Source organism: Ciceribacter sp. T2.26MG-112.2 (assembly GCF_900492205.1).
Classification (GTDB): Bacteria; Pseudomonadota; Alphaproteobacteria; order Rhizobiales; family Rhizobiaceae; genus Allorhizobium; species Allorhizobium naphthalenivorans_A.
In genome coordinates, this window is sequence record NZ_UEYQ01000024.1 from 1 (window position 1) to 53780 (window position 53780).

Annotated in this window: 54 protein-coding genes; 37 read left to right on the forward strand and 17 right to left on the reverse strand. The window is 63.2% G+C overall.

The window, feature by feature from the left end; translation table 11 throughout:
* The coding region (gene dnaG, locus DYZ14_RS20420; protein ID WP_154722402.1) for a DNA primase at window positions 1-1349 on the reverse strand (1349 nt) is incomplete at its 3' end.
* A gap of 218 nt (window positions 1350-1567) precedes the next feature.
* Here dnaG and DYZ14_RS20425 point away from each other — a divergent pair.
* Entirely contained in the window at window positions 1568-2149 is a 582-nt protein-coding gene (locus DYZ14_RS20425; protein WP_154722403.1) for a peptidase inhibitor family I36 protein, read from the forward strand.
* 146 nt (window positions 2150-2295) lie between these two features.
* On the opposite strand, the gene DYZ14_RS20430 is transcribed toward DYZ14_RS20425, so the two are convergent.
* Window positions 2296-2748: a GatB/YqeY domain-containing protein gene (locus DYZ14_RS20430; RefSeq protein ID WP_115671719.1), complete on the reverse strand. Its 453-nt coding sequence runs from the start codon at window positions 2746-2748 to the stop codon at window positions 2296-2298.
* 326 nt (window positions 2749-3074) lie between these two features.
* On the opposite strand from DYZ14_RS20430, the gene carA reads away from it, so the two are divergent.
* A complete protein-coding gene (gene carA, locus DYZ14_RS20435) occupies window positions 3075-4280 on the forward strand; it encodes a glutamine-hydrolyzing carbamoyl-phosphate synthase small subunit (protein ID WP_154722404.1) in 1206 nt (401 codons plus the stop codon).
* 37 nt (window positions 4281-4317) lie between these two features.
* Here carA and DYZ14_RS20440 read toward each other — a convergent pair whose 3' ends face one another.
* From DYZ14_RS20440 to DYZ14_RS20455, 4 genes are all read right to left on the reverse strand, one after another.
* Window positions 4318-5718 (reverse strand): MATE family efflux transporter, encoded by a 1401-nt coding sequence (locus DYZ14_RS20440; RefSeq protein ID WP_154722405.1) that lies wholly within the window; start codon window positions 5716-5718, stop codon window positions 4318-4320.
* Window positions 5719-5877: 159 nt separating this feature from the next.
* The gene (gene ypfJ, locus DYZ14_RS20445) at window positions 5878-6804 is read right to left on the reverse strand and encodes a KPN_02809 family neutral zinc metallopeptidase (protein ID WP_154722406.1); all 927 of its coding nucleotides are present in this window, start codon (window positions 6802-6804) and stop codon (window positions 5878-5880) included.
* A gap of 113 nt (window positions 6805-6917) precedes the next feature.
* Window positions 6918-7592 carry a glutathione S-transferase family protein gene (locus tag DYZ14_RS20450; protein WP_154722407.1) on the reverse strand — a complete coding sequence of 225 codons (675 nt, stop codon included), beginning with the start codon at window positions 7590-7592 and terminating at the stop codon, window positions 6918-6920.
* Window positions 7593-7702: 110 nt separating this feature from the next.
* Entirely contained in the window at window positions 7703-9271 is a 1569-nt protein-coding gene (locus DYZ14_RS20455) for an amidase (protein ID WP_232365621.1), read from the reverse strand.
* A 183-nt stretch (window positions 9272-9454) separates the two neighbouring features.
* On the opposite strand from DYZ14_RS20455, the gene carB reads away from it, so the two are divergent.
* From carB to DYZ14_RS20490, 7 genes are all read left to right on the forward strand, one after another.
* Window positions 9455-12937: a carbamoyl-phosphate synthase large subunit gene (gene carB / locus DYZ14_RS20460; protein ID WP_154722408.1), complete on the forward strand. Its 3483-nt coding sequence runs from the start codon at window positions 9455-9457 to the stop codon at window positions 12935-12937.
* 8 nt (window positions 12938-12945) lie between these two features.
* Window positions 12946-13200: a DUF4258 domain-containing protein gene (locus DYZ14_RS20465; protein ID WP_154722409.1), complete on the forward strand. Its 255-nt coding sequence runs from the start codon at window positions 12946-12948 to the stop codon at window positions 13198-13200.
* Window positions 13193-13642 carry an SRPBCC domain-containing protein gene (locus tag DYZ14_RS20470; protein ID WP_154722410.1) on the forward strand — a complete coding sequence of 150 codons (450 nt, stop codon included), beginning with the start codon at window positions 13193-13195 and terminating at the stop codon, window positions 13640-13642. Before DYZ14_RS20465 ends, DYZ14_RS20470 begins: the two co-directional genes overlap by 8 nt.
* A gap of 164 nt (window positions 13643-13806) precedes the next feature.
* The gene (locus DYZ14_RS20475; protein ID WP_154722411.1) at window positions 13807-15096 is read left to right on the forward strand and encodes a T6SS phospholipase effector Tle1-like catalytic domain-containing protein; all 1290 of its coding nucleotides are present in this window, start codon (window positions 13807-13809) and stop codon (window positions 15094-15096) included.
* A 135-nt stretch (window positions 15097-15231) separates the two neighbouring features.
* A complete protein-coding gene (gene greA, locus DYZ14_RS20480) occupies window positions 15232-15708 on the forward strand; it encodes a transcription elongation factor GreA (RefSeq protein ID WP_154722412.1) in 477 nt (158 codons plus the stop codon).
* Between the two features lie 23 nt (window positions 15709-15731).
* Window positions 15732-16784 carry a glycosyltransferase family 4 protein gene (locus DYZ14_RS20485; RefSeq protein ID WP_154722413.1) on the forward strand — a complete coding sequence of 351 codons (1053 nt, stop codon included), beginning with the start codon at window positions 15732-15734 and terminating at the stop codon, window positions 16782-16784.
* Between the two features lie 11 nt (window positions 16785-16795).
* Window positions 16796-17989 (forward strand): capsular polysaccharide export protein, LipB/KpsS family, encoded by a 1194-nt coding sequence (locus tag DYZ14_RS20490; protein WP_195950055.1) that lies wholly within the window; start codon window positions 16796-16798, stop codon window positions 17987-17989.
* On the opposite strand, the gene DYZ14_RS20495 is transcribed toward DYZ14_RS20490, so the two are convergent.
* Complete coding sequence (locus DYZ14_RS20495) at window positions 17947-18870, reverse strand: glycosyl transferase (protein WP_154722445.1); 924 nt, start codon at window positions 18868-18870, stop codon at window positions 17947-17949. The two genes, DYZ14_RS20490 and DYZ14_RS20495, sit on opposite strands and share 43 nt — an antisense overlap.
* A gap of 158 nt (window positions 18871-19028) precedes the next feature.
* On the opposite strand from DYZ14_RS20495, the gene DYZ14_RS20500 reads away from it, so the two are divergent.
* Together DYZ14_RS20500 and DYZ14_RS20505 are read left to right on the forward strand one after the other, a co-directional pair.
* On the forward strand, window positions 19029-20072 hold the full coding sequence (locus tag DYZ14_RS20500; protein ID WP_195950057.1) for a polysaccharide pyruvyl transferase family protein: 1044 nt from the start codon (window positions 19029-19031) through the stop codon (window positions 20070-20072).
* Window positions 20069-21154 carry a glycosyltransferase family 29 protein gene (locus DYZ14_RS20505; RefSeq protein WP_154722416.1) on the forward strand — a complete coding sequence of 362 codons (1086 nt, stop codon included), beginning with the start codon at window positions 20069-20071 and terminating at the stop codon, window positions 21152-21154. The genes DYZ14_RS20500 and DYZ14_RS20505 overlap by 4 nt, the downstream gene beginning before the upstream one ends.
* A gap of 25 nt (window positions 21155-21179) precedes the next feature.
* Here the strand turns inward: DYZ14_RS20505 and DYZ14_RS20510 are convergent, their stop codons facing one another.
* On the reverse strand, window positions 21180-21647 hold the full coding sequence (locus tag DYZ14_RS20510; protein ID WP_154722417.1) for an Lrp/AsnC family transcriptional regulator: 468 nt from the start codon (window positions 21645-21647) through the stop codon (window positions 21180-21182).
* A 223-nt stretch (window positions 21648-21870) separates the two neighbouring features.
* Here DYZ14_RS20510 and trxB point away from each other — a divergent pair, with 223 nt between their 5' ends.
* From trxB to DYZ14_RS20530, 4 genes are all read left to right on the forward strand, one after another.
* On the forward strand, window positions 21871-22845 hold the full coding sequence (gene trxB / locus DYZ14_RS20515) for a thioredoxin-disulfide reductase (RefSeq protein WP_154722418.1): 975 nt from the start codon (window positions 21871-21873) through the stop codon (window positions 22843-22845).
* A 20-nt stretch (window positions 22846-22865) separates the two neighbouring features.
* Complete coding sequence (locus DYZ14_RS20520) at window positions 22866-23762, forward strand: LysR family transcriptional regulator VtlR (protein ID WP_115671670.1); 897 nt, start codon at window positions 22866-22868, stop codon at window positions 23760-23762.
* Window positions 23763-24148: 386 nt separating this feature from the next.
* Window positions 24149-24442, forward strand: a complete 294-nt coding sequence (locus DYZ14_RS20525; RefSeq protein ID WP_154722419.1) for an ArsR/SmtB family transcription factor — start codon at window positions 24149-24151, stop codon at window positions 24440-24442.
* Between the two features lie 61 nt (window positions 24443-24503).
* Window positions 24504-25604: an alkene reductase gene (locus DYZ14_RS20530; RefSeq protein WP_154722420.1), complete on the forward strand. Its 1101-nt coding sequence runs from the start codon at window positions 24504-24506 to the stop codon at window positions 25602-25604.
* Window positions 25605-25751: 147 nt separating this feature from the next.
* On the opposite strand, the gene DYZ14_RS20535 is transcribed toward DYZ14_RS20530, so the two are convergent.
* Window positions 25752-26789, reverse strand: coding sequence for an NAD-dependent epimerase/dehydratase family protein (locus DYZ14_RS20535; RefSeq protein ID WP_210209311.1), 1038 nt, complete (start codon window positions 26787-26789; stop codon window positions 25752-25754).
* Between the two features lie 94 nt (window positions 26790-26883).
* On the opposite strand from DYZ14_RS20535, the gene DYZ14_RS20540 reads away from it, so the two are divergent.
* Together DYZ14_RS20540 and DYZ14_RS20545 are read left to right on the forward strand one after the other, a co-directional pair.
* Window positions 26884-27774, forward strand: a complete 891-nt coding sequence (locus tag DYZ14_RS20540) for a LysR family transcriptional regulator (protein ID WP_154722447.1) — start codon at window positions 26884-26886, stop codon at window positions 27772-27774.
* Between the two features lie 10 nt (window positions 27775-27784).
* A complete protein-coding gene (locus DYZ14_RS20545; protein WP_154722421.1) occupies window positions 27785-28261 on the forward strand; it encodes a bleomycin resistance protein in 477 nt (158 codons plus the stop codon).
* Here DYZ14_RS20545 and DYZ14_RS20550 read toward each other — a convergent pair.
* A complete protein-coding gene (locus DYZ14_RS20550) occupies window positions 28258-28524 on the reverse strand; it encodes a DUF2188 domain-containing protein (protein ID WP_115671666.1) in 267 nt (88 codons plus the stop codon). The two genes, DYZ14_RS20545 and DYZ14_RS20550, sit on opposite strands and share 4 nt — an antisense overlap.
* Before the next feature lie 143 nt (window positions 28525-28667).
* Between DYZ14_RS20550 and DYZ14_RS20555 the strand changes: the two genes are divergently transcribed.
* Window positions 28668-29753, forward strand: a complete 1086-nt coding sequence (locus DYZ14_RS20555) for a calcium:proton antiporter (protein ID WP_154722422.1) — start codon at window positions 28668-28670, stop codon at window positions 29751-29753.
* Between the two features lie 156 nt (window positions 29754-29909).
* Complete coding sequence (locus DYZ14_RS20560) at window positions 29910-31133, forward strand: OpgC family protein (protein ID WP_154722423.1); 1224 nt, start codon at window positions 29910-29912, stop codon at window positions 31131-31133.
* 79 nt (window positions 31134-31212) lie between these two features.
* Here the strand turns inward: DYZ14_RS20560 and DYZ14_RS20565 are convergent, their stop codons facing one another.
* Entirely contained in the window at window positions 31213-32415 is a 1203-nt protein-coding gene (locus DYZ14_RS20565; protein WP_115671663.1) for a pyridoxal phosphate-dependent aminotransferase, read from the reverse strand.
* 217 nt (window positions 32416-32632) lie between these two features.
* Between DYZ14_RS20565 and DYZ14_RS20570 the strand changes: the two genes are divergently transcribed.
* From DYZ14_RS20570 to DYZ14_RS20600, 7 genes are all read left to right on the forward strand, one after another.
* Window positions 32633-33559: an EAL domain-containing protein gene (locus DYZ14_RS20570; RefSeq protein ID WP_154722424.1), complete on the forward strand. Its 927-nt coding sequence runs from the start codon at window positions 32633-32635 to the stop codon at window positions 33557-33559.
* 163 nt (window positions 33560-33722) lie between these two features.
* The gene (locus tag DYZ14_RS20575) at window positions 33723-34115 is read left to right on the forward strand and encodes a hypothetical protein (RefSeq protein WP_154722425.1); all 393 of its coding nucleotides are present in this window, start codon (window positions 33723-33725) and stop codon (window positions 34113-34115) included.
* On the forward strand, window positions 34105-34305 hold the full coding sequence (locus tag DYZ14_RS20580) for a hypothetical protein (protein ID WP_154722426.1): 201 nt from the start codon (window positions 34105-34107) through the stop codon (window positions 34303-34305). Before DYZ14_RS20575 ends, DYZ14_RS20580 begins: the two co-directional genes overlap by 11 nt.
* 94 nt (window positions 34306-34399) lie before the next feature.
* The gene (locus DYZ14_RS20585) at window positions 34400-35566 is read left to right on the forward strand and encodes a PQQ-dependent sugar dehydrogenase (protein ID WP_154722427.1); all 1167 of its coding nucleotides are present in this window, start codon (window positions 34400-34402) and stop codon (window positions 35564-35566) included.
* A 185-nt stretch (window positions 35567-35751) separates the two neighbouring features.
* Window positions 35752-36645: a DMT family transporter gene (locus DYZ14_RS20590; RefSeq protein WP_154722428.1), complete on the forward strand. Its 894-nt coding sequence runs from the start codon at window positions 35752-35754 to the stop codon at window positions 36643-36645.
* Between the two features lie 456 nt (window positions 36646-37101).
* On the forward strand, window positions 37102-37317 hold the full coding sequence (locus DYZ14_RS20595; protein ID WP_154722429.1) for a cold-shock protein: 216 nt from the start codon (window positions 37102-37104) through the stop codon (window positions 37315-37317).
* Between the two features lie 152 nt (window positions 37318-37469).
* Window positions 37470-37898 (forward strand): BA14K family protein, encoded by a 429-nt coding sequence (locus DYZ14_RS20600; protein ID WP_154722430.1) that lies wholly within the window; start codon window positions 37470-37472, stop codon window positions 37896-37898.
* A 76-nt stretch (window positions 37899-37974) separates the two neighbouring features.
* On the opposite strand, the gene DYZ14_RS20605 is transcribed toward DYZ14_RS20600, so the two are convergent.
* Window positions 37975-38622: an MBL fold metallo-hydrolase gene (locus tag DYZ14_RS20605; protein ID WP_154722431.1), complete on the reverse strand. Its 648-nt coding sequence runs from the start codon at window positions 38620-38622 to the stop codon at window positions 37975-37977.
* Window positions 38623-38871: 249 nt separating this feature from the next.
* Here DYZ14_RS20605 and DYZ14_RS20610 point away from each other — a divergent pair, with 249 nt between their 5' ends.
* From DYZ14_RS20610 to DYZ14_RS20625, 4 genes are read left to right on the forward strand one after another with little or no spacing between them, the layout of a single operon-like run.
* A complete protein-coding gene (locus DYZ14_RS20610) occupies window positions 38872-39387 on the forward strand; it encodes a MarR family winged helix-turn-helix transcriptional regulator (protein ID WP_419178308.1) in 516 nt (171 codons plus the stop codon).
* Between the two features lies 1 nt (window position 39388).
* Window positions 39389-40090, forward strand: a complete 702-nt coding sequence (locus DYZ14_RS20615; protein ID WP_115671653.1) for a response regulator — start codon at window positions 39389-39391, stop codon at window positions 40088-40090.
* Between the two features lie 33 nt (window positions 40091-40123).
* A complete protein-coding gene (locus DYZ14_RS20620) occupies window positions 40124-41503 on the forward strand; it encodes an ATP-binding protein (RefSeq protein WP_154722432.1) in 1380 nt (459 codons plus the stop codon).
* A gap of 23 nt (window positions 41504-41526) precedes the next feature.
* Window positions 41527-42114: a DUF1349 domain-containing protein gene (locus DYZ14_RS20625; RefSeq protein ID WP_154722433.1), complete on the forward strand. Its 588-nt coding sequence runs from the start codon at window positions 41527-41529 to the stop codon at window positions 42112-42114.
* Between the two features lie 13 nt (window positions 42115-42127).
* Here DYZ14_RS20625 and DYZ14_RS20630 read toward each other — a convergent pair whose 3' ends face one another.
* The 4 genes from DYZ14_RS20630 to DYZ14_RS20645 form a co-directional block, all read right to left on the reverse strand.
* A complete protein-coding gene (locus tag DYZ14_RS20630) occupies window positions 42128-42487 on the reverse strand; it encodes a tRNA-binding protein (protein ID WP_154722434.1) in 360 nt (119 codons plus the stop codon).
* Window positions 42484-43302, reverse strand: a complete 819-nt coding sequence (gene proC / locus DYZ14_RS20635; protein ID WP_154722435.1) for a pyrroline-5-carboxylate reductase — start codon at window positions 43300-43302, stop codon at window positions 42484-42486. The genes DYZ14_RS20630 and proC overlap by 4 nt, the downstream gene beginning before the upstream one ends.
* A gap of 2 nt (window positions 43303-43304) precedes the next feature.
* The gene (locus tag DYZ14_RS20640) at window positions 43305-43805 is read right to left on the reverse strand and encodes a type III secretion system chaperone family protein (protein ID WP_115671649.1); all 501 of its coding nucleotides are present in this window, start codon (window positions 43803-43805) and stop codon (window positions 43305-43307) included.
* Between the two features lie 464 nt (window positions 43806-44269).
* Window positions 44270-44530 carry an accessory factor UbiK family protein gene (locus DYZ14_RS20645; RefSeq protein ID WP_154722436.1) on the reverse strand — a complete coding sequence of 87 codons (261 nt, stop codon included), beginning with the start codon at window positions 44528-44530 and terminating at the stop codon, window positions 44270-44272.
* A gap of 190 nt (window positions 44531-44720) precedes the next feature.
* On the opposite strand from DYZ14_RS20645, the gene lgt reads away from it, so the two are divergent.
* The 7 genes from lgt to DYZ14_RS20680 all read left to right on the forward strand — a co-directional run bounded on the left by lgt (window position 44721) and on the right by DYZ14_RS20680 (window position 53192).
* The gene (lgt, locus tag DYZ14_RS20650) at window positions 44721-45566 is read left to right on the forward strand and encodes a prolipoprotein diacylglyceryl transferase (RefSeq protein ID WP_154722437.1); all 846 of its coding nucleotides are present in this window, start codon (window positions 44721-44723) and stop codon (window positions 45564-45566) included.
* A gap of 21 nt (window positions 45567-45587) precedes the next feature.
* Window positions 45588-46688 (forward strand): class I SAM-dependent methyltransferase, encoded by a 1101-nt coding sequence (locus DYZ14_RS20655; RefSeq protein ID WP_154722438.1) that lies wholly within the window; start codon window positions 45588-45590, stop codon window positions 46686-46688.
* 124 nt (window positions 46689-46812) lie between these two features.
* Window positions 46813-47607 (forward strand): peptidoglycan editing factor PgeF, encoded by a 795-nt coding sequence (gene pgeF / locus DYZ14_RS20660; RefSeq protein WP_154722439.1) that lies wholly within the window; start codon window positions 46813-46815, stop codon window positions 47605-47607.
* 1 nt (window position 47608) lies between these two features.
* Window positions 47609-48760: a M24 family metallopeptidase gene (locus DYZ14_RS20665; RefSeq protein WP_154722440.1), complete on the forward strand. Its 1152-nt coding sequence runs from the start codon at window positions 47609-47611 to the stop codon at window positions 48758-48760.
* A gap of 133 nt (window positions 48761-48893) precedes the next feature.
* Window positions 48894-49748: a hypothetical protein gene (locus DYZ14_RS20670; protein ID WP_154722441.1), complete on the forward strand. Its 855-nt coding sequence runs from the start codon at window positions 48894-48896 to the stop codon at window positions 49746-49748.
* Between the two features lie 116 nt (window positions 49749-49864).
* Window positions 49865-50797 carry a ribose-phosphate pyrophosphokinase gene (locus tag DYZ14_RS20675; protein WP_115671642.1) on the forward strand — a complete coding sequence of 311 codons (933 nt, stop codon included), beginning with the start codon at window positions 49865-49867 and terminating at the stop codon, window positions 50795-50797.
* 115 nt (window positions 50798-50912) lie between these two features.
* Window positions 50913-53192 carry a methyl-accepting chemotaxis protein gene (locus DYZ14_RS20680; RefSeq protein WP_154722442.1) on the forward strand — a complete coding sequence of 760 codons (2280 nt, stop codon included), beginning with the start codon at window positions 50913-50915 and terminating at the stop codon, window positions 53190-53192.
* 64 nt (window positions 53193-53256) lie between these two features.
* On the opposite strand, the gene DYZ14_RS20685 is transcribed toward DYZ14_RS20680, so the two are convergent.
* Window positions 53257-53652: a DUF779 domain-containing protein gene (locus DYZ14_RS20685; protein WP_154722443.1), complete on the reverse strand. Its 396-nt coding sequence runs from the start codon at window positions 53650-53652 to the stop codon at window positions 53257-53259.
* Window positions 53653-53780: the final 128 nt, after the last annotated feature.

Below are 53780 nucleotides of genomic sequence, written 5' to 3' on the forward strand. Positions count from 1 at the left end.
CCACCGCGATTGCCCGGCTCGAAACCGCCGCGACGCTCGTTGCGCGCCGCCTGGTTCGGCTGGAAGAAGGCATTCAGCCGGTCGCGGACATCCTGCTGGTAGTGCCGGCGGACGTTTTCGTCGGCGATCACGGCAACCACCTGCTTCATCCGCGCCTCAAGCTCGGCGCGCTTTTCCGGCGTGTCGAACTGCCCGCCGCCGGCCTCGCGCACCCACAGCATCTCCGCGAGCGGCCTGGCCTCGGACAGCACCTTGTCGAACGGCGCGCGTCCATCCTGCTTGACGAGATCATCCGGATCCTTGCCGTCCGGCAGCATGGCGAAGCGGACCGACCGGCCCGGCTTCAGATGCGGCAACGCCAGGTCGACGGCACGGAACGCCGCCCGCTGACCGGCACCGTCGCCGTCAAAGCAAAGCACCGGCACCGGCGTCATCTTCCACATCAGGTCGAGCTGGTTTTCGGTGAGCGCCGTGCCGAGCGGCGCAACGGCGTTCTCGATGCCGGCCTGGTGGAGCGCGATGACATCCATGTAGCCTTCGACCGCGATGATCGTATCGGCGCCGGCGGCGCCCTGGAGCGCGCGACGGGCGCGGGAGAAATTGAAGAGCACATTGCCCTTGTGAAAGAGCTCGGTCTCCGGCGAGTTCATGTATTTGGCCATGGCATCGGGCGCCATCGCCCGGCCGCCAAACGCGATCACCTTGTCGCGCGAGGACAGGATCGGGAACATGATACGGTCGCGGAAATAATCGTAGGAGACGGGAATGTCCGGCCCGTGCCGCACCAGGCCGCAGGCCTCGATCTGCTCCTTCGGCACACCCTTGCCGGCCAGATATTCCTTAAGCGCGTTGCGGCTCTCCGGCGCATAGCCGAGGCGGAAGGTTTCGATCGTCCGCCCCGAAAGCCCGCGTTCGCGCAGATAGGCCCGCGCCCTGGCGCCGCTCGCCGTCTGCAACTGATCCTGGAAGAACTGCGTCGCCATTTCCATGACGTCCTGCAGCGTGGTGCGTTCCTTCTCGCGCCGCTCGGCTTGCGGATCGGCCTTCGGCATGGCGATACCGGCCATGTCGGCGATCTGCTGCACCGCTTCGGGAAAGCTCAGCCCCTCGAGATCGGTGAGAAAGCGGAAATGGTCGCCGGAAACGCCGCAACCGAAACAGTGGTAGCGTCCCTTGCGGTCCTCGCAGTGAAAGCTCGGGCTTTTTTCGCCGTGGAACGGGCAGCAGGCCCAATAGTCCCCGCGCGACACATTGGTCTTCTTGCGATCCCAAGTCACACGTCGACCGACCACCGCGGAAATCGGCACGCGGTCGCGTATCTCGTCGAGAAAGTCGTTGGAAAAACGCATCATGTCCCTTGTGATTGATGGTCCGCTATAGGCCGCCTCCGAGGCAAAAGCCATCGCTCCAATCAACAGTGCCCAATATTCACAGCCGAACCGGTTCACGGCAAACAGAATGCCCCGGCTCGATACGCCGCCCGACCGAACGAATTGACAAAGATCAATGCGCCGTCGTCGTTGAAGATGCAGATTACTTTTGCGCGCGGATCAATGGTTGGTAAGCGATGCACATCAGCAAAAATATCGGAGGATCACCCATGAACAGATTCTGTCTTTTGTCCAGCGCGGCAATCGCACTGGTTGCCCAGCCCCTGGTGGCCGCTCCGCTGACGGATTCGGAACAGAATTCCCGCGCAGCATCCGCTTTTGTGCAGATCGCAAAGAACCAGAACCAGAACCAGAACAACAATCAAAGCGGCAACCAGAACAACAACCAGAATACCAATCAGAACACCAACCAGAACACCAACCAGAACCAGAACCAGAATTCCGATGACGGCACCGGGCCGGATACCGTCGTAACGGCAGCCACTTCGGCCGCAGCAGAAACGGCTGCCGCCCACGCCTGTTTCTATGAAGATGCGGGCTACAAGGGCGAAAAGTTCTGCACGACGGGCGGAACGCATGCAAAGACCATCGGCCAAGGCTGGGACAACCGGATCTCCTCGATCAAGATTGCAGGCGGTGTGACGGTAAAGATCTGCACGGATGGCAACTATGGCGGCTCGTGCATGGAGACAGCCGCAAGCATCGAGAAACTGGCCGGCGACTACGATGATGCCGTCTCTTCCTGGCAGGTAAAGTAAGCGGCACCGCCAATATGTTGGCCCAGCCGATCGGCAAGGACTAGCACTCCGATATCTAGGCCGCGACTCTTTTCGAAGGTCTGAAATACAGAAGGCAGCACGCGGGTGCTGCCTTTTGCTGTAATGCAGACCAATGCGGGGCCAGCCTACTTCAACAGATCCTTAACAACGCCAGAGGCCTTGGCGAAATCGATCTGACCGGGATAGCGCTCCTTCAGCGTGTTCATGCACTTGCCCATGTCGCGCAGCCCTTGCGCCCCGGTTTCGGTGATCACCGAAGCGCAAAGCTCGCGCACCTTCTCCTCCGGCAGTTGCTCCGGCATGAAGCTCTTGATGATGCAGATTTCCTGGCGCTCCTGCTCGGCAAGCTCGGGCCTGCCGTTATCGGCATAGATTTGCGCCGATTCGTCGCGCTGCTTGATCATCTTCATCAGGATCTGCATGATCTCGTCGTCGGTCACCGGATCCTTGCCGACACCGCGATTGGCGATGTCGCGATCCTTGATCGCGGTCTGGATCAGCCGCACGGTCGAGGTGCGGCGTACGTCCTTCGCCTTCAGCGATTCCTTCATAACGTCGGTAAGTCTGTCGCGCATCATCTCTTCAATCTCCATGGAACAGCCGGCCTGCGGGCTTCGCCAATTGTGGCTTTTCCTTGTCATTTCGGCCGGACTCATACCCAGCCCTGCCGCACTGCGCAAATCAATTAGACAACCCATTGAAATACATGGGGCTAAATTCCACGCTTTCCACAGCAACGAATTGACCTTGCGGATCGATCCGTCTATTTTCCGGCACCTGCACGAAAATTGAAATCAGGGGAAAAGCGCGCGCTTTGCTGCGCGACCTTGATCTGCGATCATAAATGGCGCGTGACCTCCGGTTCTTCAAGGGATCGGCGGCCTCGGCCGGACAAGGAACGAACATGACCTCGACAGCCCCCTGGACCACCCGCAAGCCGACCGCGCTTCTCGTTCTCGCCGACGGCACCGTCATTGAAGGCCACGGGATCGGCGCCACCGGCAAGGTCCAGGCCGAAGTCTGCTTCAACACGGCGCTGACCGGTTACGAGGAAATCCTGACCGACCCCTCCTATCTCGGCCAGATCGTAACCTTCACCTTCCCGCATATCGGCAATGTCGGCACCAATGACGAAGACATCGAGGACCTGACGCCGGCGGCACGCCACGGCGCGGTCGGCGTGATCTTCAAGGCCGACATCACCGACCCGTCGAACTACCGCGCGGTCAAGCATCTCGACGCCTGGCTGAAGGCCCGCGGCATCATCGGCCTTTGCGGCGTCGATACCCGGGCGCTCACCGCCTGGATCCGCGAGCACGGCGCGCCGAATGCGGTGATCGCCCATGACCCGAACGGCGTCTTCGACATCGACGCACTGAAGGCGGACGCCAAGGCGTGGAGCGGCCTCGTCGGCCTCGACCTCGCCAAGGTCGCCACATCCGGTCAGTCATCCACCTGGAACGAGAAGCCGTGGGTCTGGAACGAAGGCTTTTCGACGCTCGGACCGGCGGATGCCAAGTACCACATCGTTTGCGTCGATTTTGGCGTGAAGCGCAACATCCTGCGCCTGTTTGCCGGCCTCGACTGCAAGGTAACCGTCGTCCCGGCATCAACCAGCGCCGAAGACATCCTCGCCCTCAATCCGGACGGCATCTTCCTGTCGAACGGCCCGGGCGATCCGGCGGCAACCGGCGAATATGCCGTTCCGGTCATCCAGAACCTCATCAAGGCTGACAAGCCGCTGTTCGGCATCTGCCTCGGCCACCAGATGCTGGGCCTGGCGCTCGGCGGCAAGACCGAAAAGATGCACCAGGGCCACCACGGCGCCAATCATCCGGTGAAGGACTTCACCACCGGCAAGGTCGAGATCGTCTCGATGAACCACGGCTTCGCGGTGGATTCGAAGTCGCTGCCAGAAGGCGTTGAAGAGACTCACGTTTCGCTGTTCGACGGCTCCAACTGCGGCCTGCGGCTCGCCGGCAAGCCGGTCTTTTCGGTGCAGCACCATCCGGAGGCTTCGCCCGGTCCGCAGGACAGCCACTATCTCTTCCGCCGCTTCATCAACATGGTGCGCGAGACGAAGGGTGAGCCGGCACTCGCAGAGCGCTGATCCGACTCTCACATTAGAAATCGAAGATGCGGCCCGGTCAGACCCGGGCCGTTTTCATTTCAAAGCGCACCTTGTGGAAGAAGCGCAGGCAGAGCAGCAGCGCCGCACTCATCAGGCCGATCAGGAAGCCGAGCCAGATGCCGATGCCGCCGAGCCCGAGCGGAAAGGCCATGACCCAGGCGAGGAAGAAGCCGATCGGCCAATAGGAGACCAGCGCCATCACCATCGGGATGCGGGCATCCTTCAACCCGCGCAAGAGGCCGCTGGCAATTGCCTGCAATCCATCCACCAGCTGGAAAATGCCGGCGATCACGACGAGCGGCACGGCAAAGTCGAGCACGGCCGCGGCCTCCGGCGTGGTCGCGTTGATGAAGGCGCTGCTGAGCGTCCGCGGCATCAGGTAGAACAGCAGTCCGCCGGCAATGGCGATCGCGCTGGCGATCACCAACACGGCATAAGCGGCCCGCATCAGGTCCGGATAATCTCCCCGTCCATGAGCCACGCCGATCCTGACCGTTGCCGCCTGCGACAAGCCGAGCGGGATCATGAAGGCGATCGAGGCGAGCTGAAGCGCGATGCCGTGGGCTGCAAGCTCGATCGTACCGATCTTGCCCATCATCAGCGAGGCGGCGGTAAACAGGCTGACCTCCGCCAGAACCGTGATACTGATCGGCAGGCCGAGATGCACCACTTCCCACAGGGCATGCCAGTCCGGCCGCCAGAAACGGACAAACAGCTCGTAGCGGCGCGTCTGCTCGCGCGTCTCGATATAGGCGACCATGAACAGGAAACTCGCCCACTGCACGATCACCGCGACGATCGCGGCACCGATCATCCCGAGCCGAGGCAGGCCGAAATGGCCGAGCACCAGCGCATAGGCCAGCACCGCATTCATCAGAAGCACGGCCAGCGTGACGTAGAGGATGATCCCGGCCCGGCCGATCGCGCTGACCAGGGCCCGAAGCACGGCGAAGAGCAGGGCCGGCAAGAGGCCGAACTGCACGATCATCACATAGTCGGCAGCAAGCGCCGCGACTTCGGGTTTCTGTCCGAGCATCAGGAGGATCGGCTCGGCATTGAAGAACAGCGGCGCGGTCAAGAGGGTGTAGCCGATCGAAACCCACATACCCATGCGGATCGCCCGCCGGACGGAAACGACGTCGCCTCGGCCAAAGGCCTGCGCCACCATCGGCACCACGGCAATGGAGAAACCCGACCCGAAGATGAAGATCGTAAAGAAGAACTGGCCCGACAGGACCATGGCCGCCAGCGACTGCGCGCCGAGCTGTCCGACGATCACCACGTCCGTGGTGTGGATGCCGAGCTGTGCGAGCTGCGCGCCGATCAACGGGATGCCGAGCGCAAGCGTCGCGCGAATGTGCGAGGCCCAGCTTTTGGCCTGACTGCCTGGTCCAACGGGTGCAAAATGGCGAGACATGATACGATCCAAGACGAAAAAAGCCGCTTCCAGAGATTGCTGGCGAGCGGCGTGTAGACCCTGGATAGAAGAAAGCCGCCGCGGGAGCAAGCCGCAGCGGCTTAGTGCAGAAAATATCGTCGATCGATCACAAAGCCTTATGGAAGCTGAAAAGACGCCTCAGATCGAGCCGGAAAACGTGTCGCAGGACGAGACTTCGCCACTTTCAAAGCCGCGCTTGAACCATTTCGCCCGCTGCGCCGAGGTACCATGGTTGAAGCTGTCGGGCACGACATAGCCCTGGCTGCGCTTCTGCAGCGTGTCGTCGCCGATCTGGTGGGCGGCATTGAGCGCCTCTTCGAGGTCACCGGCCTCGAGCAGGCCCTTCTGTTCGGTATAGCTCGCCCAGATCCCGGCATAGCAATCGGCCTGCAATTCGACGCGCACCGACATCTGGTTTGCTTCGACTTCGCTCATCTGCTTGCGCAGCTGGTTGAACTTCGGAAGCACGCCCGTCAGGTTCTGCACGTGATGGCCGATCTCATGGGCAATGACATAGGCTTCGGCAAAGTCGCCTGACGCGCCGAACTGCTGCTGCAACTGCGTGAAGAATTCGGTGTCCAGGTAAACCTTGCGGTCGCCCGGGCAATAGAACGGCCCGGTCGCCGACGATGCAAAGCCGCAAGCGGAGCTGACCTGGCCGGAGAACAGCACGAGCGTCGGCTCGGCATAGGTCTGGCCTTCCGACTGGAAGATGCCGTTCCAGGTGTCCTCGGTCTCGGCAAGCACGGTGCGGACGAAGGCCGTCATCTCGTCGGCTGCGGGTGTGGTCGGGCGCTCGCCCGTCGACTGCTCATAACCGGACGGCGGCGCCGTGCCCTCGCCCAGCATCTGCAGCATGTCGATGCCCATCATCTTGAGCACGAAGTAGATGACCACCAGAAAAATGATCGTGCCAATGCTCAAACCGCCGCCTCGACGGCCGCTGCCCATCGGGATCTGGATGCCGGAGCGGCCGAACGGATTGCGACCCATTCCGCCGCGGCCGACGGACGTGCCGCGCCGATCCTCGATATTGTCCGACTGACGCCGACCCTTCCATTCCATGATGCGGTTCCTCTCCGTCACATATGCCTGCGGCTTGAAACACTTCATAAAGCAAAGCGTTCCGACCGGCCATGGAAATTAGAGGCGGCCTGACCGACCGACCCGCCCAGAGCTCAGGTCGCGGCGTAGTCATAGGCCCCGCCGCGTTCCAGCGCGCGCCGGTATGCCGGCCGGGCGCGGATCGCCGCGAGATAGCGGCGGATCGCCGGCGCAGTCTGCTCTTTCGCCCCATCGATGCGCGACATGGCGGCCTCGATCGGAAAGCTCATGGCGATGTCGGCCGCGGAAAAGGCAGCACCAGCGAAGTATCCGTCCCGGCCAAGTTCGCTTTCCCAGAAGGCAACGTGATCCTGGAGTTGAGGATCGAGGAACTTGGCGCCCACGCCCTTGGCGATCAGCGAAGCGATCGGTCGCAACAACAACGGCACCTGGCTCGGCAGCTTCGAGAAAATCAGCTTCATGACCAGCAGCGGCATGGCCGATCCCTCGGCATAGTGCAGGAAATAGCTGTAACGCAGCCGCTCGTCGGTTCCCGCTGGCGGGCGCAGCGCATCCCCGCCATAGGTTTCGATCAGGTATTCGATGATCGCGCCGCTTTCCGCGATCACCCTGCCGTCATCTTCGATCACCGGCGACTTGCCGAGCGGATGGACAGCCTTGAGGCTTTCCGGCGCCCGCATGTCGCCTCCACGTCGATAAACATTGATGTCGTAAGGAACGCCGAGTTCTTCGAGCAGCCAAAGGATGCGATGGGCGCGGGAATTTTCGAGATAGTGAACAATGATCATCGGCGGCTCCATGGGAAAGCCCGGCAATCACGCCGGGCGTAGTGCAACCACTACGCTTTCACCGTCCCGGTGGTTTCACGACCCGGGCGTTTCCCAAAGATCCACCGGCCTTATACCGGCGGGCGTCGATCCTTCCAGGGCCGCGCCCGCTCCAATTCGCCGGCGAGGTTGAACAGGGTCTCCTCGTCGGCAAAGCGTCCGACGAAGTGCATGCCGATCGGCAGCCCCTTGGGCGACCAGTTGAGCGGTACCGACATGGCCGGTTGGCCGGTGACGTTGAACACCGGGGTCCAGGGGATGAATTCGAAGGTCTGCGCGGCGAGCTGGTCGGCAATGCCGAGCTTCTTCAGCAGCGACCCGCCATGGATATGCCCCATGAAGCGGATCAGCTTCTTTTCGAACGGTTTCGGCTGGAGCGCGCCGATCTTGACCGGCAGGCTGGAGAGAACCGGCGTCATCAGCACGTCGTGGGTCTCGAAGAAGCCGAGCACCGATCGTGCCGAAAGCTTCAGGTAGCGCAGCGCCGCGGCCAGTTCTGCGGCGGAGAAAGCCTGGCCGAGCAGACCGAGGCCGAAGGACGACGCATCGAAATCCTGAGGCCGCACCCGGACACCGCTCAACTCGGCGATAAACTCGATGTCGGCCCGCAGTTCGGCGGCCAGAACCGTCAGGAAAGCGAGCGAGAACCGCTCGCGCTCGACCGGGGGTGCCGCCTCCACCACCTCGTGCCCCAGTTCTTCAAGCAGGCGGACCGTCTCGGCGAAGGCCGCGCGAACCTCCGGGGCGACCGCCTTGCCGAGCATCGGTTCGCAGGACACCGCGATCCGCAGCCGCTTCGGCGCGCGTCCAACTGCCTCGAGCCACGATCCGCGAAACTCCGGCAGCGGATGCGGATTGCCGATGTCGGACCCATGGGTGGCGTCGAGCATGGCGGCGGAATCGCGCACCGACCGGGTCAGCACATGCTCGCCGGCAAAGCCGGACCAGGCCTCGCCGATAAAGGGGCCGACAGGGGTTCTTCCGCGTGTCGGCTTCATCCCGAACAGGCCGCAAGCCGAGGCCGGGATGCGGATCGAGCCGCCGCCGTCGCCGCCGGAGGCGAGCGGCACCATGCCCGAAGCAACCGCCGCCGCCGAACCGCCGGACGAACCGCCCGGCGTTCGCGTCAGGTCCCAGGGATTGCGGGTCGGGCCAAAAGTCTCCGGCTCGGTATAGGGCGTCAGCCCGAATTCCGGCGTATTGGTCTTGCCGAGAATGATCAGGCCGGCCCGCTTCCAGCGCGTCACCAATTCGTTGTCGCCGGAGGCCGGGATCTTGGCCCAGAGCCGGTTGCCTTGCGAGGTCGGAATGCCGGCGACCTGCGACAGCAGGTCCTTCAGCAGGAAGGGCACGCCGGCAAACGGTCCGTCGCCGATAGGCCCCGCAGCAGCGCGCCGCGCCTCGTCGAACATCGGCCGGATCACGGCATTGAGCGTTGGGTTCAGCCTTTCAATCGCAGCGATTGCGGTTTCGACAAGCTCGGGCGCACTCACCTCGCCGCGCCGCACGAGTCCGGCCAGAGCAAGGCCGTCAAATTCCCTGTAGTCTTCGAGCACGTCTTCCCCTTCCCTCGGCATCCCCCGAGCGACAGTAGCATGGCGCCACCCCATGGCAATGCGGCCGTCCGCAACAACGCTCACACCTGAGATCCGGCTTTGCCGCGCCCCGGAAGATTCCTGTCGGAATCGTCAATTTCGGGGTTCCGCTTCGATCAACATTTCCCTATAAGCCGCTTCTAGCCTTCAAAGACCCTGTTTGCGCCCGGCCGGTGAAATCATCACCCTGGCCGGCTTTTCGCGCAGCCTGAAAAGCGGAATGTGACCATGCCCAAGCGCCAAGATATCAAGTCCATCCTCATCATCGGCGCGGGGCCGATCGTCATCGGCCAGGCTTGCGAATTCGACTATTCGGGCACGCAAGCCGTCAAGGCGTTGAAGGAGGAAGGCTACCGGGTCATCCTGGTCAATTCCAACCCCGCGACCATCATGACCGATCCGGGCCTGGCCGACGCAACTTACGTCGAACCGATCACTCCCGAAGTCGTCGCCAAGATCATCGCCAAGGAGCGTCCGGACGCGCTGCTGCCGACCATGGGCGGCCAGACGGCGCTCAACACCGCACTCTCCCTGAAACGCATGGGGGTGCTTGACCGCTACAATGTCGAGATGATCGGCGCCAAGCCGGCGGCCATCGACAAGGCCGAGGACCGCGCGCTGTTCCGCGAGGCCATGGCCAAGATCGGCCTCGAAACCCCGAAGTCGATGCTGGCCAATGCCACCGACATCAAGGACGCCGACCGCAAGACCCACGAGGCAGCCCGCAACGATCTCAAGGCCCGCCTGTCCGGCGCAGAACTCGACAAGGCGCTTGACGAGCTGGAAAACCAGTGGAACCTTGGAGAGAGCGACCGCAAGCAGCGCTACATGAGCCATGCCATGGCAATCGCCGCCCAGGCGCTCGACGTCGTCGGCCTTCCGGCGATCATCCGTCCGTCCTTCACCATGGGCGGCACCGGCGGCGGCATTGCATACAACCGCTCGGAATTCTTCGAGATCATCGGCTCGGGCCTCGACGCCTCGCCGACCACCGAGGTGCTGATCGAGGAATCGGTGCTCGGCTGGAAGGAATATGAAATGGAAGTCGTCCGCGACAAGGCGGACAACTGCATCATCATCTGCTCGATCGAGAACATCGATCCCATGGGCGTGCACACGGGCGACTCGATCACGGTTGCGCCGGCACTGACCTTGACCGACAAGGAATACCAGATGATGCGGAACGCCTCGATCGCGGTTCTGCGCGAGATCGGGGTGGAGACCGGCGGCTCGAACGTCCAGTTCGCCGTCAACCCGAAGGACGGCCGCCTCGTCGTCATCGAGATGAACCCGCGCGTGTCGCGCTCGTCGGCACTCGCATCGAAGGCCACCGGCTTCCCGATCGCCCGGGTCGCCGCCAAGCTTGCCGTCGGCTACACGCTGGACGAACTGGAAAACGACATCACCGGCGGCGCCACCCCGGCCTCGTTCGAGCCGTCGATCGATTATGTCGTCACCAAGATCCCGCGTTTCGCCTTTGAAAAGTTCCCCGGCGCCGAGCCGACGCTGACGACCGCGATGAAGTCGGTCGGCGAGGTCATGGCCATCGGCCGCACCTTCGCCGAGAGCCTGCAAAAGGCGCTGCGCGGCCTCGAAACCGGCCTGACCGGCCTCGACGAAATCGAGATCCCCGGCCTTGGGGAGAGCGACGACAAGAACGCCATCCGCGCCGCGATCGGCACGCCGACGCCCGATCGCCTGCGCATGGTCGCCCAGGCGCTGCGCCTCGGCATGTCGCCGGAAGAAGTGCACGAGGGCTGCAAGATCGACCCGTGGTTCATCGCCCAGCTGAAGGCGATCACCGACATGGAAGCGCGCATCCGCGAGCACGGCCTGCCGGAAGACGCCGAGAACCTGCGCATGCTGAAAGCCATGGGCTTCTCCGACGCCCGGCTTGCCAGCCTCACCGGCAAGCGCCCGAAGGAAGTGGCCGAAATCCGCAACGCGCTAAACGTGCGCCCGGTGTTCAAGCGCATCGATACCTGCGCCGCCGAATTCGCCTCGCCGACCGCCTACATGTATTCGACTTATGAAACGCCCTTCGTCGGCGAGCTTCGCTCGGAGGCTCAAGTCTCCGACCGGAAGAAAGTCGTGATCCTCGGCGGCGGTCCGAACCGTATCGGCCAGGGCATCGAGTTCGACTATTGCTGCTGCCATGCCGCCTTCGCACTGAAGGATGCCGGCTTTGAAGCGATCATGGTCAATTGCAACCCGGAAACCGTCTCGACCGACTACGATACCTCGGATCGCCTCTATTTCGAGCCTCTGACGGCGGAAGACGTAATCGAGATCATGCGTGCCGAGCAGGAAAAGGGCGAACTGGTCGGTGTCATCGTCCAGTTCGGCGGCCAGACCCCGCTGAAGCTCGCCGAGGCGCTGGAAAAGAACGGCATCCCGATCCTCGGCACGGCGCCCGACATGATCGATCTTGCCGAAGATCGCGACCGCTTCCAGAAGCTTCTGATGAAGCTCGACCTCAACCAGCCGAACAACGGCATCGCCTATTCGGTCGAGCAGGCCCGACTGGTCGCCTCCGAGATCGGCTTCCCGCTGGTCGTGCGCCCGTCCTACGTGCTCGGCGGCCGCGCCATGCAGATCATTCACGATGAGAGCATGCTGCAGAGCTACCTGCTCGACACAGTTCCCGGCCTTGTGCCGGAAGACATCAAGCAGCGCTATCCGAACGACAAGACCGGCCAGATCAATACCCTGCTCGGCAAGAACCCGCTGCTGTTCGACAGCTACCTGACCAACGCCATTGAAGTCGACGTCGATGCGCTGTGCGACGGCACCGACGTCTTCGTCTCCGGCATCATGGAGCATATCGAGGAAGCCGGCATCCATTCGGGCGACTCGGCCTGCTCGCTGCCGTCCCGCTCGCTGTCCAAGGAGACCCTCGACGAACTCGAGCGCCAGACCAAGGCCATGGCCAAGGCGCTCAACGTCGGCGGCCTGATGAACGTGCAGTATGCCATCAAGGACGGCACGATCTACGTTCTCGAAGTCAACCCACGCGCCTCGCGCACCGTGCCCTTCGTCGCCAAGACCATCGGCGCGCCGATCGCCAAGATCGCCGCCCGCATCATGACCGGCGAAAAGCTCGATGCGGCGATTGCCGCCTATGGCGCCAAGCCCGACCCGCGCAACCTCAAGCACATCGCCGTCAAGGAAGCCGTCTTCCCGTTTGCCCGCTTCCCCGGCGTCGACACGCTGCTCGGCCCGGAAATGCGCTCGACCGGCGAAGTCATCGGTCTCGACACTGATTTCGCGCTGGCCTTTGCCAAGAGCCAGCTCGGCGCCGGCGTCGAACTGCCGCGTGACGGAACGGTCTTCGTCTCGGTCCGCGACGAGGACAAGGTCCGCGTCCTGCCCGCCATCAAGCTCCTGACCGAAATCGGCTTCAAGGTAATGGCGACCGGCGGCACCCAGCGCTTCCTCGCCGAACAGGGCATCGAGGCGATCAAGATCAACAAGGTTCTGGAAGGCCGCCCGCATATCGAGGACGCCATCCGCAACCGGCAGGTCCAGCTGGTCATCAACACGACCGACTCGAACAAGGCGATCTCGGATTCCAAGTCGCTGCGCCGCGCCGCCCTGATGCAGAAGGTGCCCTACTACACCACCATGGCCGGCGCACTCGCCGCGGCGGAAGCCATCCAGGCCTTGAAGAAGGGCCAGCTCGAAGTTCGCCCGCTGCAGAGCTATTTCTGAGGGGAACGATGAACAAGCCGCTCCGTTTCACCGCCCATTCGCAGATGGTGATAGTGGAGCGGCAGCTCGATACGGCTTGGATCGAGCGGACCTTGCGTGATCCGGACTGGCGGGAAGCAGGCCCTTCCGGACCACCAACGGAAAGACGCTACCAGCGCATCCCGGAATGCGCCGGTCGGTTTTGCGGGCAATCGGCTAGAAAGACGAAGAAGAAGTCCGTATCATCACGGCGTTCCTCGATCGAAAAGCACCAAAATGATTGAGAAGACAGAAATCCTCAACGACCGCCTCTTCGGCGTTGACCCGGCAACCCTGTTCGACGCCTTTGCCGATCCGGCCAAGCTCACCGCTTGGTGGGGTCCGGACGGCTTCACCAACGAGATCCATGAGTTCGACCTCAAGCCCGGCGGCCGCTGGGTGATCCTGATGAGAACCGAGGAAGGGGCGGAATTCCTCAACCATTCCACCTTCCAGGAGGTCGTAGCGCCCGAGCGCATCGTCTTCCTGCACCACGACCCGATCCATGTCTTCACGCTGGAAATGGATTTCCAGCCGGAGAATGGCGGCACCCGGCTGTCCTGGCGCATGCTGATGGAGCCGAACGAGGAGAATATCCAGTTCAAGCAGTTCATCGCCTACGCCAACGAGCAGAACTTCGACAGGCTGGAGAGGGTCCTGGGGCTGTCCACGGCTTCAAGCGGCTGATCGTCTCCGCCGCCCTGCATGTGACGTCGCCGGCGATCATCGCGACCGGCCGTACATGTGCCGAAGCGTTCCGGCGTTCACGTCAACGACCGCAAGCTCGACCTAAAATTGCAGAGACGGCATGCCTGTGATAGCCTTCGTCGGTCACGATGACGGGGCAGACCATGGGCAAGAACATCGTTCTTCTGTTCGACGGAACCTCGAACGAGATCGCCGCCGACCGCACCAATATCCTGCGCCTATTCGGCACGCTCAGGCGCACCGACGAACAGATCGTCTACTATGATCCCGGCGTCGGTACCTTCGGCGCGGACAACGCCTGGTCGCACGGTTGGCGCAAGACGGTCGAGATCTGGGGCCTGGCCACCGGCTGGGGCATCGACGCCAACGTCAAGCAGGCCTATCGCTTCATCGTCGAGAACTACCAGGCCGCGCCGCGGGACAAGAAAGGCAAGAGGATCGGCGAGGACGACCGCCTCTATCTCTTCGGCTTCAGCCGGGGCGCCTACACGGCGCGGGTTCTCGCCGGATTCATTCACAGCCTCGGCCTGATCCGTCCGGAGCAACTCAACCTGATCGACTATGCCTACCGGACCTACAAGGGCATTTCCGACCACAAGGCGCCGCCCGTCGACAGTTCCGGAAGCGGCGATGACGAAGGACGATCAGCCTTTGCCGACATGCGCATCTACGAGCGCACGTTGAAAGGCCATCGTCCAGCGATCGAACTGCTCGGCCTGTTCGACACCGTCGCCTCGGTCATCGAATCCGGCAAGATCGGCCTGACGCTGAAGACCCATCCCTTCACCCACCGCAATCCAAGCGTCCGGGCCGTCCGTCATGCCGTGGCAATCGACGAGCGGCGCACCATGTTCCGGCCGGAGCCCTGGACGCCGGACCAGCCGTTCTGGGGCAGCCCTTTCCCGCCGAAGGACCGGCCGGCGGTGCCGCAGGACATAAAGGAAGTCTGGTTCACCGGCGTGCACGGTGATGTCGGCGGTGGGTCGCCGGAACAGGAAAGCGCCCTGATCAAGGTGCCGCTGGCCTGGATGATCGAGGAGACAAAGCCCATGGGGCTCGACTATTCGACCCGCACCGTCAACGAGATCGTTCTCGGCAAGAATGACAAGAAGACCTACGTCAAACCGGATGCGATGGCGCAGCCGCAGGATTCGATGAACCTCGCCTGGCGCGCAGTCGAAATGCTGCCGCGCCGTGTTCCCTCCTCCTCGTGGCGTCGCGGCGGCAAGGGCGGCGGAATCTATCTGCCGCTGTCCGATCCGCGATTCATCCCGCAGGATGCCCTCATCCACCAGTCGGTGGTCGACCGACTGAACGGAGCGCCCGCCGGCGGCCCCTATCGCCCCGTAAATCTTCCCAGCCGGTACAGGGTCGAAGCCTGGGGAGCAATTTTCAACGTGGCGCCGGAACCCTCGGCCGGGGGGCAGAATTAAATCTCTGGAAATTGCGACAACCAATCTGCTATAGTTTGCAGATCGTTGATTTGAACTGGTTCCGGGGCTTCGCTTCGGGACCTGTTTTCTTTTATGTCCAGCGCCATGCGGGCATGAAATGCGAAGGAAGATGACATGGTTGAAAAGGTACCGATGACTCAGAGCGGCTTTGTCAAGCTGAACGAGGAACTGCGTTGGCGCCAGCAGGAAGAACGGCCCCGCATCATCGAGGCGATCGCCGAAGCGCGCGCCCATGGCGACCTTTCCGAAAACGCCGAGTATCACGCCGCCAAGGAAGCCCAGAGCCATAACGAAGGCCGGATCGGCGAACTGGAGGACCTGATCGCCCGCGCCGAGGTCATCGACCTTTCGAAGATGTCCGGCTCCACGATCAAGTTCGGCGCGACCGTCAAGCTGGTCGACGAGGACACGGAAGAGGAAAAGACCTACCAGATCGTCGGCGACCAGGAAGCCGACGTCAAGCAGGGTCGCATCTCCATCTCCTCGCCCATCGCCCGCGCCCTCATCGGCAAGGAAGTCGGCGACAATATCGAGGTCGTCGCCCCCGGCGGCTCCAAGGCCTACGAAATCCTCGCGGTCAACTGGGGCTGATCTGGCCCGGAAGGCTCTGGCCCTTGCCTCCCCTTGACGACATCACGGTGATCGCGCCGCATTTCAAGCGGCGCCTTTCCGGCGTGACCTCGACCGTCGTTCAGCTCATTCCCGAGCAACGACGGCTCGGGCGCGGCATCGTCACGCTCGGCCCCGGCCTGCCGGCCGATTTGCCGAAAATGGCCTGGGCGCAATTGCCGGCGCTTTGGCGGCGACCGAAATCCGCGAAATACCGCGTCTGGCACGCCCGCCGCAACAACGAGATGCTGTTCGGCTGGCTGTTGCGCGACGCATTACGCATGCCGCTGAAGCTGCTGTTTACCTCGGCGGCGCAGCGGCATCATACCGGCTACACCCGCTGGCTGATTTCGAGGATGGATGCGGTGGTCGCCACCAGCGCCCGCTCCGGCTCCTTCCTCAAGGTGGCGCATAGCGTGATCCGTCACGGCATCGACATCGACCGTTTTCATCCGGGAGAAAGCGCCGATGACACCATCGCCGCGACCGGTCTGCCGGGCAGGTATCTGGTCGGCTGCTTCGGCCGCGTCCGCCACCAGAAGGGCACGGACCTCTTCGTCCGCGCCATGATCGAACTTCTGCCCCGCTATCCCGACTGGACCGCGGTGATCAGCGGCCGGATCACGGCCGAGAACCAGGGTTTCGCCGACCAGCTCAAGGCCGACATCGCCAAGGCCGAATTGTCGTCGCGCATCGTCTTTCTCGGCGAGGTGGACGATATCAGGCCTTGGTATCGCCGGCTGACCCTCTATGTCGCGCCGTCGCGCAATGAAGGCTTCGGCCTCACCCCGCTGGAAGCCATGGCGTCGGCCACGGCTTCCGTCGCCAGCGATGCCGGCGCGTATGCGGAGTTGATCGTCGAGGATATCACCGGCAAGGTCGTTCCAGCCGGCGACTATGCGCGCCTGCGCGATGCGATCGCGGGCTATCTCGCCAATGCGGCCGAGGCAATCGAAGCAGGAAGGCGCGGGCGCACCCATGTGGTGGAGAATTTTGCCTTGGTGCGGGAGGCGTCGGCTCTCGAGACGGTCTATAACCGGCTTCTCGACGACAAATGACGGACAGGGCCATGGGCGACAGGGATTTCATCGTTTGCCGCACCAGCCACATGCGCGGCTTCGTGTCGAGCTTTCAAGGCCGCGTCGCCGCCCTGCCGTCCGACCTGAGGAGCGCGGCGAAGGCGGTCCTGCGTCGGGATGGCGTTGCGGGTCTGCTGCGAACCGTTTCCGGCGACGGCGACCCGGTGATAGCCGAGCTGGCCGAGCGCAACCTCAAACGCCGGCAGATCCGCTTTCGCGCCGTCTTCTCCAACCCGCTGGTCGTCTTCTTCTATCGCCGGGCAACCCGCATCCAGTGCCGACTGATCGCCGCGGCCTTCGCAGGCTGGCTCGATGAGAACCCGAAGGCAATAATCGTCGTATTCAACGGTTATCTGATGCCGGATTCGATCCTCGCCGCCGTGGCGACACGGCGGAAACGCCAGATGGTATTCCTCGAGAAGGGCTTCTTTCCCGCCACGCTGCAATGCGATCCGCACGGCATCAACCATCAGAGCACCCTGCCGCGCGATGCCGACTACTATCGTGCCTTCGACCCCACCGAACTGGGCGAAAAGCCCGCCGCATTGGTCAAACGCCAGTCGAAATTGAAGGACGACGGCCCGGCCACCCTGCCCGACCGCTATGTCTTCGTTCCCTTTCAGGTGCCGAGCGACATGCAGATCCTGGCACTCTCGCCCTGGATCCGCGACATGCGCCACCTCTATGACGAGATTTTCCGGCTCGCCGAGGCCGAGGGACAGAGCCATTTCGTCATCAAGGAGCATCCGAGCTTCCCGCTGTCGATCCGCGCCGAAGTGAAGACCCATCCGCGCATCCATTTCGCCAACCACCATGATACCCAGGCGCTGATCGAAGGCGCCGATGCGGTGATCACGGTCAATTCCACGGTCGGCCTTGAATCGGTGCTGCTGGAGAAGAAGGTCATCACCCTCGGGCTTGCCCCCTATGACATCGAGGGATTGGTGCTGGAGGCCGGCAATGCCGCTGAACTCTCGGCAGCTTTTCGCGCGCTCGACACCTGGTCGCCGGACGCGGCGCTGCGCGAACGGGTCATCCGCTACATCCAGAACGTCTTCCTGCTACAGGGCGAACTGAAGAATCCCGATCCCCGCCTGCCGGACATGATCGCCGCCCGCCTTGCCGGCACCGATCGGCACGGTCAGGCCGTCGCGGCCTTTGCCGAGGCGAAGCGCGGATCGTAAGGAAAGCCCGCGCCGATCAGCGCGGAGACCGGCGAGAAATTCAGGAGCTCGATATTGTCCTCGGCGCAAACACGACGTGCGAGCGCGAAATGGGCAACGATGCGCCCCGCCGCCCCGGCGATCCCCGACCCTGCTGTATTGCCGGCGGTCTCGTAAAAGCGCGGCTCGCCGGCATTGGTGATGTCGATGCCGAACAGGCCGATGATCCTTGGCCGGCAATAGGCGGCGAACTGAACGGCCGAAACGGCAACCGAGCCGCCCTGGAAGACGCCCCGCGACGGATCGCGCGAGAAACCGGCACCCCGACCATCGACCACGGCAAATTCGAGTGCCCCGAGCTCCGCGTCCGAACGCCGCCGCAGCCGGTAGGGCTTGCGCAGATCGTCGATCAGCACCACGCGCTTGTCGGCGAGCCAGGTCCGGTCGTTCTCGCAAATCGCTCGAACCACGCCGACCGAGAAAAGGCAAAGGGTCCCGGCAGCGATCCTGTCCCGCATCAATGGAAAATGGCGCCAGACGAAGCGCTCGTCCTCGACGGCGATCGCCAGTGGCGCGGCGATCGCTTCGCCCATCAGGCTGATGGCGCCGTTGAGCAGGATGGCCTCCCCTGGTCCAACCTTTGAAAAGTCGACGCCGGAGATCGAGGGGCCCGAGCCGACGATATGGACGACCTCATGGGCGGCCGCGCGCAGCACCTCGACGTGAGAGAGACCGCCAACCGGCTGCCCCTTGTAGATAATGCGCCCCGTGTCCTGCGGACTCTGCGGCTGGTGCAAGACGAGACCCGGCAGCCAGTTCTGCGCATGCGCAAAGCCCTTGCCGAGGAAGATCGTCGCCGCGAGCTTGACGATGGATCGCTTGAGCGGGCGCTCCGATTTCAGTTTCAACACTATTCTCCCGCATCCCGCCCGACCGGAATGTCCCGGCCTTCGCGCCGCCATGGCGCTTGATTGTCCCTCGGCTCTCGGCCTAAATGCCTCACAATTCAAGCATGGCCCGGCAAAACCGGCCGTTTCGGCATACGCGAAAGATCGATCCCTTGCCACTCAAAGCCGTCATATTGAACGATACCCGTGGCGACAATCACTTCGGCTGCATGCGCGTCATGCGCGTCATTGAAGAAAGCCTCAGGTCAAGGGGCATCGATATTGCCGCCACCAGCCTGGTGCGGAACGACTGGACGCGGGACGCCGCCTTTCTTGAGGCGATGAGCCGGGCCGATCTCATTGTCATCAATGGCGAAGGCACGCTTCACCATGGCAGCAGGCAGGGATCGAAACTGCTCGATGTGGCTGACCATCCGGCGCGCGGCAAGACCCCGGTGGCGCTGATCAATGCCGTCTACCAGGACAATCCGTCCACATGGAACGCGCGCCTGTCCCGGATCGACCTGATCTCGACACGCGATTCGTGGAGCGCCGCCGAAGTCGAGAAGGCGATCAGCCGCAAGGCCTGCTTCGTGCCGGACCTGTCACTGGCCGAAGGAGCGGTAACGATGCATTCCACCCGCCCGCGCGACCGCCTGCTGATCGGCGATTCGGTAAATCGCGATATCGGCCGGCAATTGCTGGCCTTTGCCGACCGGCGCAGCGACGCGCGCTATCTGCCGATCCTGACCTCGATCAAGCCACCCAAGCCGCACTATCCGGCACCTTTGCGCGCGCTCCGTCAGGCCTATATCGATCTTCACGCTCGGGCCTTCGGCCTGCGGCATCGTCATGCCGAATTCAATCGTTCGGAAGCAGGATTTCTCGCAAGCCTCGAGACCGGCTATCTGCACCTGACCGGGCGTTTCCACGCTGTGTGTCTTTGCCTGGCAACCGGAACGCCCTTTCTTGCGCTGGAATCGAACTCCTGGAAAATCGCCGCCCTGCTCAACGATTTCGGTCTCGGCAGCGAGCGTATCGTCACCCTCGACGAGGCGAGACGGCGCATCGAGGCGCAGCAGCGCTTCGACTTCACGACGCAGGAACGCGAAATCATCGCGGCCGGCCTCATCGCCGCCCGAGAGGGCGCCCATGACCTCTTCGACCGTCTGCTGGCACTGGCACGGTCCCATCAGGCCGGAGCCGGAACGCGATGAACAATGCCTATGCCCGGATCATCGACATCCTCGCCCGAGCGCTCGGAGCATCCAGCCTGTCGCTTCACGGCGAGGGAATTGCGGCCCGGCAAATCGCCGACCTGCCGATCGCCTCCGCCCCGCCTGTGGCAGCACCGGGGGAGCCCCCCCTTCTCATATCCTTCAACGAACTGGAGAAGACCGACCCGGCCGCTCTCGACGTCCTGATCGCGAGCCGCAAGGCCGGCGCGACGCACCATATCTTCGTCGTCTCGACCATATTCTCGCTGTCGCTCGATGACGCCGGCGTCAACGTCAATCGCACGATTGAACGCCCGGAATGGTGGCGCAATCAGTTGGCCCGGCATTTCCCCGCGGTCACGCAACTGCCGGAAGTCGAGCCGCACGAGGTTATGTTTTTGAGTTGGACACCGGAACCGGCGGTCAGCCGACGGCTGGACAAGGCGTTGAAGCGGATGAAGCTAGCAAGCCGAATCCGCGCCCTGCCCGGCCGGTTGCTGCAGCCATTGAAGGTCAGGCGTGCCCGCTTCATGTCCGAGCGCCTGCTGACGCATCTGCTCGATGGCAAGTCGGTCGCGCTGGTCGGAAACGCGGTCAGCCTGCGCGACAAGGATCATGGTGCCGCAATCGACGCCAATGACATCGTCATCCGCTGCAATCGCGCGCCGATCATCACCACCCGCTCGCATGGAACGCGCACCGACTGGATCGCCACCAGCATCGACATTCCACAAGAGGTCGCACACATTCGCCAGGCCTCGGTCATCCTGTGGATGTCGCCGAAACTGAAGCGCCTGCCATCCTGGCTGTTTCGCTGGCCGCAGGTCTTCATGAACCCGAAGGAGGCCAACCAGCAGCTGGCCGGCCGGCTCGGCAGCCGTCCCTCGACCGGTGCCATGGTGATCGATCTTCTGGCGCGGTCCAACTGCCGCAGCGTCGAGCTCTACGGCTTCGACTTCTTCAACGGACTATCGCTTTCGGGCGTCCATACCCGCGAGACGACCCCGCACGACTTCGGCTCGGAAGAAGTCTGGGTCCGGCAACTGCTCGAAATGGACAGCCGTTTTTCGTTGCGGCTTTGACGATACGCCGAACCGCCGGCACGCGTCAGATCTCCACCAGCCCGGCCTTCTTCACCTGGCGGATCGTCAGCATGGTGCGCACGGTATGCACATGTTCATTCGCCGTCAGCACCTCGATGACGAAATCCTGGAACTTTGTCAGGTTTTCCGCCACGCAATGCAGCAGGAAATCGCTGTCGCCCGAGACCATCCACGCCTGGCGCACCATTGGCCAGCTGTCGGTGGCGGCGGCAAAGGCTTTCAGATTGCTCTCCGACTGGTGCTTGAGACCGATCATGCAGAAGGCGACCAGGTCGTATCCGAGCTTCGGCGCGTTGAGCATGGCGTGATAACCCTCGATGATGCCCGCCTCTTCGAGCTTGCGCACCCTTCTCAGGCACGGCGGCGCGGAAATGCCGACGCGCTCGGACAGTTCGACATTGGTCATGCGACCGTCGCTCTGCAATTCACGCAGGATTTTCAGATCAATAGCGTCCAGCTCGGCTCTCAACACGGATCGACCTTTCGTGGAATGGAGATCGATATCTAGCTGAATCGCGCCAATAGGCAAGAATCTGTCCGAGCCGAGCACAAAAATTGCCGCGCCCTCCAATGCCTTGTTGGTATTGCAAAGCTGACCTTGAATAAATGCATAGACCGATCATAAATGAACCTTCAAGGAAGCGGCACGCGAGCTTATATCGCCTTTCCCCTCGCCCGCTTTGAAAGGACTTGCCATGACTGCCCGCCACACCAAGGTGCTGATCATCGGTTCCGGCCCGGCCGGATACACCGCCGCGATCTATGCCGCTCGCGCCATGCTGAAACCGGTTCTGATCGCCGGGATGGAACAGGGTGGCCAGCTGATGATCACCACCGATGTCGAGAATTATCCAGGCTTCGCCGACCCGATCCAGGGCCCCTGGCTGATGGAGCAGATGCTCAACCAGGCGACCCATGTCGGGGCCGAAATCGTCAACGACCTGGTGACGGAAGTCGACCTGTCGCGCCGGCCCTTCACCGCCCGCACCGATTCGGGCACGGTATGGACCGCCGACACGCTGATCATTGCCACCGGCGCCAAGGCCAAGTGGCTCGGCATCGAGAGCGAACAGCATTTCCAGGGCTTCGGCGTCTCGGCTTGCGCCACCTGCGACGGCTTCTTCTATCGCAACAAGGACGTCATCGTCGTCGGCGGCGGCAATTCGGCGGTGGAGGAAGCACTTTACCTGTCGCATATCTGCAAATCGGTCACGGTCGTGCATCGCCGCGACTCGTTCCGTTCGGAGAAGATCCTGCAGGAGCGCCTGTTCGCCAAGGACAATATCCGCGTGATGTGGAACACCGAGGTCGCCGAAATCACCGGTACGCCGGCCAAGCCGCCCATGCCGCCATCGGTCTCGGGCGTCAGGCTGCGCGACACCCAGAACGGCGCGATCACCGACATGCCGATCGACGGTGTGTTCGTCGCCATCGGCCATGCACCGGCGGTAGAACTGTTCAAGGGCAAGCTCAAGCTGAAAGCCAACGGCTATCTGTGGACCGCGCCCGATTCGACCGCGACGGATGTCGAGGGCGTCTTTGCGGCCGGCGACGTGACCGACGACATCTATCGCCAGGCAATCACCGCCGCCGGCATGGGCTGCATGGCGGCGCTCGAGGCCGAACGCTTCCTGTCTGCCGCACCGGTCCGCGCCGAAGCCGCGGAATAAGCATCATGAGAGGGGGCGGCATGCCGTTGGATTGGGACAAGCTGCGTATTTTCCACGCAGCAGCGGAAGCGGGGTCGTTCACCCACGCAGCCGACAAACTGCATTTGTCCCAGTCGGCGATCAGCCGCCAGGTCAGCGCGCTCGAGCAGGACATCGGCGTCAAGCTGTTTCACCGGCATGCGCGCGGCCTGATCCTCACCGAACAGGGCGAACTGCTCTATCGCACCGCCCATGACGTGCTGCTGAAGCTCGAAACGGTCAAGATGCAACTGACCGAGACGACGGAAAAGCCGAGCGGCAAACTCCGCGTGACGACGACCGTCGGCCTTGGCCAGGGATGGCTCACCGACAAGATCCAGGAGTTTCTCCAGCTCTATCCGGAAATGTCGATCCAGTTGATCCTCGACAACGAGGAACTGGACGTCAACATGCGCCATGCCGACTGCGCCATCCGCCTTCGCCAGCCGCAGCAGTCCGACCTCATCCAGCGCAAGCTGTTCACCGTGCACATGCACGTCTATGCGGCCCCCTCCTATATCAACCGCTACGGCGAACCCCAATCGATCGAGGATCTCGACAACCACCGGATCATCACCTTCGGGGAGCCCGCGCCGGGCTATCTGCTCGACGTCAACTGGCTGGAAGTGGCCGGCCGCACCTCGGACAATCCCCGCCAGCCGCATCTGCAGATCAACAGCCTGACCTCGATCAAGCGCGCCGCGCTGCTGGGGATCGGCATCGCCATGCTCCCCGACTACATCGTCGGTCGCGACCCCGGTCTGCTGCAGTTGGTCACCAGCGCGGATGTGCCGTCGTTCGACACCTATTTCTGCTATCCCGACGAGATGAAGAACGCCGCCAAGCTCAAGGCCTTCCGCGATTTCATCGTGGCCAAGGCCCGCAACTGGAACTTCTGAACGCGCTCGGCAGACCAAAAGGTTAAGGCCTGCGGCAAATGCATGCCTGACATGCATAAAAAAGCATTGTTCACTGCACAAAAAACCACCATATCGCACTCAGCTGATGCACATGGTGGCTTTTTCCTCCCAGTTCCACCGCAGCAGCTGTTCCCCTCTGGAGGTTTTTGACCTTCACACTTCAAAGGGCCCTGGAGCGATCCGGTGGCCCTCTTTTTTTGTCATGAAACGAAGTGCCTGCCGCCGCTTCTGTGGCCGGGCGAAATTTCACGGGAAAACTTGTACCAATATTGGACACTTTTTCATGATCTTTCGCTCACGCGTCCGTTGACGCATCGATTTCCTACCATATGTGCAATGGCATACGCGCACACGGATCACTGCTGATGAACTTGGACGAAACACTCAAAGCGCTTGCACACCCTGCAAGAATTGAAATGCTGAAGTGGCTTAAGGAGCCTGAACGCCATTTTGCCGCCCAGCCCCAGCCTCTGACACTCGGCGTCAGCGCCGGCCAGTTCGAGCGCTGCGGCTTGTCGCAGTCGACTGTCTCGGCACATCTCGCCACGCTGCAGCGGGCCGGCCTGATCTCATCCACCCGGGTCGGCCAGTGGGTTCTTTACCGCCGTAACGAAGATGTCATCGGCGCGTTCTTCGATGCCTTGAATGAGGCTCTGTAACGCCCCAGATGCTTAAGGCCGGCGATCTCCTCCCAATCCGCCGGCCAATCTGGAGATATTCATGACCAGTCTTTTTGATCCGATTAAAATCGGACACCTCACCCTTGCCAACCGCATTGCCATGGCGCCATTGACGCGCAACCGTTCGCCAGGCGCCGTTCCCAACGATCTCAACGTCACCTATTACGAACAGCGCGCCTCGGCCGGCCTGTTGATTTCCGAAGGCACGCCGATCAGCCATCAGGGCCAGGGCTATGCCCAGGTGCCCGGCCTCTATCTTCCGGAATCGATCGATGGCTGGAAGCGCGTCACCTCCGCGGTTCACGCCGCCGGCGGCCATATCGCAGCCCAGCTCTGGCATGTCGGCCGGGTATCGCACACCTCGTTGCAGCCCGAGGGCGGCCAGCCGGTCGCCCCCTCCGCCATCCGCGCGAAGTCCAAGACCTACATCATCAACGAGGACGGCACCGGCGGCTTCGCCGACACCTCCGAGCCCCGGGCCCTCGGCCTCGACGAGATCCCCGGCATCCTTGACGATTACCGCCGCGCAGCCCGCGCCGCGATCGATGCCGGTTTCGACGCCGTCGAGATCCACGCCGCCAACGGCTACCTGATCGACCAGTTCCTGCGCTCGAGTTCCAACGCCCGGACCGACGCCTATGGCGGATCGATCGAGAACCGCGCCCGCTTCGCGATCGAGGTGGTAGAGACCATCGCCAACGAAATCGGCGCCGAGCGCACCGGCATCCGTATCTCCCCGGTCACGCCGGCCAACGACGTGTCCGATCCGGATCCTCAGTCCCTCTTCAACCATCTCGTCGAAAGGCTTGCGGCCTTCGATCTTGCCTTCATCCACGTGATCGAGGGCGCGACAGGCGGCGCGCGCGACAATCTGCCCCTCGATTGGGCGGGCCTGAAGGCCGCCTATCATGCCAAGGGCGGCAAGGCTGCCTGGATGGTCAACAACAGCTATACGCGGGACATGGCGATCGAGGCGGTGGCTTCCGGCCGCGCAGACATGGTGTCCTTCGGCAGGCCGTTCATCGCCAATCCCGACCTGGTGGAGCGGTTCCGACAGAATGCACCCCTGAACGAGCCGGATCGCGCCACCTTCTACGGCGGCGGCGCCGAGGGCTACACGAACTATCCCAAGCTGGCCTGACATCACCGCCCGCACATATTGAGACATGCGGGAGCCCTGCTGACGACGTCAGCAGGGCTCCCGCCTTTGGCGGCCGCAATCCCGACGGGCCCGAAGCGGATTGACGGAGCGCGTACGGCCGCGTGCCGGAGCATTGACGCAGAGCCTTTAGGCCCGCGGTGCAGACAGAAGCACAAGGTGCTTGCGATCCTGCCGCTCACCGCACGGCGTCTCGAGGCATCCCAGCCCATCGAGCGTGAGGCGAACGGCCTCGTCGATCGGGGTGTGCGGTTCGGCGCCGAGGAAGGACACCAGTCGGGCATTGCTCATCCTCAGCGGCTCGCGCCACAGATAGCGCATCTCCCACAGCTCGCGGAACAGCGGCACGAAGGGCGAAGCGAGACGCGCCAACCGCCACGGAAACGCCTTGAGCTTCAGGTTTGGCTCGCCGACCGCCCGCCGGATCGCCTCCGCCATCTGCCGGCCATCCTGGTCATAGAACCCATCCATATGGAAGCGGGCGAAAGGCGGCAGGCGGTCCGACTGTTCGATCAGTTGCACCATGGTCTCGGCTACATCCGGCAGATAGGCCCATTGGTGCCCCACGCCGCTTGCTCCTGGATTGACGATGGCGCCGACTGGCCTGCCGGGCTTGACCAGTCCTTGCGCGAACCAGTTATTGCCGGCACCCGGACCGAAGAAATCTCCCGCCCTGACGATCAGCACAGGAACGCCGTCTGAGGCGGCGGCTTCCAGGCGCCGCTCCAGCTCGACGCGGATCTTGCCTTTCGGCGTCACAGGGTTCTGCGCGCTGTCCTCGACCAGCACCGGGAAGGCATCCGGGCCAAAATTATACAGAGTGCCCGGCATGACGATCCTGGCACCCGACGCCTTGGCCGCGGCGATGGTGTTGTCGATCATCGGCAGGACCAGTTCGCCCCAGTTGCGATAGCCGGGCGGGTTGACCCCGTGGACGATCAGCTGGACGCCCTGCGCCGCCGTGATCACGTCGGAACGGTTCATGGCATCGCCCTGCGCCCAGCTGTATTGCGGCACCTTGGCCTGCATCTCGTCCGCGCGTCGATGCAATGCGCGCACCTCATATCCGCGCTGGTTCAGCTTGGCCGCCATCGCGCCACCGATTCCGCCACTGGCGCCGAGAACCAGTGCGATGGGCCGCATCGCCGTGTCGTCCTTGCGTATCATGAAAATGTCTCCTTGGTTTTCGATGTGGAGATCATCGTCCAGTCGTGAGATATACGAAATTGCCGAATTTTCTTTTCCTGCTATACATATTTCTATGAATACCGAGCCGAACTGGGACTACTACCGCACATTTCTCGCCGTCCTTCGCGAGGGTTCGCTCTCGGCTGCGGCCCGCAGTCTCGGCCTCACGCAACCGACCGTCGGCCGGCATGTCGATGCGCTGGAGCAGGCGAGCGGCGAGCCGCTCTTCCTGCGCACGCCCAAGGGCCTCCTGCCGACGGAGATCGCCCTGCAGATGCGGCCACATGCCGAGGTGATGGCGGCCACCGCCGCCGCCCTCGATCGCGCCGCCTCAGTCAGTGCCAACGGCGTCTCCGGCACGGTGCGCATCAGCGCCAGTGAAGTGATCGGCATCGAGGTCTTGCCGCCCATTCTGGCAAAGCTGCAGGAGGCGCATCCCGGGCTGACGATCGAGCTCTCTCTGTCCGATGTGGTGGAGGACTTGCTGAACCAGGCGGCTGATATTGCCATCCGCATGATCGAGCCGGCGCAGGATGCGTTGATCTCGCAGCGCATTGGCCGCATCCCGCTCGGCTTCTACGCCCACCGCAACTATCTCGAAAGGCATGGGATTCCCAAGACCCTCGGGGATCTCGCCAACCATCGCCTAGTCGGCTTCGATCGCCAACTCGCCTATGTGCGCGCGATTCTAGAAACCAGGCCCGATCTCGCGGATGTCCGTTTTGCCTTCCGCAGTGACAACAACCTTGCCCAGTTCGCCGCCATACGTGCCGGCGGCGGCATTGGCATCTGCCAGGACGGACTGGCCAGACGCCATCCGGACCTCGTCGCGGTTCTGCCCGGAGCGCTGGCCCTTTTCCTCGATACCTATGTCGTGATGCACGAAAACATGAAAACCGCGCCGCGCTGCCGCGTCGCCTTCGATGCACTGGTGGCCGGACTTCGCGACTACATATCGCGATGAGGAGCAATTGATGACCGAACTCACACGCGCGGAGCGCGACGCCTCTCAAGGAACCGGCAGCGGCCCGACCGGCGGCTTTGCGCCGCTGGTACCGGAACTCGACGTCACCAGCATCAAGGCGAGCCTCGCCTTCTGGTGCGGCGGCCTCGGCTTTCGCGTTGCCTACGAGCGGCGGCAGGCGAAATTCGCCTATCTCGAACGCCAGGGTGCGCAGGTCATGCTGTGTGAAATCAACGGTAACTGGCAGACTGCACCGCTTGAACGCCCGTTCGGGCGCGGCATCAACTTGCAGATCGCGACCGACGATCTTGAATCAATACTTGAAGCTCTTCGCAAACTGGATTGGCCGCTCTTCGAGGGGCCGAGCGAAAGCTGGTATCGCATTGGCGAGACCGAGGAGGCCGGATCGCGGGAATTCCTCGTTCAGGACCCTGACGGCTATCTGGTCCGCTTCGCCCAGTCGATCGGTACCCGAAGCGTCCGCTAGGCCGGACGCTCGCCGGACTGGTAGCGGTCGACGATCTCGACCTCCGGCCGGTCGCCTCCATCGCTATACTCGTAGTGCCACTTGCCCTTCTCGTCCTGATAGCTGATCTTGACGGGCTCGTCGCCGACCTGCTGCTCCTGCATGACGATACGTGCTGCCTCCAGGGCCTCGTCATGGCTGGCAAAGCTTTCGGAGAAAACATCGCCGAGCTTGTAGGCCCATCCCCCGTCATGGGGAACGATCTCGTAGGCAACCTTGGTCATTATGTCCTCCTTTCTTGTTCTTTGAACCAGTATCGCATCAAGCGCACCAATCCGCAAACCCGAAGCGGGGCGGAACAGTTCCAACCACTCGCACGTTCCGGGATTTCTTTCGGGCGAAATCATCAGGGGGCTCCGGGCGGACCATGCTCAGACAGGAAAAAATCCTTCTCTTTCCAATCCTTATGGCCGTTATCGGATTCAGTTTGGAGCACGAGATCCTTGCCATGGGCACGGCCGTCTCACTCGCCGCCGCCGCTGTCCTGATTGCCGCCATCGTCGCGGCATCGTTGCGCGTCGCCCATCATGCGGAGGTGCTCGCGGTCAAGGTGGGCGATCCTTACGGCACCATGATCCTGACGCTGTCGGCGGTGGCGGTCGAAGTGCTGATCCTCGCCATCATGATGAACAACGAGGGTTCGCCGACGCTGGTGCGCGATACGATCTATTCGGCCGTGATGCTCGACATCAACGGCATCCTCGGCCTCGCCGCCCTGATCGGCGGCCTGAAGCACGGCGAGCAGCCCTACAACGACGACAGCGGCAAGACCTATGGCGTGATGATCCTGACCGCCATGGGCATCTCGATGATCGTCCCGGAATTCGTGCCGCGCGACAAATGGCAGTTCTATTCGTTCTTCACCATCTTCGCCATGGTGGCGCTTTATGGCCTGTTCCTGCGCATGCAGGTCGGCACGCACAGCTACTTCTTCAGCTACAGCTATCCGCGCGGCAAGAACCGCGACGCGGAAGAACATGATCCGGCCGACGCTGACGAACCGACCGCCCGTTCGATCGCCATCATCCTGTTCGGCGTCGTTTTGATCGGCGTGCTCGCTGAACTGATGTCGGCCTTCATGAATACCGGCCTTAAGGAAATCGGCGCGCCGATCGCGCTGACCGCCATCCTCGTCGCCGGCATTTCCGCCGGACCGGAAATCCTGACGGCCCTCAGGGCAGCGCTCGCCGACCGCATGCAGGCAACCGTCAACATCGCCATGGGCGCCTCGCTATCGACCGTCATTCTGACCGTGCCGGTGATGGAGGCGATGGCGCTTTATACCGGCCAGCCGTTCATCATGGCGATGACGCCGGTCCAGACGGTGATGGTTGCCATCACGCTGATCGCCGCGGCGATCAACCTCAACGACGGCGAGACCAATGCGATCGAGGGCATGACCCATTTCATCCTCTTCGCCACCTTCATCATGCTGTCCTTCCTCGGCCTCTGACGACTTCGCCTGTCTCGCAAGGGCGGAACTTTTCCAGCCCTTGCCCCTTTTCCCGGACATGGTCCCCGGCGTGATGAAGGGCTCGCCCCATTGTCACCAAGATGGCGGACCAGAAACTTCCCGCGGGTCGCGGGGGGCAAACTCGGGAGCCGAACCTTGAAGAGACTCGACGTTATCGACGGCATGCGCGGCTATTTTCTGGTCTTCATGCTGATCAACCACCTGGTCTTCACGGGCGGCCTCTGGCTCGTCCAGATCAACCACCGCAACCTCGCCTTCGTCGAGGACGCCCAGGGCTTCGTCTTCCTGTCCGGCCTGCTCACCGGCATGGTCTATGCCCGCAAGATGATGAAGGACGGCTATACCGCCGCCCGAGACCGGATCTGGTCGCGCGTCTTCGAACTCTATCGTTACGCCATGGGCATCGTGCTGGTCATTCTCGCCCTGCAGTTCCTCCTGCCGGGTGCGGCGGAGATCTGGACCAACTGGCTCGGCGCAACACGCATCGACGATCCCCTGCGCCTGGCAGCCATTGCGACATTTCTGTTCCAACCGACCTTCATGGACATCCTGCCGCAATACATCATCTACATGTTCTTCGCCCCCGCCATCATCTGGCTGTGCATGCAGGGCCGTTGGAAGACGGTGGCGATCATCTCCGTCCTCGCCTGGATGGCAGCACAACTCGGGCTGCAGCGCGCCTTGACCTATCCGCTCAGCGACTGGCTGGCCGGTGGTCCTGAATCGGATGAGGAAGGCATTCGCGCGTCGTTCAACCTGCTCGGCTGGCAGATCGTCTTCTTCGCCGGCCTGATCGCCGGAACGCTGACCTCGATGAAGAAGGTCGAGTGGACCCGCGTCTTCGATCCGCGCAAGGATTTCATCGCCAAGGCGGCGCTGGCCATCTCCGTCTTCTTCCTGCCGCTGCGCATCTTGACCGCGCACGGGATGATGCCGGGCATCGTGCTGGAAAAATTCGGCCTGATGGAAGTGCGTGCCGACTTCGGCCCGGTTTACCTGCTGAACTTCGCCGCGGTCGCATACGGCCTCGCCTGGCTGCTGATCGCCGGCCCGCGCCATGAGAATGCGACGATCCGCAAGATCGCCGCAGGCCTCACCAGCCTGTTCTCGCTCAGCTTCCTGCAACTGCTCGGCCGACATTCGTTGCAGATCTATGTCTGGCACGTGCTGATCGTCTACGGCGTCTTCTACATCGACGGTCGCTTTGGCGCCTTCTCCGACGCGACCAAGACCGTCATCACCTTCGGCTCCCTGGCGCTGCTCAGCCTGCCCGCCCTGTGGCGCGAGCGCAACCGGACGACCGCTGCTGCGGCCCCTGTGCCGGCCAAGCCGCTGCCCACCATGAAGCCGGCGACCTGACCACCGCTACGAAAACGACCAACGAGAAAGGGCGGGACCGCGAGGTCCCGCCCTTTCTAATTTCATCGGCTCGTCCTGGTTACTTGCAGGCGGCGCAGAAGCGCTGGATGCGCTTGCAGGCTTCTTCCAGCTGCTCTTCCGACGTCGCATAGGAAATGCGGAAGTTCGGGCCGAGGCCGAAGGCCGAACCGTGGACGACGGCCACGCCTTCCGATTCCAGCAGTTCGCTGACGAAGTCCTCATCCGTTTCCATGACCTTGCCCGACGGCGCGGTCTTGCCCATCAGCCCGGCGCAGGACGGGTAGACATAGAAGGCGCCTTCCGGCGTCGGGCATTTGATGCCGGTCGCCTGGTTCAGCATCGAAACCACCAGATCGCGGCGACCTTCGAAGATCTTCTTGTTGGCCGGGATGAAGTCCTGCGGACCGTTGAGCGCCTCGACGGCGGCCCACTGGGCGATCGAGCAGGCGCCGGACGTCTGCTGGCCCTGGATCATGTCCATGGCCTTGATCAGTTCGATCGGGCCGGCTGCGTAGCCGATGCGCCAGCCGGTCATGGCATAGGCCTTCGACACGCCGTTCATCGTCAGCGTGCGATCATAGAGCTTCGGCTCGACCTCGACCGGGGTGACGAACTTGAAATCGCCATAGGTCAGGTGCTCGTACATGTCGTCGGTGAGGATCCAGACATGCGGATGCTTGACCAGCACATCGGTCAGCGCCTTGAGCTCGTCATGGCTGTAGGCCGCACCCGACGGGTTGGACGGCGAGTTGAAGATGAACCACTTGGTCTTCGGCGTGATGACGCTTTCGAGTTCGGCGGCCGTCAGCTTGAAATTGTTCTCCTGCTTGGTCGAGACGAACACCGGCGTGCCGCCACACAGCGCCACCATTTCGGGGTAGGATACCCAGTACGGCGCCGGAACGATGACTTCATCACCCGGGTTCAGGGTCGCCATGAAGGCGTTGAAAAGAATCTGCTTTCCGCCGGTGCCGACGATCGTCTGCTCGGGCTTGTAGTCGAGGCCGTTCTCGCGCTTGAACTTCTCCGCGATCGCCTTGCGCAGTTCCGGAATGCCGGAAACCGGCGTGTACTTGGTTTCGCCGCGGTTGATCGCGTCGATCGCCGCCTTCTTGATATTGTCGGGCGTATCGAAGTCCGGCTCGCCGGCGCCGAGGCCGATCACGTCGCGGCCCTTGGCCTTCAGCTCGCGGGCTTTCTGCGAGACTGCGATGGTTGCGGAGGGCTTTACACGGGAAAGGGCGTCGGCGATGAATGCCATGGTGTTTGTCCTGAAGCTGTTGATCGGGGAACCTCGATCGGCCAAGGCTCCAGGTTCAAGTTCTATGGCGAAATCGCTGCGGCGTTTCAAGCGGAAAGCGTTTTTCCGCCGGCAATCGACAAAGTTTTCATTTTTAAGTCTTTCTTAATCCGCAGGTAAGTCTTCGGCGATAGACTTGCGTGCAGGATCGATCCGAAACAATCATGGCGCGAAGCCGATGACCTCGAACAGCATCTATGCCCAGCTAGTCAAGTCCGGAGACGCATGGTCGACGGCCTATGGTCCCTTCGTGCTGCGCTCCGCGCTCCAGCCGATCTTCAAGAGGGTGGCGGACGACCTCTTCGATATCCATTCGTTCCAGGGCCTGGTGCGAGCCGAGCGCAACGGCGAGGCCTATCCACCCTCGCAGTTCTTCCCGCTGGTCGATCCGCAGGACCTCCCTTCCGTCGACAGCCTCTTGCGCAGCATCCATATTCTCAATGCCGGGCTTTTGCGGCGCGAGCGCTCGAACGTCCTGGTCAGCTTCCAGCCGCTGCTTTTCACCGGGGCCGTGGAACTGCGCCACGAACTCGACCGGATGCGCCTCATAGCCCATGAGGCCGCGCTGTCGCCCGACCGCATCGTCTGCGACATCTCCGCCAGCGCCGGCAACGGCAAGATGAGCGCCCGCGCCGTCGATCAGATTCGCCAGGCGGGGCTGCGCGTCTCCATGTCGAATTACGAGGCCAGCGAACACGACATCCAGGACGTCCTGGCGCTTCGCCCCGACTTCGTTCGCTTCGATGGCGACTGGGTGCGCGACTATCTGCACAACTCGGCGGGCTTCGCCCTGCTGCGGGTCATCGTTAGGCAGTTGCAGGAAGAAGGGATAGAGCCGATCTTCGAGCGGCTCGAGGAGAGCTGGCAGGTGGATCTCTGCCTCGAGCTCGGCGTGACGCTGTTGCAGGGCTATGCCCTCGCCCGGCCGGAACTCGCGCCCACCGCATTCAACCAGGAATTTCCCGAAATACTGCTGCCACCGGCCCTACCGGCCTCCGTCGCGCCGGCACCGGTGCATGATCGGGAGCGCACCAGCTTGGCCTTGGCGCCGTCGCGCAGTGAAGTCCTTCAACGTCCGACCCCCGTATTCGGCAAGCGGCGCTAGCGGGCGCCTGTCGAAACGGCATGGTGCCCACGGTAGGGGCAGCCTCGGGGCCTGCCTTGATATTGCCACAATAAATGCCGGGTGAAGCCGCATTTCCGTCCCCGTGAAGCCCATAAACAGGTCTTTTCTCCTCGAATTGACGATTGATTGCGAGGGAAGACCCATGTTTCTGGACGACGATATTGCCAAAGCGCGTCCCTGGTTCGATCGGATCATCCAAGGTGGCCGCCTTGCGCTTTTTGCCATGCTGGCCGCCACGGTCCTGCTGATCGGCATCGCTGCCGATGCACAGGCGGAAACCACCGCCGCACCGGCGGCGCAGACGCTTGCCACCATTGACCCGATGACGACCGCCTCCACGCCAGTCGTCGCGCCCCTGCTGACCACCAGCGCCCTCCGGTTTCCGCTGCTGCAGACCGAAACGCTCGCCGACCGCTATATCCTGCTCGGCCTGATGATGCTCTGCTTCGCCGCCATGACCGCCGGCAGCCTGGCGCTGTGGCGCAGCAGCCTGAAGGAATTGCTGCGCGTCCAGGCCAAGCGCCATGACGCCTGAGCGCCCCTCGCTCTGGCGCCGCCTCGGCCCGGCCGAGCGCGCTTTCGCCCTTGTGATCGTGGCTGCGGCCATCGGCGGCTTCCTCCTGATCGCCGATGGCCTGTACCTGAAGGCGAAGGCAGACCAGGTCCCTTCCCTCCAGACGCACCAGGGGCAGGTCTCGACGAACGGCGCGCCCCGGACCGATTAGCAACGGCACGTTCCCCTTCTCACGTTCTTGTCAGCAGCACTTGCCAAAGCGCCGGCACTCTCCAGATAGGTCGATGATGACAGGAGGACCCGACATGCCGAAGTGCCAAGCAGCAGCAAACCCCGTGCGCGCGATTCCGTCCACCGCCCTCCTCGGCCTCGCCTTGGCAGTGGCGGCGGTGCCAGCCCTCGCCGCTGATCGCATTGCCACGCAGAAGGTCGAGATCGAGGTCACCGAGATCGTCGGCGGCCTCCAGCATCCGTGGTCGGTGGAAGCCCTGCCCGACGGCGCCTATCTCGTCACCGAGCGGCCCGGTCGTCTGCGCGTGGTGCGCGACGGCACGGCATCGGCCCCGGTCGAGGGATTGCCCAAGCTGTTCGTCGGCGGCCAGGGTGGCCTGCTCGACATTGCCTTGTCGCCCGATTTCGCCACAAGCCGAAAACTCTATTTCACCGCATCCGTGCCGGGAGAGGGTGGACAGGGCACCGCACTCTTTGCTGCCAGGCTGTCAAACGACGAGACCAAACTGGAAGCGGTCGAACGATTGTTCGCCATGAACCGCTTCACCGGCACCGGCCAGCACTTCGGCTCACGCATCGCCATCGGCGCGGACGGCACCCTGTTCTTCGGCATCGGCGACCGCGGCGAGATGGACCGGGCCCAGGACCCGCAGGACCATGCCGGTTCGATCCTGCACCTCAATCCGGACGGCACGCCAGCCGCCGGCAATCCTTTCGCCGGCGGCAGCAAGGGCCAGCCGGAGATCTTCTCGACCGGACACCGCAATCCGCAGGGCATCGTCATCGATCCGGCTGATGGTACCCTCTTTACCGTCGAGCACGGCGCGCGCGGCGGTGATGAGATCAACATGCCCAAGGCCGGGAGCAATTACGGTTGGCCGATGATCTCCTATGGCAAGCACTATTCCGGCGCCGACATCGGCATCGGCAGCTCCGCCGAGGGTTATGAACAGCCCGTCCATTACTGGGACCCGTCGATCGCGCCGGGCGCCATCGATGTCTATCGCGGCGCCATGTTCCCGGAATGGGATGGCGACTTCCTCGTCGCCGCCCTCAAGTATGAACTTCTGGCGCGTATCGAGCGTGACGAGAGCGGCGCGATCACGGGAGAGGAGCGACTGCTGGAGGGCGCCTACGGCCGCCTGCGCGACGTGAAGGTCGCTCCGGACGGCGCGATCCTTCTGGTGACCGACGAGGTGGATGGCCAACTCCTGCGCATCAGCCGCGCCGCGGCGCCGTGATTTTCATCCGACCAGCCGCTCAAACGGCGGCGAACGGCTCGACCACCCGCGGATCCGCAATGCCGAACCAAAGCGTCACGGGATAAACCCGGCGCGTCGATCGACCTTGTCGAGACCGGACGCAGCTGATACCCGTCTTTCTCCCTCGCCTCACCTTCTCCCGTTCCGCTGCAATCCGGTATCCGATGTCTCGCATTCAAGCCAATCTCCTCTTGCTGCTCGCGGCGGCCATCTGGGGCGGCGGCTTCGTCGCCCAGTCGGAAGCGATGGAATGGCTGGGGCCGAACTGGTTCAATGCGCTGCGTTTCGCGCTGGCCACTTTGGCCGTTCTGCCTTTCGCCCTCACCGAGAACAAGCGCGCCACCCGCCCGCTGAGCCGCCGGGAACTGGGATGGTTCCTGCTGGTCGGCCTCTCCCTGCTGGCCGCGCAGACCCTGCAGCAGATCGGCATCCAGTCGACCAGCGTGACCAATGCCAGCTTCCTGACCGGCCTCTACGTCGTTCTCGTTCCGGTGATCGCGGTCGCCTTTCTTCGCCGCCGCCCGCACTGGATCATCTGGCCGGCGGCGCTGCTGACCGTGATCGGCATCCTCCTGCTGAACGGCGGATCGCTGTCTTCCCTGGGTGACGGCGATGTCCTCGTCATTCTCTGCGCGGTGTTCCTGGCGGCGCAGATCACGCTGACCCCGATCGCGGTCGGCATCAGCCAAAGGCCCCTGGCGCTCGCCACGGTACAATTCGCCGTCTGCGCCGCCGGTGCCGGCCTTGCCGCTGCGGCTCTCGAGCCGATCAGCATGGACGCCGTCGCCTCGGCCCTGCCGGAGATCCTCTATGGCGGCCTGCTCTCCTCCGGCGTCGCCTTCGTCCTGCAGATCATCGGGCAGCGCTACACGACCGCGCCGCAAGCTGCGATCTTCCTGTCCTCGGAGGCCCTGTTCGGCGCCTTGTTCGGGGCGGTCCTGCTGGCCGAAACCCTTCCCGCGATCGGCTATCTCGGTTGCGGCCTGATCTTCTCGGCCATGCTGCTCGTCGAAGTCGTGCCGGAACTGACCCGGCGGCGCGTGTCTGCCGCACCCTGACGCTTATTTCACCGATAGCGAAAATGCGCCAAACTTTTCCATTTTGGGGAAGGTTTTGACGCAAAAATTGCATTTGAACCGGTGCCAGATATACTTGTGGGGCGAAACATTCCCCCTACGGCACGAATGGCCGCTTCACCTCAATCGCGAGGCTCCCCGGGAGCAAGGTGTTGGAAAACTTTCGCTTGCCAATTTTTAATAAACCAAGCAATCTTCGCGCGTTCGGGCAATTTTGCGAGCACGGGAAGACCTAATAATACATGCGCGCCGGATACGCGAAGAGTTCCGGGCAGGTTAGCTTCTATAATTGCGAGTATACTCGCTTTTACGGTGGCGACCTGCGGTAACAGGGGCCCCTTTCCTCAACCATCGAGAAATGCCTGTCGAGCACCCGTATACGGGTAACATTGCAATGCTGCCCCGCCGACACAGGGCAGAGAGAAAAGGACCTGACGCATGGCCGAGACTGGCATCGTAAAATTCTTCAATACCGACAAGGGCTTTGGCTTCATCAAGCCTGACAATGGCGGCGCAGACATCTTCGTGCATATTTCCGCCGTCCAGGCCTCCGGACTACAGGGGCTTTCTGAAAACCAGAAGGTTAGCTACGACACGGAACCGGATCGTCGCGGCAAGGGCCCGAAGGCCGTCAACCTGCAGATCGACGGCTGATACTCCGGAATTCGCTTCGACATTCGCATTGCGGCCCGGCAGGTTTGCCGGGTTTTTTCGTTCAGGCTGCGTTCAGCCTGTGGCCCATATCCTGCCGTCATTGATCGTTAAACAACGATCGACCCCATTGCAGGCCACAGGAAGGCAAAGCCATGAAGAAGATCGCGAAATTCTCCCTGCTGGCGGCGGTGATCGCCGTCGCACCGCTCGCAGCATCGTCGCAGGCCATGGCAGGCGACCGTTATCGACGCCACCACGATCAGGACATGCTCGCCGCCGGTGCGATCGGCCTGGCCGCTGGCCTGGTCACCGGCTCGGTCATCGCCAGCCAGCCGCGCACCGTCTATGTCGAACCTGAACCGATCTATGTCGAGCCGGCCCCGCGCCGCATCTATGTCGAGCCGGAACCCGTCTATGTCGACGATTACCCGCCGGCACCGCAGCCGGTCTACCGCGCAGCCGTGGAGCCCTGGTCGCCGGAATGGTACGACTATTGCGCAGCCCGCTATCGCAGCTTCAACGCCCGCTCCGGCACCTATGTCGGCTATGACGGCCGCTCGCACTTCTGCACCGCCGGCTGATACGGCCCGCTTGCCGAACGGATGGAAATGCGCCGCATCGCCGGCGCATTTTTCGTTTGGGTATCAGTCCAGAACTTCAGATTCCGCGCAGGAACGGATTGGTCCGGCGCTCCTCGCCGATCCGGCCGCCCGGCCCGTGGCCGCAGATGAAGCCGACATCGTCGCCGAGCGGCAGAACCTTGTCGCGAATCGAGTCGAGCAGCGTCTGGTGGTCGCCTCCCGGAAGATCCGTGCGGCCGATCGAGCCGGAAAACAAGACGTCACCGAGATGAGCGAAGTTCTGCGCCCGATTATAGAAGATGACGTGTCCCGGCGCATGTCCCGGGCAGTGGAACACTTCGAACTCGTGCTCGCCGAACGAAACCTTGTCGCCCTCTTCCAGCCACCGATCGGGCACGGTGTTGCGCACCTTCATCGGCACGTTGAACATGACCGCCTGCTGCTCGAGTTTCTGCAGCAAGGGCAGATCATCCTTGTGCGGGCCGACGATCTGGATGCCCAGCGCCTCCTTCAGTTCCTGCGCCCCGCCGGCATGGTCGATATGGCCATGGGTCAGCCATATCTCCTTGAGCGTGATGCCATTTTCCTTCAGCGTTTGCAGGATCACATCGACGTCGCCGCCCGGATCGACGATCACGCCTTCATGCGAATCGTTGTCGAACAGAATCGTGCAGTTCTGCTGGAAAGGGGTGACCGGAATGATCCCGGCCTGCATCTGTCCCATGGGTCGGTTCCTTGTTTTCGCGCCGGTTGCGCTTAACACGTCCCCGTCGAAACGCCAATGCGAGCCACCAGGTCGAGAAGCTGGGCGATCCCGGTAATTTCGTTGGAGTTTTTCCGCGTCTGCGCTTAGTTTTGCGGCAAAACACGCGCCGGCTGACGGCCATGCGCGCGTATCGAGAATGAGCGTCTCCTGATCACCGCAGCGTCATGCCGCAGCGACAGGGAGACCGCCAGCACAAGGGAATTCAACGTGGCTCGACAGTCTGCGGGCAAGGCTGCCAGGAAGGAACTGCCGGGAATGCCGGTCGTCGATGACAAGACCATCGATTTCGAAACGATCGAGCTTTTGTTCTTCGCCTATCGAGACTTCGTTTCCGATCCCGACGCGATCCTCGCCAAGATCGGCTACGGCCGCGCCCACCACCGCGTCGTCTACTTCGTCAGCCGCCGGCCGGGCATGACGGTCGCCGATCTCCTCGCCATCCTGCAGATCACCAAGCAGAGCCTCGCGCGCGTGCTGAAGGAACTGATCGATTCCGGCTATATCCGCCAGATGGCCGGCCCCGCCGACCGCCGCCAACGCCGGCTCTATCCAACCCTGGCCGGCCGCGAACTGGCACTGGCACTGTCCGAGCCGCAGTCGCGGCGGATCGCCGGCGCCATGGAGGGCTTTACGCCGGAAATGCGCGACGGGGTGCGCACCTTCCTTGAAAGAATGAGCCGCTCGGACGGCACGACGCCAACGGATATGGCCGGAGTGGACTGACATGGCGCGCAAGATCCTTATTGCCGATGATGCCCCTCACCTCCTCGTCGTCGACGACGACACCCGCATCCGTGACCTTTTGCAGCGCTATCTCACCGAACAGGGCTTTCGCGTCACCGTCGCCGCCGATGCGAGCGAAGCCCGCCGCAAGCTGGAAGGACTGCATTTCGACCTGCTCGTGCTCGACGTGATGATGCCGGGCGAATCCGGCCTGTCGCTCACCCGCAGCATCGCGGCCGACAAGCAGATCCCCGTGATCCTGCTGACGGCGCGTTCGGAAGCGGAATCGCGCATTGCCGGCCTGGAGGCCGGCGCCGACGACTATCTCGCCAAACCGTTCGACCCACGCGAACTGGTGTTGCGCATCAACAATATCCTCAAGCGCAGTCCCAATGCCGACCAGCCGAAGATCGAGCAGGTCATGTTCGGGCCGTACAGTTTCTCCATCCTGCGCAAGGAACTGAAGCGCGGGCCGGAAGTGATCAAGCTCACCGATCGCGAGCAGGACATCATGCTTCTGTTCGCCTCCCGCGCCGGCGACACCATTCCCCGCCAGGAACTGATCGGGAATGACACCGACGTGGGCGAGCGGACGATCGACGTGCAGATCAACCGCCTGCGCCGCAAGATCGAGGACGATCCGGCCAATCCGGTCTGGCTGCAGACCGTGCGCGGCATCGGCTACCGGCTGAGCATGGACTAGCGCCACAGGCGCACCAACGGAAAAGTAGGCGAGATGACGCTGTTCGACAGCATCCGCAGGGACAATGATCGCAACCCCGGCGGGCTCAAGGGCCTGTCGCGCTGGCTCAGGCACCAGTTGCCGACCGGGCTTTTCGCGCGCTCGCTGCTGATCATCATCCTGCCCATGCTGATCCTGCAGACGGTTCTGGCCGCCGTCTTCATGGAGCGCCACTGGCAGATGGTGACGGAGCGCATGTCGAGCGCCGTCACCCGCGACATCGCCGCCATCATCGCCCTGATCGAGGCCTATCCGGCCGAGGCGGATTTCAAGAACGTCGTGCGCATCGCCCGCGACAAGCTGAACATGACGGTGTCGATGGAAGCGGGCGGGCAACTGCCGGCAACCCGGCCGAAGCCGTTCTTTTCGATCCTCGACCAGATCCTCTCCGACCAGATCGAAAACCAGATCGCCCGGCCCTTCTGGATCGATACGGTCGGCGATTCCCGCCTGGTCGAGATCCGCATCGCGCTCGAACAGGGCGTGCTTCGCATCTTCGCCCGCCGCAACTCGGCCTATGCCTCCAACACCCATATCTTCCTCCTGTGGATGGTCGGCACGTCGCTGGTGCTGATCGTCATCTCGACGCTCTTCCTGCGCGGCCAGATCCGGCCCATCCTGTCGCTCGCCAAGGCGGCGGAGAGCTTCGGCAAGGGCCAAAGGCCACCGGAGAATTTCAGCCCCCGAGGCGCCGACGAGGTGCGTCGCGCCGGTCTCGCCTTCATCCTGATGCGCGAGCGCATCGAACGGCAGATGGAACAGCGCACCGCAATGCTGACCGGCGTCAGCCACGACCTGCGCACCATCCTCACCCGCTTCAAGCTGCAATTGGCGCTCGCCGGCGACAATCCCGACCTCCAGGGCCTCAACCAGGACGTCGAGGACATGCAGACCATGCTCGAGGGCTACATGGCCTTTGCCCGCGGCGAGGCTGAGGAAGACGTCGGCAAGCTGCGGCTCGGAGAGCTGTTCGACAAGCTCAAGGCGGATTTCGAACTGCATGGCAAGACGCTCTCCTACCGCATCGAAGGCGACGAGGAGGTCGCGGTGCGGCCGACAGCCTTTACCCGGCTGGTCACCAACCTTGCCTCCAACAGCCGCCGCTATGCCAACCGCGTCGAGATCGAGGCGAAGCATAGCGCGAAATGGCTGACGATCGTGATCGACGACGACGGTCCCGGCATTCCGGCCGATTATCGCGACGACGTGTTCAAGCCGTTCTTCCGGCTGGACGAGGCGCGCAATCTCGATGCCTCCGGCACCGGGCTGGGCCTGGCGATCGCCCGCGACATCGCCCGCAGCCATGGCGGCAACGTGACGCTGAGCGACAGCCCGCTCGGCGGCTTGCGCGCGACGATCCGTGTCCCGGCCTGACAGACAGTCGAGGAGAACCACCCATGTCGACCACCGACTGGAACACCATGACCTGGCTCAACCCGCCCGCAAGCACGGATGTGGGGCCCGACGGGCTGCATGTCATCACCGGCAACGAGACCGACTTCTGGCAGAAAACCTATTACGGCTTCCACCACGATAACGGTCACTTCCTCCACCTGCCCCGGAAGGGCGACTTCACCATCGGCACGCGTTTCACCGGCCGCTATGAGACGCTCTATGATCAGGCAGGTCTGATGGTCCGCCACGACGAGCGCCACTGGCTGAAATGCGGCATCGAATTCACCGACGACCATTGCCATCTGAGCACGGTGGTCACCGTCGACGGCCGCTCCGACTGGTCGGCCTTTGCGCTTGCGGATTTCTCCGGTGCGCTCGAGCTTCGCCTGAGCCGGCTCGGGGATGCCATGTTCGTGCAATACCGCGTGCAGCCCGAAGGGCTCTGGCGGATGGCGCGGCTGGCCTATTTCCCGCCCGGTCTGGAAAGTCTGGAAGTCGGTGTGATGACCTGCTCGCCGCAACGCGCCGGCTTCGAAGTGATATTCCACCATTTCCGGGTGAGCGACCCGGTGAGCCGCGACATCCACTGACGCCGCGGACGCCTTACATCATCTTCATGCCGTTCGGTACCGGTTGCTCGACCGCGGCAAGCACGATCGCGCCGTTCTCGTCGGCAAAGCCGAGCGTCAACACTTCGGAACGGAAGGGGCCGATCTGACGCGGCGGGAAATTGACCACGCCGAGCACCTGCCGGCCGATCAGGCTCTCCGGCGTATAGTGCACGGTGATCTGTGCCGACGACTTCTTGATGCCGATCTCGGGGCCGAAGTCGATCCTGATCTTGAAGGCCGGCTTGCGCGCCTCCGGAAAAGGCTCCGCCTCGACGATCGTGCCGACACGGATGTCCACCTTCTCGAAATCGGCATAGCCGATCTCGGGCTGAACCTTAGGCGCCTCGCTCATCCGGCCAGTTCCCCGGCCCGCTTGCGCGCCGCCTCGATCGCCTTGTCGAACAAAGGCTGCATGCCGTCCTCGGCCATCAGAACGGATAGGGCCGCAGCCGTCGTTCCGCCCGGCGACGTCACGTTCTGCCGCAGTTTTTCGGCGGCGTCGGGGGACTGGTGAAGCAGTTCACCAGCCCCCGCGACCGTTTCCCGTGCGAGACGCATGGCCAGGTCCGCCTGCAGGCCGGCTTTGCGGCCCGCCTCAGCCATGCACTCGACGAGATAAAATACATAGGCCGGCCCACTGCCCGACACGGCCGTCACCGCATCGATCTGCTCTTCGCTGTCCAGCCATTCGACCGGGCCGGAAACCTTGAGCAGGCGGTGAACCATGTCGCGCTGCCCGGCGCTGACGGCATTGTTGGCGAAGGCGCCGGTGACGCCGCGACCGATCATTGCCGGGGTATTCGGCATGGCGCGCACCATGGCGGCGGCGCCGAGATGCTCCTCCATGAAGGCAAGCGTCTTGCCGGCGGCGACCGAAACCACGACGGTCTGCGGTCCGACGAGCGACTTCAGGCCCGGAAGCACCGCTTCCATCACCTGCGGCTTGAGCGCGAGGAAAAGGATATCGGCTTTGAGCCCGTGCGGCGCCTGGCTGGTATAGCGCGCACCGGCATCGGCGATCTGCTTCAGCATGACTTCCGACGGACCGGGATCGATCACGGTGACGGACGAACCCGGGACGCCGCTTTTCAGCCAGCCGGACAGCATGGCGCCGCCCATATTGCCGGCACCGACCAGCACCACCTGCCCCATCGTCGAATAGCTCATGCTCAGGCTTCCCCGGCCGTTTCGAAAAGAACCGCATCCATGGCGCTCTTGGCGTCCATGCCCGACCAGACCACGAACTGGAACGCCTGGAAATAGGCCTCGCAGGCATCGACCGCACTCGACAGAAGAACTTCAACCTGCCGATTGGTCGGCTCGGCGCCACCGGCGAGCAGCAGCGACTGGCGGAAGATCACCACATCTTCATGCCGCCACAGGTCGAAATGCCCCATAAGGACCTGGCCGTTGACATGCGAGAGCAGCCTGATCACCTCGTTGACGCGGGCATCCGGGATCTTCAGGTCGAAGGCGACCGCCAGATGCAGCGCCTCGAACTCCTCCATCCAGGAGAACGACACCTGATAGTCGGCCCACCGGCCCGCGACGGTCATGGCAAGCTCGTCCTCGCCCGAGCGCTCGAACGACCAATCATTGTTGGAGGCGACGAACTCGATCATGTCGACCGGGTTGGACTGTCGTTCGAAGTCAAATTCCATGAGGCTCATGCGGCACCTTCTTGACCGGAGTGAATGCGATATTCGAGTGAAAACACCGAAGGACACAAACGACTGAACCGGAAACAACACTGGGAATGATTCCGACTGGACCACAGGATAAAACACCCACCCTGTCCGAAACTTGCGAAGGTCCGTCTCGAATCATCATTTAAAATCAGTGTATAATGGCAAAGACCAAGTACCAGCCCCCGGCCGGCCTTTTGCTTGACGGGTCTGTGGACAGCACTTGCGTCACAACCTGCGCAGTCACCGATAAACGACTCTGCCCATTGGCTTTTTTCGTGCCGCGAGCATGTGGATAAATAACCTGTATGAACCATTCGCCGGCCGGAGAGCACCGCCGGGCGCAAAACGACGAAGGCCCGCCACGGATCATCGTGGCAGGCCTTGAAAATACGGCAGCTTTCGTGCCTTGAGGGAAGCACAGGAGGGGCATTCGCCCCCGTACGGCGCTACTTGCCTTCCGCGGCCAGCTTCGCCTCGAGCGCCTCGATGCGCTTCAACAGAACGTCGTTCTCGTCGCGCGCCTTGATCGCCATCTCGCGAACGGCCTCGAATTCTTCACGCTTGACGACATCCATGCTGTTCAGCCAGCGCTCGGCCTGCGCATGAAAGGCGGTTTCCATTTCCTTGCGCACGCCCTGGGCGGCGCCCGCGGCATCGGTCATAAGCTTGGCGAAATCGTCCATAATACGGTTCGGGCCCGTCGACATGGCTGTGGCTCCTCTTGCGTTCGATCCCCGGACGGTGTCCTCGGTAACAACAGTTGAGGTAGGCATTCAGCCGTGCCGTTGCAAGCGAATTTCGCGCTCGCCCCCGCGTGCGAAGGCCGCATGCGCGATTCCATCTTGACCGTGCCAGATCGGAACGCCATTTTCCGGCAACATTGGAGAAAGAGCACCCTTGTCCTCAGCCGCCGAACTTCTGTCCATTCTCACCTTTCCGGCGATCGATCCCGTGGCCTTCTCTCTCGGTCCGCTGGCGATCCATTGGTACGGCCTTGCCTATGTCGCCGGCATCATGCTGGGATGGCTGGTGGCGCGCGGCATGCTGCGCAATGCGAAACTCTGGCCGAACGACACTCCGCCCTGCACGGCGTCTCACCTCGACGACTTCCTCGTCTGGGTGTCTCTCGGCATCGTCCTCGGCGGACGCATCGGCTACATCCTGTTCTACGACTTCGCCGCGATCCTCGCCGACCCGATCCGCGCGATCCAGATCTGGAATGGCGGCATGTCCTTCCACGGCGGCTTCCTCGGCGCGACGCTGGCCATGGTCTTCTTCGCAAGGCGCCACGCCATCCCCCTGTGGAGCCTGTTCGACATCGTCGCGAGCGTCGCCCCGCTCGGCATCCTGTTCGGGCGCATCGCAAACTTCATCAACGGCGAACTCTGGGGACGGCCCTCCGACGTGCCCTGGGCCATGGCCTTTCCAACGGGTGGCCCGTTCCCGCGCCATCCGAGCCAGCTCTATGAAGCCCTGCTCGAGGGACTGCTGATCTTCGTCGTGCTCCAGCTCGTCGGGCGCCTGCTGGGCGGCTTCCGTTCGCCAGGTCTGATCACCGGCCTGTTCGTCATTCTCTATGCCTTGTCGCGTGTCACCGTCGAGTTCTTCCGCGAGCCGGATCCGCAACTCGGTTATCTTTTCGGCGGCTGGCTGACCATGGGCATGCTCTTGTCCCTGCCCATGCTCGCGGTCGGCGTGTGGGCGCTGCTGAGGGCGCGCCGTGCCGCCGGCCCGCGGTCGTGAAGCGAGAATGAGGCGCCCTCGATGACAACTGCCCTTGCCGAGAAAATTAAGTCGCTGATCCTGGCCGGCGGTCCGATGAGCGTCACCGACTATTTCGCACTCTGCCTGGCCGACCCGCAGCACGGCTATTACAAGACCCGCAATCCCTTCGGCCGGGCCGGCGACTTCGTCACCGCGCCTGAGATCAGCCAGTTGTTCGGCGAGATGGTCGGCATCTTCCTCGTCGTCGCCTGGCAGCGCCATGGCGAACCGCTCGATGCCCGGATCGTCGAGATCGGCCCCGGACGCGGCACGATGATGGCCGACATGCTGCGGGTGATCGTAAGGCTCGCGCCGCGCCTCTACGAGACGGCCAGCATCCACCTCGTCGAGACGAGCCCGGCCCTGCAGGAGGTGCAGCGCCAGACGCTGTCCGCCCATGGAGACCGGATCGCCTGGCATTCGAGCTTCGACGAGGTTCCGGAAGGCTTCACCCTGATCGCCGCCAACGAATTGTTCGATGCCATTCCGATCCGCCAGTTCGTCAAGACGCCGACCGGTTTTCGCGAACGCATGGTCGGCCTCGACGCCGACGGCGAACTCTGCTTTGCAGCCGGTGTCGCCACCCTCGACCCGGCCCTCTTGCCGCCCCGGCAGATCGCGCCACACGATGGCGAGATCTTCGAAATCGCCCCCGCCCGCCAGGCGGTCATGACGACACTGTGCGAGCGGCTGCTGAAATGCCATGGCACCGCCCTGATCATCGACTACGGACACATGGTCAGCGGCTTTGGCGACACGCTCCAGGCCGTTCTCGCTCACGAATATGATCCCCCGCTGGCCCATCCCGGCATGGCGGATCTCACCAGTCATGTCGACTTCGAAAATCTCGCCCGCACGGCGCTGGCGGCAGGCGTTCACGTCAACGGCTGCATGTATCAGGGCGACTTCCTGATCGGGCTCGGCATCGAGGACCGTGCGGCCTCGCTCGGGCGCGGAAAGGACGAAAAGACGCAGGGCGAAATCGTCAAGGCGGTCGAGCGTCTGGCGGGTGCCGGCGAGGGCCGCATGGGCGAGCTTTTCAAGGTCATGGCGATTTCCAGCCCGGCCGTAGCCCTGCCGCCTTTCAAGGGAGCCAATTGACAGCGGCGGCGGCGATAAGCCAACATCCCGCCGACTGAAACTGCGGCAAGATCCTTGTTTCCCTAATGTTTTCAGGGGTGACGCGGTCGAATCGATCGCCCGCCCGCCGCTTCGGAGGCTGCTCATGCAGGACCACCACCTACCCGAACCGCTCACCAGCCCGCTTCTCGCCGATGCCGAGGACAAGGGTATCCGCCACGGCTTCTTCAGCCGCAGGGGCGGCGTTTCTGAAGGCATCTATCGGGGCCTGAACGTCGGCATCGGCTCGAATGACGAACGGGAAAAGGTCCATGAGAACCGCCGCCGCGTCAGCGGCTGGTTCGGCCTTTCGCCGGAACGGCTGGCGACCGTGCATCAGGTCCACTCGCCCGACGTCGTCGTGGTCGATCGCACCTATGACGGCAACCGCCCGACGGCCGATGCCCTCGTCACGGCCTCCCCCGGCGTCATCCTGGGCGTGCTCTCCGCCGATTGCGGTCCCGTGCTGTTTGCCGACGCCGAGGCCGGCATCATCGGCGCCGCCCATGCAGGCTGGAAGGGCGCGCTCGGCGGCGTGTTGGAAAACACCATTCTCGCCATGCAATCGCTCGGCGCCCGCCGCGAGGCGATCACCGCCTGCCTGGGCCCGTCGATCAGCGGCGCCAATTACGAGGTCGGACCGGAATTCGTCGACCGCTTCATCACCGAGAACCCGGATTTCGCCCGCTTCTTCAGCCCCTCGACCAGGCCCGGCCATGCCATGTTCGACCTGCAGGGCCTGACGGTGAAGCGGCTGATCGATGCCGGAGTGCGGGCCGAGAGCCTTGGCATCTGCACCTATGCCGACCCCGACGCTTTCTATTCCTATCGCCGCACCACCCATGCCGGTGAGCCTGACTACGGACGACAGATTTCCGCGATCGCCATAAGGGAGGACTGACATGGCCCTGCATTTCGACGCGAACGAATACGCCGCAAGGCTGGAGCGGCTGACCGCACGCATGGCCGAGCAGAAGCTCGACGCCATCCTGCTCTTCGCCCAGGAAAGCATGTACTGGCTGACCGGCTACGACACCTTCGGCTATTGCTTCTTCCAGACGCTGATCGTCAAGGCCGATGGGTCGATGACGCTGCTGACCCGTTCGGCCGACCTGCGGCAGGCCAAGCGGACGTCCAATATCGAAAACATCGTCATATGGGTCGACCGGGTGAATGCCGATCCGACCATGGACCTGCGCAATCTGCTGAGCGAGATGGACCTGCTCGGCGCCCGGATCGGCATCGAATACGACACCCATGGCATGACTGGCCGGGTCGCGCGGCTCCTCGACAACCAGCTGACCAATTTCTGCGAGATCGTCGAGGCATCCTATGTCGTCAGCGAACTGCGACTGATCAAGAGCCCGGCGGAGATCGCCCATGTCGAGCGGGCAGCCGCCCTTGCCGACGACGCGCTCGACGCGGCCCTCCCCCTCATCAGGGCGGGCGGGGACGAGGCCGCCATCCTCGCCGCCATGCAAGGCGCGATCCTGGCCGGCGGCGGCGACTATCCGGCCAACGAATTCATCATCGGCTCGGGCCCGGATGCGCTTCTGTGCCGCTACAAGTCGGGCCGCCGCACCCTGTCGGACAAGGACCAGCTGACACTGGAATGGGCGGGCGTCAGCGCGCACTATCACGCCGCCATGATGCGCACCATCGTGATCGGCGAGCCGAGCGCACGCCAGCGCGAGCTCTATGCGGCCTGCCACGAAACGATCAAGGCGATCGAGACGGTGCTGCGACCTGGCTTTACCTTCGGCGACGTCTTCGAGACCCATGCCCGCATCATGGACGAGCGCGGTCTCGCCCGCCATCGGCTGAATGCCTGCGGCTACTCGCTCGGCGCCCGCTTCTCGCCGTCCTGGATGGAGCATCAGATGTTCCATACCGGCAACAGCCAGCCGATCCTGCCCGACATGACGCTCTTCGTGCACATGATCATCATGGACAGCGAACGGGACACGGCAATGACGCTCGGCCACACCTATCTCACCACCGCGGAGGCTGCACGTCCGCTTTCGCGACATCCCCTGCAGCTGATCCAGAGCTAGAGCTAGAGCTAAAGCTAAAGCTGGAGCCTGACGCCCCCGCTGCGCGGCCTCGCAATCGCCCTCTAAGGAATTGATAGGATTTTAAGGTTATCCTCATCAAATCCGACGGAGGTGCACGAGGACGCCAGCGACCATGAAACTCTCCCGAACGGCCACGGCCGGCCTGATCGCGGCAGCCGCGCTCACCGCCTGCAACACGCCCGACGCCCTGGTGCCGCCGATGGAAATTGGCGATGGTGGCCAGCCTGTAAGCGAGAGCGACATGGCCCTGGCCCAGGGCCAACAGTCCAGTTATGGGCAGACATCCTACGGCCAGAGCGCAACGGTCGCCGAACAGGGCTACGCAACGCAACCCCAGAATTCGCTCGAGGCCCAGGCTGCGGCGTTGGCTGCCGGCCAGGGTAATCCGTCCGCATCCCCGCCGCTCTACGGCGACCAGCCGAACGACGCGGACTATCCGGCAGCGCCGAGCCCCGGCGGACAGACGCGCGGCGCGCCGCCGTCCCAGTTGCAGGCGCCGGTTGAGAGCGCGCAACCCGTCCAGGTGACCCAGCCGGTTCAGCCGTCGCAACCGGCGGTGCAGGCCCAGCCGGAAGTCGCCGCCCTTACCCCGGCCGGCGCTGCCGGCACCATCCGCTTCCTGCCAATCATCGGCGCACCCGTGCAATCCGTCACCCCCCTGTCGCGCCAACTCGGCGCGGAGGCGCGCGGCAAGGGCCTGACGATCAAGGGCGCAAGCGACCCGGCGAGCGAGCACATCCTCAAGGGCTATTTCTCCGCCTTCGGCGACAGCGGCACCGTGACCGTCGTCTATGTCTGGGACGTGCTGGACAGCGGCGGCAACCGCCTCCATCGCATCCAGGGCGAGGAAAAGGTGCCCTCCGCCGCGACCGATCCATGGGCCGGCGTGCCTGCCTCGCTGATGCAGCAGATCGGAACGAAGACGATCGCCGAATACACGTCATGGCGGCAGGCGCGCGGCGGCTGAACGGCACCGCTTAGAATCTTTTCACGAAAAAGGCGGGCATTTCCGGCAAACCACTTGCATTCGGGGGGAAGGGCGCTAAAAAGCGCCCATCTCAGCATGACAACAGGCGGACCAACATGAAGGTTTTCGCAGGTAATTCGAACCGGCAGCTCGCCGAGGCAATCTGCAATTATCTCAACGTACCACTCGGAAAAGCCAGCGTCAGGCGGTTCGCAGACCAGGAAATCTTCGTCGAAATCCAGGAAAATGTACGTGGCGAGGACGTTTTCGTCGTCCAGTCCACCTCCTTTCCCACCAATGATCACCTGATGGAACTGCTCATCATGATCGATGCCTTCCGCCGCTCCTCGGCGAAGCGCATCACGGCGGTTCTCCCCTATTTCGGCTATGCCCGCCAGGATCGCAAACCCGGCCCGCGCACGCCGATCTCGGCCAAGCTCGTGGCCAACCTGATCACCGAGGCCGGCGCCGACCGCGTGCTGACGCTCGACTTGCATGCCGGCCAGATCCAGGGCTTCTTCGACATCCCCACCGACAATCTCTATGCCGTGCCGCTTCTCGCCCGCGACGTGAAGGAACGCTACGACACCAAGAACGTGATGGTCGTTTCGCCTGACGTCGGTGGCGTGGTGCGCGCCCGTTCGCTCGCCAAGCGCATCGACTGTCAGTTGGCGATCGTCGACAAGCGCCGCGAACGCGCTGGCGAATCCGAGGTGATGAATGTCATCGGCGACGTGTCCGGCAAGGATTGCATCCTGATCGATGACATCGTCGACAGCGGGGGCACGCTGTGCAATGCCGCCGAAGCCCTGCTGAAGCACGGTGCGACCAGCGTCACCGCCTATATCACCCATGGCGTGCTGTCGGGCGGCGCAGTCACGCGCGTCACCTCGTCGAAGCTGCGCGAACTGGTGATCACCGACTCGATCCAGCCGACCACGGCCGTGCAATCGGCGCACAATATCCGCGTCCTGACCACGGCCAATCTACTCGGCGAGGCGATCAACCGGACCAGCGCCGAAGAATCGGTTTCCAGCCTCTTTGACTGACGGGGGTCGGCGCGTTTGACGCGCCCACTCCAAGATCAACTACCGCCGGTTTAACCTGACCGTAATCAATTGTCGTGAAACTTTCCGCGGGCTGTTTGCCCCTGGGAGGTTATTCATGTCACCAAGCCATTTGGGCGTCGCCAAGCCGGGCGCCCTGTCATCCGTCAAAGCCAAGTTTGCCGGGCTCGTCGTCGGCGCCACGCTGGTATCCTGTTTTGCTGTCGGCATTCTCAGCTACCAGGTCGGCAAGAGCGGCCTGATCGAGGCGAGCAAGCTCAGGCTCGAATCGGTCGCCAAGACCCAGTCGAAGGACCTCAACGCCTATATCAGGCGCGTCGAGCAATCGCTCTCCGACCTCGCCCAGAATACCGCGATCGGCGAAGCGACCGACATGATGGTCAACATCATTCCGCTTGAGGCCAAGGATATCAAGCAGGTCTTCCAGCCGAGCGGCTCGTCGGTCGACGAACGCGCCGCCATGGACGGCACCAAGCTCAAGCTGCTCTATGGTGTGCGCCATGCCGGCTTCCACGGCACGGTTGCCAGCGCCTGGAAGAACACCAATGCCAGCGACGTGATCATCGTCGATAACGCCGGGACGCTGGTCTACACCGTCACCAAGGGCAAGGAATTCCTGACGAACGTCGCCGATCCGGAAAACGCCGCGATCAAGGAGATCTTCGATCGGGCCAATGCCGGAAAGCTGGATGAGACGCACGTCTCCGGCTTTGCCGATTACCCCCAGGGCGACGACGGCGCCTCGGCCCTGATTGCAAAGCCGCTGGCGATCTCCGTATGGGGCGAGACGGTGAAGAAGGGCGTGGTGATCATCCGCGTTTCCGCAGCCAAGCTTTCCGCCATGATCACGCCTGACGGGCTCGGCACCACGATCGACGACGCCTTCGTCCTCAACGCCGACGGGACTGTCCGCGGCGGCACGTTCAGCGGCGGCAAGGATGCCGTGATCGCCCCCGAACTTGCCAAGGCCGCGGCAAGCGGCGAGACGGGCTCGACCTTCGCCGTCTCGGGTGACCATTCGGCCTTCTATTCCTATCTGCCGGTCGCGCTGTTCGGCCAGAACCATCTGCTCGTCGTCGGCCAGGACGAAGCCAAGGTGCTCGCTTCCGCCAAGGAGCTTGCCTGGTGGGCACTCCTGACCACCGTTGCGGTTCTCGTCTGCATGGGCGGCGTCGGCATCCTCGTCTCGTCGAGCCTGACCCGCCCGCTTACCGATCTGGCCACGCTGATGAACCGGCTGAACCAGGGTGACAAGGCAATCGACATCACCGCGACGGGCCGCGCCGACGAGATCGGCGTGATGGCGCGGGCGCTGGAATCCTTCCGCCAGAACGCGCTCGAAAAGGAGCGCATGGAAGCCGAAACGGTCGAGCGCAGCGCGCAGATCGACGACGAGCGCCGCCAGCGCGAAGCGGAAAAGGCCCGCAGCGCCCAGGAACTGGAGGATGCCGTGTCGGCTCTTGCCACGGGCCTGCAGAACCTGTCGAGCGGTCGCCTCAATCTGCGCATCGAACGTCCATTCGTCTCCTCGCTCGATCATCTGCGCATCGACTTCAACAATTCGGTCGAGCGGCTGGAGGACACGATCCGCACCATCACCGAAAGCGCCGACACGATCCGGGCAGGTTCCTCCGACCTGAAGGGCGCCTCGGAAAACCTCGCCCATCGCACCGAGCGCCAGGCGGCCTCTCTGGAAGAGGCGGCCGCGGCCCTCGGCGAAATGACCGGTTCGGTCAATGACGCCCTTCGGCGTTGCGAGACCGCGGTCAAGGTCACGGCCGACACGCTCTCGGATGCCAAGACCTCGTCGACCGTGGTCAACGAGGCGATCGTCGCCATGGAGCGGATCCAAAGCTCCTCTGCCAAGATCCGCCAAATCATCGACGTGATCGACCAGATCGCCTTCCAGACCAACCTTTTGGCACTCAATGCCGGTGTCGAGGCGGCACGCGCCGGTGAAGCCGGCAAGGGCTTTGCCGTCGTTGCCCAGGAAGTGCGGGAGCTTGCGCAGAAGTCTTCGGGTGCGGCCCGCGACATCAGCCAGTTGATCAACACCTCGACCACAGACGTCGCCGATGGCGTGGCGCTGGTGCTGAAGACCGGAGAGAGCCTGCACAAGATCGAGGGCAATATCGAGACGATCAACACCCATATCGGCTCGATCGCCAGCGCGTCGCGCGAACAGTCGCAGCGGCTGGGCGAAATCAACGCCTCGGTCAACGACCTCGACCAGGTGACGCAGCAGAACGCAGCCATGGTCGAGGAAACCACGGCCGCTGCCTTTGCGCTTGCAAGCGAGGCCGACGGTCTGACGGACCAGGTCAGCAGCTTCTCCATCGGCAACCGGCCCGCGGCCGCCGCACGACGCGCCGCCTGACCCCATCCGATCGCCCCAACAAAGTCCCGCGGAGCCTGTGCTTCGCGGGACTTTTCGTTTCGAGCTACTCGGCCGGCCGCGCCTCATCGATCGGCAAGGCACAGGCCCCACCGCCGGCAAAAAGCCGCGAGCGCGTGAGAAAGCGCCGCTCGCGCCCATTGTCGAGCGAGAACATGCCCCCTCGCCCCGGAACCACGTCGATGATCAGCTGCGTATGCTTCCACACCTCATACTGTGAGCCGCTGATATAGACCGGTACGCCGCCGATCTCACCGAGCTTCACATCGGTCTCGCCGACCCGGTATTCGGCGACCGGATAGCACATCGGCGACGAGCCGTCGCAGCAGCCGCCGGACTGGTGGAACAGGATGTCGGGATGATCCTCGCGAATTTCGGCAAGGAAGGCGAGCGCGGCGTCGGTGGCAATGACGCGGGGCTCGGTGCCTGCAGTGTCGGTCATGGCTGGCTCCTTGCAAGGATGGTGCAACGGGCGAAACCTCGTCTTTCGGGGATGCCTGTTGCCCATGAACGAAAACCCCTCCCCACCCTCCCCACAAGGGGGAGGGCTTAACCCAGCCGTGCCGTCTG

Coding starts and splice junctions, on each gene's coding strand:
- DYZ14_RS20605 (WP_154722431.1), bottom strand. CDS start 38,622: ATGGGACAGATGCAGGCCGGGATCATTCCGGTCACCCCTTTCCAGCAG.
- DYZ14_RS20575 (WP_154722425.1), top strand. CDS start 33,723: ATGTTTCTGGACGACGATATTGCCAAAGCGCGTCCCTGGTTCGATCGG.
- DYZ14_RS20565 (WP_115671663.1), bottom strand. CDS start 32,415: ATGGCATTCATCGCCGACGCCCTTTCCCGTGTAAAGCCCTCCGCAACC.
- DYZ14_RS20595 (WP_154722429.1), top strand. CDS start 37,102: ATGGCCGAGACTGGCATCGTAAAATTCTTCAATACCGACAAGGGCTTT.
- DYZ14_RS20425 (WP_154722403.1), top strand. CDS start 1,568: ATGCACATCAGCAAAAATATCGGAGGATCACCCATGAACAGATTCTGT.
- pgeF (WP_154722439.1), top strand. CDS start 46,813: ATGCAGGACCACCACCTACCCGAACCGCTCACCAGCCCGCTTCTCGCC.
- DYZ14_RS20645 (WP_154722436.1), bottom strand. CDS start 44,530: ATGTCGACGGGCCCGAACCGTATTATGGACGATTTCGCCAAGCTTATG.
- DYZ14_RS20580 (WP_154722426.1), top strand. CDS start 34,105: ATGACGCCTGAGCGCCCCTCGCTCTGGCGCCGCCTCGGCCCGGCCGAG.
- DYZ14_RS20655 (WP_154722438.1), top strand. CDS start 45,588: ATGACAACTGCCCTTGCCGAGAAAATTAAGTCGCTGATCCTGGCCGGC.
- carB (WP_154722408.1), top strand. CDS start 9,455: ATGCCCAAGCGCCAAGATATCAAGTCCATCCTCATCATCGGCGCGGGG.
- DYZ14_RS20470 (WP_154722410.1), top strand. CDS start 13,193: ATGATTGAGAAGACAGAAATCCTCAACGACCGCCTCTTCGGCGTTGAC.
- DYZ14_RS20665 (WP_154722440.1), top strand. CDS start 47,609: ATGGCCCTGCATTTCGACGCGAACGAATACGCCGCAAGGCTGGAGCGG.
- DYZ14_RS20540 (WP_154722447.1), top strand. CDS start 26,884: ATGAATACCGAGCCGAACTGGGACTACTACCGCACATTTCTCGCCGTC.
- DYZ14_RS20615 (WP_115671653.1), top strand. CDS start 39,389: ATGGCGCGCAAGATCCTTATTGCCGATGATGCCCCTCACCTCCTCGTC.
- proC (WP_154722435.1), bottom strand. CDS start 43,302: ATGAGCTATTCGACGATGGGGCAGGTGGTGCTGGTCGGTGCCGGCAAT.
- greA (WP_154722412.1), top strand. CDS start 15,232: ATGGTTGAAAAGGTACCGATGACTCAGAGCGGCTTTGTCAAGCTGAAC.
- DYZ14_RS20590 (WP_154722428.1), top strand. CDS start 35,752: ATGTCTCGCATTCAAGCCAATCTCCTCTTGCTGCTCGCGGCGGCCATC.
- DYZ14_RS20525 (WP_154722419.1), top strand. CDS start 24,149: ATGAACTTGGACGAAACACTCAAAGCGCTTGCACACCCTGCAAGAATT.
- DYZ14_RS20535 (WP_210209311.1), bottom strand. CDS start 26,789: ATGATACGCAAGGACGACACGGCGATGCGGCCCATCGCACTGGTTCTC.
- DYZ14_RS20475 (WP_154722411.1), top strand. CDS start 13,807: ATGGGCAAGAACATCGTTCTTCTGTTCGACGGAACCTCGAACGAGATC.
- DYZ14_RS20625 (WP_154722433.1), top strand. CDS start 41,527: ATGTCGACCACCGACTGGAACACCATGACCTGGCTCAACCCGCCCGCA.
- DYZ14_RS20465 (WP_154722409.1), top strand. CDS start 12,946: ATGAACAAGCCGCTCCGTTTCACCGCCCATTCGCAGATGGTGATAGTG.
- DYZ14_RS20675 (WP_115671642.1), top strand. CDS start 49,865: ATGAAGGTTTTCGCAGGTAATTCGAACCGGCAGCTCGCCGAGGCAATC.
- DYZ14_RS20490 (WP_195950055.1), top strand. CDS start 16,796: ATGGGCGACAGGGATTTCATCGTTTGCCGCACCAGCCACATGCGCGGC.
- DYZ14_RS20680 (WP_154722442.1), top strand. CDS start 50,913: ATGTCACCAAGCCATTTGGGCGTCGCCAAGCCGGGCGCCCTGTCATCC.
- DYZ14_RS20450 (WP_154722407.1), bottom strand. CDS start 7,592: ATGATCATTGTTCACTATCTCGAAAATTCCCGCGCCCATCGCATCCTT.
- DYZ14_RS20530 (WP_154722420.1), top strand. CDS start 24,504: ATGACCAGTCTTTTTGATCCGATTAAAATCGGACACCTCACCCTTGCC.
- DYZ14_RS20430 (WP_115671719.1), bottom strand. CDS start 2,748: ATGATGCGCGACAGACTTACCGACGTTATGAAGGAATCGCTGAAGGCG.
- trxB (WP_154722418.1), top strand. CDS start 21,871: ATGACTGCCCGCCACACCAAGGTGCTGATCATCGGTTCCGGCCCGGCC.
- DYZ14_RS20520 (WP_115671670.1), top strand. CDS start 22,866: ATGCCGTTGGATTGGGACAAGCTGCGTATTTTCCACGCAGCAGCGGAA.
- DYZ14_RS20600 (WP_154722430.1), top strand. CDS start 37,470: ATGAAGAAGATCGCGAAATTCTCCCTGCTGGCGGCGGTGATCGCCGTC.
- DYZ14_RS20570 (WP_154722424.1), top strand. CDS start 32,633: ATGACCTCGAACAGCATCTATGCCCAGCTAGTCAAGTCCGGAGACGCA.
- DYZ14_RS20505 (WP_154722416.1), top strand. CDS start 20,069: ATGAACAATGCCTATGCCCGGATCATCGACATCCTCGCCCGAGCGCTC.
- DYZ14_RS20630 (WP_154722434.1), bottom strand. CDS start 42,487: ATGAGCGAGGCGCCTAAGGTTCAGCCCGAGATCGGCTATGCCGATTTC.
- DYZ14_RS20670 (WP_154722441.1), top strand. CDS start 48,894: ATGAAACTCTCCCGAACGGCCACGGCCGGCCTGATCGCGGCAGCCGCG.
- DYZ14_RS20620 (WP_154722432.1), top strand. CDS start 40,124: ATGACGCTGTTCGACAGCATCCGCAGGGACAATGATCGCAACCCCGGC.
- carA (WP_154722404.1), top strand. CDS start 3,075: ATGACCTCGACAGCCCCCTGGACCACCCGCAAGCCGACCGCGCTTCTC.
- DYZ14_RS20685 (WP_154722443.1), bottom strand. CDS start 53,652: ATGACCGACACTGCAGGCACCGAGCCCCGCGTCATTGCCACCGACGCC.
- DYZ14_RS20585 (WP_154722427.1), top strand. CDS start 34,400: ATGCCGAAGTGCCAAGCAGCAGCAAACCCCGTGCGCGCGATTCCGTCC.
- DYZ14_RS20555 (WP_154722422.1), top strand. CDS start 28,668: ATGCTCAGACAGGAAAAAATCCTTCTCTTTCCAATCCTTATGGCCGTT.
- DYZ14_RS20550 (WP_115671666.1), bottom strand. CDS start 28,524: ATGACCAAGGTTGCCTACGAGATCGTTCCCCATGACGGGGGATGGGCC.
- ypfJ (WP_154722406.1), bottom strand. CDS start 6,804: ATGGAATGGAAGGGTCGGCGTCAGTCGGACAATATCGAGGATCGGCGC.
- DYZ14_RS20640 (WP_115671649.1), bottom strand. CDS start 43,805: ATGAGCCTCATGGAATTTGACTTCGAACGACAGTCCAACCCGGTCGAC.
- DYZ14_RS20440 (WP_154722405.1), bottom strand. CDS start 5,718: ATGTCTCGCCATTTTGCACCCGTTGGACCAGGCAGTCAGGCCAAAAGC.
- DYZ14_RS20545 (WP_154722421.1), top strand. CDS start 27,785: ATGACCGAACTCACACGCGCGGAGCGCGACGCCTCTCAAGGAACCGGC.